This is a genomic window from Enterovibrio calviensis DSM 14347 (genome assembly GCF_000621165.1).
Lineage (GTDB): Bacteria > Pseudomonadota > Gammaproteobacteria > Enterobacterales > Vibrionaceae > Enterovibrio > Enterovibrio calviensis.
This window is the reverse complement of record NZ_JHZA01000007.1, coordinates 346,030-402,672: the sequence shown is the minus strand read 5'-3', so window position 1 is coordinate 402,672 and position 56,643 is coordinate 346,030. Positions and strand designations below refer to the sequence as shown.

General features: G+C 45.8%; 59 protein-coding genes (2 of these 59 cut by a window edge). 30 read left to right on the top strand and 29 right to left on the bottom strand.

Annotated elements, in window-relative coordinates; all coding sequences use genetic code 11:
* The 7 genes from pntB to Q365_RS0106675 form a co-directional block, all read left to right on the top strand.
* Nucleotides 1–830, top strand: partial view of a Re/Si-specific NAD(P)(+) transhydrogenase subunit beta gene (pntB, locus tag Q365_RS0106710; protein WP_028022622.1) — the 3' portion only. The gene continues 556 nt to the left of window position 1, outside the view; only the last 830 of its 1,386 coding nucleotides appear in the window; its start codon lies off the left edge, out of view; the stop codon is at nucleotides 828–830.
* Between the two features lie 122 nt (nucleotides 831–952).
* The gene (locus Q365_RS0106705; RefSeq protein WP_028022621.1) at nucleotides 953–2,392 is read left to right on the top strand and encodes an ATP-binding protein; all 1,440 of its coding nucleotides are present in this window, start codon (nucleotides 953–955) and stop codon (nucleotides 2,390–2,392) included.
* Nucleotides 2,364–3,035 (top strand): response regulator transcription factor, encoded by a 672-nt coding sequence (locus Q365_RS0106700; protein ID WP_028022620.1) that lies wholly within the window; start codon nucleotides 2,364–2,366, stop codon nucleotides 3,033–3,035. The genes Q365_RS0106705 and Q365_RS0106700 overlap by 29 nt, the downstream gene beginning before the upstream one ends.
* Complete coding sequence (locus Q365_RS0106695; RefSeq protein WP_028022619.1) at nucleotides 3,035–3,931, top strand: DUF2861 family protein; 897 nt, start codon at nucleotides 3,035–3,037, stop codon at nucleotides 3,929–3,931. The genes Q365_RS0106700 and Q365_RS0106695 overlap by 1 nt, the downstream gene beginning before the upstream one ends.
* 272 nt (nucleotides 3,932–4,203) lie before the next feature.
* Complete coding sequence (locus Q365_RS0106685; RefSeq protein WP_028022618.1) at nucleotides 4,204–5,373, top strand: conjugal transfer protein TraF; 1,170 nt, start codon at nucleotides 4,204–4,206, stop codon at nucleotides 5,371–5,373.
* A 65-nt stretch (nucleotides 5,374–5,438) separates the two neighbouring features.
* Nucleotides 5,439–5,591 carry a YoaH family protein gene (locus tag Q365_RS26370; RefSeq protein ID WP_081796177.1) on the top strand — a complete coding sequence of 51 codons (153 nt, stop codon included), beginning with the start codon at nucleotides 5,439–5,441 and terminating at the stop codon, nucleotides 5,589–5,591.
* Between the two features lie 169 nt (nucleotides 5,592–5,760).
* Entirely contained in the window at nucleotides 5,761–6,285 is a 525-nt protein-coding gene (locus tag Q365_RS0106675) for an HD domain-containing protein (RefSeq protein WP_028022617.1), read from the top strand.
* 92 nt (nucleotides 6,286–6,377) lie between these two features.
* On the opposite strand, the gene nadE is transcribed toward Q365_RS0106675, so the two are convergent.
* A complete protein-coding gene (nadE, locus tag Q365_RS0106670) occupies nucleotides 6,378–7,214 on the bottom strand; it encodes an ammonia-dependent NAD(+) synthetase (protein WP_028022616.1) in 837 nt (278 codons plus the stop codon).
* A 271-nt stretch (nucleotides 7,215–7,485) separates the two neighbouring features.
* On the opposite strand from nadE, the gene Q365_RS0106665 reads away from it, so the two are divergent.
* Complete coding sequence (locus tag Q365_RS0106665; protein WP_155858995.1) at nucleotides 7,486–8,007, top strand: nicotinate-nicotinamide nucleotide adenylyltransferase; 522 nt, start codon at nucleotides 7,486–7,488, stop codon at nucleotides 8,005–8,007.
* A 172-nt stretch (nucleotides 8,008–8,179) separates the two neighbouring features.
* Nucleotides 8,180–8,614, top strand: coding sequence for a hypothetical protein (locus Q365_RS0106660; RefSeq protein ID WP_245621510.1), 435 nt, complete (start codon nucleotides 8,180–8,182; stop codon nucleotides 8,612–8,614).
* A gap of 52 nt (nucleotides 8,615–8,666) precedes the next feature.
* On the opposite strand, the gene Q365_RS0106655 is transcribed toward Q365_RS0106660, so the two are convergent.
* A complete protein-coding gene (locus Q365_RS0106655) occupies nucleotides 8,667–9,335 on the bottom strand; it encodes a hypothetical protein (protein WP_028022613.1) in 669 nt (222 codons plus the stop codon).
* Nucleotides 9,336–9,556: 221 nt separating this feature from the next.
* Here Q365_RS0106655 and Q365_RS0106650 point away from each other — a divergent pair, with 221 nt between their 5' ends.
* The gene (locus Q365_RS0106650; RefSeq protein WP_028022612.1) at nucleotides 9,557–10,669 is read left to right on the top strand and encodes a 1-acyl-sn-glycerol-3-phosphate acyltransferase; all 1,113 of its coding nucleotides are present in this window, start codon (nucleotides 9,557–9,559) and stop codon (nucleotides 10,667–10,669) included.
* A gap of 144 nt (nucleotides 10,670–10,813) precedes the next feature.
* On the opposite strand, the gene Q365_RS0106645 is transcribed toward Q365_RS0106650, so the two are convergent.
* Nucleotides 10,814–11,722, bottom strand: coding sequence for a LysR family transcriptional regulator (locus Q365_RS0106645; protein ID WP_028022611.1), 909 nt, complete (start codon nucleotides 11,720–11,722; stop codon nucleotides 10,814–10,816).
* Nucleotides 11,723–12,381: 659 nt separating this feature from the next.
* Here Q365_RS0106645 and chrA point away from each other — a divergent pair.
* Nucleotides 12,382–13,533 carry a chromate efflux transporter gene (chrA, locus tag Q365_RS0106640; RefSeq protein WP_028022610.1) on the top strand — a complete coding sequence of 384 codons (1,152 nt, stop codon included), beginning with the start codon at nucleotides 12,382–12,384 and terminating at the stop codon, nucleotides 13,531–13,533.
* 376 nt (nucleotides 13,534–13,909) lie between these two features.
* On the opposite strand, the gene Q365_RS0106635 is transcribed toward chrA, so the two are convergent.
* The 7 genes from Q365_RS0106635 to Q365_RS0106605 all read right to left on the bottom strand — a co-directional run bounded on the left by Q365_RS0106635 (nucleotide 13,910) and on the right by Q365_RS0106605 (nucleotide 19,901).
* Nucleotides 13,910–14,938, bottom strand: a complete 1,029-nt coding sequence (locus Q365_RS0106635; protein WP_028022609.1) for a Gfo/Idh/MocA family oxidoreductase — start codon at nucleotides 14,936–14,938, stop codon at nucleotides 13,910–13,912.
* Between the two features lie 322 nt (nucleotides 14,939–15,260).
* Nucleotides 15,261–16,025, bottom strand: a complete 765-nt coding sequence (locus Q365_RS0106630; protein WP_028022608.1) for a heme ABC transporter ATP-binding protein — start codon at nucleotides 16,023–16,025, stop codon at nucleotides 15,261–15,263.
* On the bottom strand, nucleotides 16,025–17,077 hold the full coding sequence (locus tag Q365_RS0106625; protein ID WP_028022607.1) for a FecCD family ABC transporter permease: 1,053 nt from the start codon (nucleotides 17,075–17,077) through the stop codon (nucleotides 16,025–16,027). The genes Q365_RS0106630 and Q365_RS0106625 overlap by 1 nt, the downstream gene beginning before the upstream one ends.
* A 10-nt stretch (nucleotides 17,078–17,087) precedes the next feature.
* Nucleotides 17,088–17,957, bottom strand: coding sequence for a heme/hemin ABC transporter substrate-binding protein (locus Q365_RS0106620; protein WP_028022606.1), 870 nt, complete (start codon nucleotides 17,955–17,957; stop codon nucleotides 17,088–17,090).
* Nucleotides 17,954–18,370 (bottom strand): ExbD/TolR family protein, encoded by a 417-nt coding sequence (locus tag Q365_RS0106615; RefSeq protein ID WP_028022605.1) that lies wholly within the window; start codon nucleotides 18,368–18,370, stop codon nucleotides 17,954–17,956. Before Q365_RS0106615 ends, Q365_RS0106620 begins: the two co-directional genes overlap by 4 nt.
* Nucleotides 18,367–19,098 (bottom strand): MotA/TolQ/ExbB proton channel family protein, encoded by a 732-nt coding sequence (locus Q365_RS0106610; RefSeq protein ID WP_028022604.1) that lies wholly within the window; start codon nucleotides 19,096–19,098, stop codon nucleotides 18,367–18,369. Before Q365_RS0106610 ends, Q365_RS0106615 begins: the two co-directional genes overlap by 4 nt.
* Nucleotides 19,099–19,100: 2 nt before the next feature.
* A complete protein-coding gene (locus Q365_RS0106605; protein WP_028022603.1) occupies nucleotides 19,101–19,901 on the bottom strand; it encodes an energy transducer TonB in 801 nt (266 codons plus the stop codon).
* 166 nt (nucleotides 19,902–20,067) lie between these two features.
* On the opposite strand from Q365_RS0106605, the gene hutW reads away from it, so the two are divergent.
* The 7 genes from hutW (at nucleotide 20,068) to Q365_RS0106575 (ending at nucleotide 28,012) form a co-directional block, all read left to right on the top strand.
* The gene (hutW, locus tag Q365_RS25525; RefSeq protein WP_081796175.1) at nucleotides 20,068–21,510 is read left to right on the top strand and encodes a heme anaerobic degradation radical SAM methyltransferase ChuW/HutW; all 1,443 of its coding nucleotides are present in this window, start codon (nucleotides 20,068–20,070) and stop codon (nucleotides 21,508–21,510) included.
* 96 nt (nucleotides 21,511–21,606) lie between these two features.
* Complete coding sequence (gene hutX / locus Q365_RS0106595; RefSeq protein WP_028022602.1) at nucleotides 21,607–22,131, top strand: heme utilization cystosolic carrier protein HutX; 525 nt, start codon at nucleotides 21,607–21,609, stop codon at nucleotides 22,129–22,131.
* Entirely contained in the window at nucleotides 22,128–22,658 is a 531-nt protein-coding gene (gene hutZ / locus Q365_RS0106590) for a heme utilization protein HutZ (RefSeq protein ID WP_028022601.1), read from the top strand. Before hutX ends, hutZ begins: the two co-directional genes overlap by 4 nt.
* Nucleotides 22,659–22,784: 126 nt before the next feature.
* Entirely contained in the window at nucleotides 22,785–24,977 is a 2,193-nt protein-coding gene (locus Q365_RS0106585; protein WP_028022600.1) for a TonB-dependent hemoglobin/transferrin/lactoferrin family receptor, read from the top strand.
* 111 nt (nucleotides 24,978–25,088) lie between these two features.
* Nucleotides 25,089–26,888: an ABC transporter ATP-binding protein gene (locus Q365_RS0106580; protein WP_028022599.1), complete on the top strand. Its 1,800-nt coding sequence runs from the start codon at nucleotides 25,089–25,091 to the stop codon at nucleotides 26,886–26,888.
* A 216-nt stretch (nucleotides 26,889–27,104) separates the two neighbouring features.
* Nucleotides 27,105–27,323 (top strand): GDCCVxC domain-containing (seleno)protein, encoded by a 219-nt coding sequence (locus Q365_RS27325; protein ID WP_081796173.1) that lies wholly within the window; start codon nucleotides 27,105–27,107, stop codon nucleotides 27,321–27,323.
* 467 nt (nucleotides 27,324–27,790) lie between these two features.
* The gene (locus tag Q365_RS0106575; protein ID WP_028022598.1) at nucleotides 27,791–28,012 is read left to right on the top strand and encodes a hypothetical protein; all 222 of its coding nucleotides are present in this window, start codon (nucleotides 27,791–27,793) and stop codon (nucleotides 28,010–28,012) included.
* Between the two features lie 615 nt (nucleotides 28,013–28,627).
* On the opposite strand, the gene Q365_RS0106570 is transcribed toward Q365_RS0106575, so the two are convergent.
* On the bottom strand, nucleotides 28,628–28,909 hold the full coding sequence (locus Q365_RS0106570; RefSeq protein ID WP_028022597.1) for a hypothetical protein: 282 nt from the start codon (nucleotides 28,907–28,909) through the stop codon (nucleotides 28,628–28,630).
* A 326-nt stretch (nucleotides 28,910–29,235) separates the two neighbouring features.
* On the opposite strand from Q365_RS0106570, the gene Q365_RS0106565 reads away from it, so the two are divergent.
* Nucleotides 29,236–29,742, top strand: coding sequence for a hypothetical protein (locus Q365_RS0106565; protein WP_028022596.1), 507 nt, complete (start codon nucleotides 29,236–29,238; stop codon nucleotides 29,740–29,742).
* Nucleotides 29,743–30,017: 275 nt separating this feature from the next.
* Nucleotides 30,018–30,341, top strand: a complete 324-nt coding sequence (locus Q365_RS0106560) for a hypothetical protein (protein WP_028022595.1) — start codon at nucleotides 30,018–30,020, stop codon at nucleotides 30,339–30,341.
* Here Q365_RS0106560 and Q365_RS0106555 read toward each other — a convergent pair.
* Complete coding sequence (locus tag Q365_RS0106555; protein ID WP_028022594.1) at nucleotides 30,319–30,732, bottom strand: ACT domain-containing protein; 414 nt, start codon at nucleotides 30,730–30,732, stop codon at nucleotides 30,319–30,321. The genes Q365_RS0106560 and Q365_RS0106555 overlap by 23 nt on opposite strands.
* A gap of 229 nt (nucleotides 30,733–30,961) precedes the next feature.
* Here Q365_RS0106555 and Q365_RS0106545 point away from each other — a divergent pair, with 229 nt between their 5' ends.
* Complete coding sequence (locus Q365_RS0106545; protein WP_028022593.1) at nucleotides 30,962–31,180, top strand: DUF6500 family protein; 219 nt, start codon at nucleotides 30,962–30,964, stop codon at nucleotides 31,178–31,180.
* A gap of 27 nt (nucleotides 31,181–31,207) precedes the next feature.
* The gene (locus Q365_RS0106540) at nucleotides 31,208–31,606 is read left to right on the top strand and encodes a VOC family protein (RefSeq protein ID WP_081796168.1); all 399 of its coding nucleotides are present in this window, start codon (nucleotides 31,208–31,210) and stop codon (nucleotides 31,604–31,606) included.
* Between the two features lie 108 nt (nucleotides 31,607–31,714).
* On the opposite strand, the gene Q365_RS0106535 is transcribed toward Q365_RS0106540, so the two are convergent.
* The gene (locus tag Q365_RS0106535; RefSeq protein ID WP_407637570.1) at nucleotides 31,715–32,515 is read right to left on the bottom strand and encodes a delta-class carbonic anhydrase; all 801 of its coding nucleotides are present in this window, start codon (nucleotides 32,513–32,515) and stop codon (nucleotides 31,715–31,717) included.
* A 486-nt stretch (nucleotides 32,516–33,001) separates the two neighbouring features.
* On the opposite strand from Q365_RS0106535, the gene Q365_RS0106530 reads away from it, so the two are divergent.
* The 3 genes from Q365_RS0106530 to Q365_RS0106520 all read left to right on the top strand — a co-directional run bounded on the left by Q365_RS0106530 (nucleotide 33,002) and on the right by Q365_RS0106520 (nucleotide 36,106).
* The gene (locus Q365_RS0106530; RefSeq protein ID WP_028022590.1) at nucleotides 33,002–34,240 is read left to right on the top strand and encodes a hypothetical protein; all 1,239 of its coding nucleotides are present in this window, start codon (nucleotides 33,002–33,004) and stop codon (nucleotides 34,238–34,240) included.
* Nucleotides 34,241–34,258: 18 nt separating this feature from the next.
* Nucleotides 34,259–35,353 (top strand): hypothetical protein, encoded by a 1,095-nt coding sequence (locus tag Q365_RS26105; RefSeq protein ID WP_051563761.1) that lies wholly within the window; start codon nucleotides 34,259–34,261, stop codon nucleotides 35,351–35,353.
* Nucleotides 35,354–35,761: 408 nt separating this feature from the next.
* Nucleotides 35,762–36,106 (top strand): YajD family HNH nuclease, encoded by a 345-nt coding sequence (locus tag Q365_RS0106520; RefSeq protein ID WP_028022589.1) that lies wholly within the window; start codon nucleotides 35,762–35,764, stop codon nucleotides 36,104–36,106.
* A gap of 65 nt (nucleotides 36,107–36,171) precedes the next feature.
* Here the strand turns inward: Q365_RS0106520 and Q365_RS0106515 are convergent, their stop codons facing one another.
* The 3 genes from Q365_RS0106515 to Q365_RS0106505 form a co-directional block, all read right to left on the bottom strand.
* Complete coding sequence (locus Q365_RS0106515; RefSeq protein ID WP_028022588.1) at nucleotides 36,172–36,633, bottom strand: RES family NAD+ phosphorylase; 462 nt, start codon at nucleotides 36,631–36,633, stop codon at nucleotides 36,172–36,174.
* Nucleotides 36,633–37,055 (bottom strand): type II RES/Xre toxin-antitoxin system antitoxin, encoded by a 423-nt coding sequence (gene parS, locus Q365_RS0106510; RefSeq protein ID WP_028022587.1) that lies wholly within the window; start codon nucleotides 37,053–37,055, stop codon nucleotides 36,633–36,635. Before parS ends, Q365_RS0106515 begins: the two co-directional genes overlap by 1 nt.
* Before the next feature lie 123 nt (nucleotides 37,056–37,178).
* Entirely contained in the window at nucleotides 37,179–37,652 is a 474-nt protein-coding gene (locus Q365_RS0106505; protein ID WP_028022586.1) for an Lrp/AsnC family transcriptional regulator, read from the bottom strand.
* Nucleotides 37,653–37,894: 242 nt separating this feature from the next.
* Here Q365_RS0106505 and Q365_RS0106500 point away from each other — a divergent pair, with 242 nt between their 5' ends.
* Complete coding sequence (locus Q365_RS0106500; RefSeq protein WP_028022585.1) at nucleotides 37,895–39,706, top strand: PLP-dependent transferase; 1,812 nt, start codon at nucleotides 37,895–37,897, stop codon at nucleotides 39,704–39,706.
* Between the two features lie 50 nt (nucleotides 39,707–39,756).
* On the opposite strand, the gene Q365_RS0106495 is transcribed toward Q365_RS0106500, so the two are convergent.
* A complete protein-coding gene (locus Q365_RS0106495; protein WP_028022584.1) occupies nucleotides 39,757–40,281 on the bottom strand; it encodes a hypothetical protein in 525 nt (174 codons plus the stop codon).
* 677 nt (nucleotides 40,282–40,958) lie between these two features.
* On the opposite strand from Q365_RS0106495, the gene Q365_RS0106490 reads away from it, so the two are divergent.
* Nucleotides 40,959–42,470 carry an alanine/glycine:cation symporter family protein gene (locus Q365_RS0106490; protein ID WP_028022583.1) on the top strand — a complete coding sequence of 504 codons (1,512 nt, stop codon included), beginning with the start codon at nucleotides 40,959–40,961 and terminating at the stop codon, nucleotides 42,468–42,470.
* A gap of 189 nt (nucleotides 42,471–42,659) precedes the next feature.
* Here Q365_RS0106490 and yciH read toward each other — a convergent pair whose 3' ends face one another.
* The 3 genes from yciH to Q365_RS0106475 form a co-directional block, all read right to left on the bottom strand.
* Nucleotides 42,660–42,986, bottom strand: a complete 327-nt coding sequence (gene yciH / locus Q365_RS0106485; protein WP_028022582.1) for a stress response translation initiation inhibitor YciH — start codon at nucleotides 42,984–42,986, stop codon at nucleotides 42,660–42,662.
* A 77-nt stretch (nucleotides 42,987–43,063) separates the two neighbouring features.
* Entirely contained in the window at nucleotides 43,064–43,402 is a 339-nt protein-coding gene (locus tag Q365_RS0106480) for a DUF3319 domain-containing protein (protein ID WP_028022581.1), read from the bottom strand.
* 137 nt (nucleotides 43,403–43,539) lie between these two features.
* Nucleotides 43,540–43,893, bottom strand: coding sequence for a DUF3319 domain-containing protein (locus tag Q365_RS0106475; protein ID WP_028022580.1), 354 nt, complete (start codon nucleotides 43,891–43,893; stop codon nucleotides 43,540–43,542).
* Between the two features lie 217 nt (nucleotides 43,894–44,110).
* Between Q365_RS0106475 and Q365_RS0106470 the strand changes: the two genes are divergently transcribed.
* Nucleotides 44,111–45,073, top strand: a complete 963-nt coding sequence (locus Q365_RS0106470) for a tyrosine-type recombinase/integrase (protein WP_028022579.1) — start codon at nucleotides 44,111–44,113, stop codon at nucleotides 45,071–45,073.
* Here the strand turns inward: Q365_RS0106470 and Q365_RS0106465 are convergent.
* Nucleotides 45,070–46,071, bottom strand: a complete 1,002-nt coding sequence (locus Q365_RS0106465) for a D-alanine--D-alanine ligase (RefSeq protein ID WP_028022578.1) — start codon at nucleotides 46,069–46,071, stop codon at nucleotides 45,070–45,072. The two genes, Q365_RS0106470 and Q365_RS0106465, sit on opposite strands and share 4 nt — an antisense overlap.
* A gap of 266 nt (nucleotides 46,072–46,337) precedes the next feature.
* Nucleotides 46,338–46,901, bottom strand: coding sequence for an SPOR domain-containing protein (locus Q365_RS0106460; RefSeq protein WP_028022577.1), 564 nt, complete (start codon nucleotides 46,899–46,901; stop codon nucleotides 46,338–46,340).
* Nucleotides 46,902–47,156: 255 nt separating this feature from the next.
* Here Q365_RS0106460 and Q365_RS0106455 point away from each other — a divergent pair, with 255 nt between their 5' ends.
* Nucleotides 47,157–49,838 (top strand): bifunctional acetate--CoA ligase family protein/GNAT family N-acetyltransferase, encoded by a 2,682-nt coding sequence (locus Q365_RS0106455; RefSeq protein WP_028022576.1) that lies wholly within the window; start codon nucleotides 47,157–47,159, stop codon nucleotides 49,836–49,838.
* A gap of 137 nt (nucleotides 49,839–49,975) precedes the next feature.
* Here the strand turns inward: Q365_RS0106455 and Q365_RS0106450 are convergent, their stop codons facing one another.
* A complete protein-coding gene (locus tag Q365_RS0106450; RefSeq protein ID WP_028022575.1) occupies nucleotides 49,976–50,296 on the bottom strand; it encodes a Dabb family protein in 321 nt (106 codons plus the stop codon).
* Nucleotides 50,297–50,346: 50 nt separating this feature from the next.
* Entirely contained in the window at nucleotides 50,347–51,237 is an 891-nt protein-coding gene (locus Q365_RS0106445; RefSeq protein ID WP_028022574.1) for a LysR family transcriptional regulator, read from the bottom strand.
* 322 nt (nucleotides 51,238–51,559) lie between these two features.
* Here Q365_RS0106445 and Q365_RS0106440 point away from each other — a divergent pair, with 322 nt between their 5' ends.
* Complete coding sequence (locus Q365_RS0106440; RefSeq protein WP_028022573.1) at nucleotides 51,560–53,191, top strand: DUF2813 domain-containing protein; 1,632 nt, start codon at nucleotides 51,560–51,562, stop codon at nucleotides 53,189–53,191.
* Between the two features lie 130 nt (nucleotides 53,192–53,321).
* On the opposite strand, the gene Q365_RS0106435 is transcribed toward Q365_RS0106440, so the two are convergent.
* From Q365_RS0106435 to Q365_RS0106415, 5 genes are all read right to left on the bottom strand, one after another.
* Nucleotides 53,322–53,837, bottom strand: a complete 516-nt coding sequence (locus Q365_RS0106435) for a DUF3833 domain-containing protein (RefSeq protein WP_028022572.1) — start codon at nucleotides 53,835–53,837, stop codon at nucleotides 53,322–53,324.
* A gap of 14 nt (nucleotides 53,838–53,851) precedes the next feature.
* Entirely contained in the window at nucleotides 53,852–54,577 is a 726-nt protein-coding gene (locus tag Q365_RS27135; RefSeq protein ID WP_028022571.1) for a chalcone isomerase family protein, read from the bottom strand.
* Complete coding sequence (locus Q365_RS0106425; RefSeq protein WP_028022570.1) at nucleotides 54,541–55,059, bottom strand: DUF2878 domain-containing protein; 519 nt, start codon at nucleotides 55,057–55,059, stop codon at nucleotides 54,541–54,543. Before Q365_RS0106425 ends, Q365_RS27135 begins: the two co-directional genes overlap by 37 nt.
* A gap of 81 nt (nucleotides 55,060–55,140) precedes the next feature.
* Nucleotides 55,141–56,379, bottom strand: coding sequence for an SAM-dependent methyltransferase (locus Q365_RS0106420; protein ID WP_028022569.1), 1,239 nt, complete (start codon nucleotides 56,377–56,379; stop codon nucleotides 55,141–55,143).
* Between the two features lie 2 nt (nucleotides 56,380–56,381).
* Nucleotides 56,382–56,643: the end of a DUF1365 domain-containing protein gene (locus tag Q365_RS0106415; protein WP_028022568.1), read on the bottom strand. 476 nt of this gene lie beyond the right edge of the window; 262 of the gene's 738 nt are visible here — the last part of the coding sequence; the start codon falls outside the window, past its right edge — the gene reads right to left on this strand; it ends in the stop codon at nucleotides 56,382–56,384.

Genomic DNA, 56,643 nt, shown 5'->3' with positions numbered 1-56,643 from the left:
GCAGCCTGTTTGCTCTGATCATTATGACCTTAATTGCTTTTGCGTTTGGTTATCACTTGGTTGCATCCATCGGTGGTGCGGATATGCCAGTTGTGGTTTCAATGCTGAACTCTTACTCAGGTTGGGCAGCGGCAGCGGCAGGTTTCATGCTGGCAAACGACCTACTGATCGTCACAGGCGCATTGGTGGGTTCTTCGGGGGCGATTCTTTCTTACATCATGTGTAAGGCAATGAACCGTTCTTTCATCAGCGTGATCGCGGGTGGTTTCGGTCAGACAGTTTCCACTGCGACCGACGTTGAATACGGCGAGCACAGAGAAATTTCGGCCGAAGAAGTGGCTGAAATGTTGAAAGACTCACGCTCAGTGATTATCACACCGGGATACGGCATGGCGGTTGCTCAGGCGCAATACCCAGTGCACGACATCACCGCTAAGCTTCGTGCAAAAGGCATCAATGTTCGTTTCGGTATTCACCCTGTAGCGGGTCGTCTACCTGGACACATGAACGTATTGTTGGCTGAAGCGAAAGTACCTTATGACATCGTGTTGGAAATGGATGAAATCAATGAGGATTTCCCAGAAACAGATACGGTATTGGTCATAGGTGCTAATGACACCGTTAACCCAGCAGCAATGGAAGATCCAAATAGCCCGATCGCGGGCATGCCGGTTCTTGAAGTGTGGAATGCAAAGAACGTGATTGTATTTAAGCGCTCAATGAACACAGGCTACGCGGGTGTTCAAAACCCATTGTTCTTTAAAGAGAACACAGCGATGCTATTTGGTGATGCAAAAGAAAGTGTTGAGGCAATCGCTAAAGCGATTTGATTTTAACGCTTACATTTTGACTCACAGTGAATACGAGGCCAGCGAATGCTGGCCTTTTCTTATTTTGTGAGACTCTGACAAAGTACTGACAATTAGTCATATTTTGATGATATTCTCTCGCCATGCGAACGTTTCTTCTCATCATTCTAGCCATCGTCAGTCCTCAGGTATTGGCAAGCGGCTCATTCTCTGAACAGCTCAGTGCCTTTAGGTCGTCACTCTTAGCAGAGCCGCCGATGGCAACGTATGCGTTAAACTCCATTCACAGTGAATATCCTAAACCGCTACTTGTCCCAGACAGCTTGCTACCTCAGTCTTCACAATATCCGTTGAAAGATCTTAAACGGCTCTACCAAGCGTCGGAAAAATGTAAAGGTGCTTGGCCTGTTAGCCCTTTGGTCACAGACCCTTTAGTGTTTACTCGTGCTCTGTGTTTTAACACACGGCTGCCGTCGGTGTGGTTTTCTCGTTCAAATCTCATCCATCCGGGAGGGGGAAGCTATGCAAACAAATATGTCGATAAATTCCCAGAGCGCAGAGATGAGTTACTGAGGTTTTTCCACATTAAAGAACGCTTATTGGCGCCACCTGATAGGTTACTCGGTAAACTTCAGCGAATGCCGGAAACCGGTATCATGGCGCTTAATGGCGGCGCGGAATCCATATTGTCTGGTGAAGAGCTCTGGGTAAGAACGGGTGGTCAGTATCAGATCTATGGATCCGAAGTATGGCTTCCGCTTATAGAACAACATGACTTGGTCGCGTCTCCAACAAGCGACAACGGGTATTGTTTATCGCGGATTGGCAATGTTTGTTGGAATTTAGAACAAGCTCCGTCTTACTGGTCGCAACTGGTCTTTGCACTGGCGGTGATCAACCTTTTTTGGATAGCGGGTTGGGTGTTCAACCGATGGACGGTTCAGCGTCGACTGATGCAAGAGCGCATGTTAGTGCTTCAGATCCTAACGCATGAATTGCGCACACCGATTGCGAGCTTATCGATGACGGTTGAAGGTTTTCGCCGTAAATTTGATAGTCTGCCCGAGCCACTGTATGACGAATTTCGTCGTTTGTGTGAAGACTCCATGCGTTTGAAGCAATTGGCCGAGGCAAGCAAAGATTACTTGCAATCAAATCAGCAGCAATTGGTGAGAGAGGAAATACCATCCCTTGCAGAATGGCTTGGTTACCTTTGTGAAGAACGTGACGTTGAATTGCTTGTCAAAGAAGATGGTACTGTTGCAGTTAACATTTATTGGTTGACGACATCATTAGACAACCTTATAAGCAATGCAAAGAAATATGGTGTAGCGCCTGTTAAGGTGGTTGCCGAAATTAGCCACGGTTTACTTAAGATCCAAGTTCAGGATCAAGGAAAGTTGACCGGAAAAGACTGGAAAACGATTCGCAAACCTTTTGTTAGTGCTCAAGGCTTAGGGCTTGGCTTGACGATAGTTGAATCAATGATTGAAAGGATGGGGGGCAAGTTAAGACTTGTTGGCCCTCCAACTACATTTATTTTGGAGATACCTTGTGACCCAAACGACACTGTTGCTCGTTGAGGATGACGCAAACTTGGCTGATGGTCTTTTAGCCAGCCTAGAGCAAAACGGATACAAATGCTTATACGCCGATAGAGCGAGTAAAGTAGAAGCATTGTGGGCTGACGCAGACTTAGTCGTGTTAGACCGACAGCTACCTGACGGCGATTCGATGACTTGGCTTCCTAACTGGAAGAAGATTAAAGATGTTCCAGTCATCATGTTAACTGCCATGGTTTCTGTTCGTGATCGTGTCGGTGGCCTAGATTCTGGTGCAACAGACTATATGACTAAGCCTTTCGCTGAAGCAGAGTTGCTCGCGCGTGTTCGCGTTCACTTGCGTAAGCCTGCGTCTGAAGAGGAAGAATCGGAAGCGGATGATATTGTGGTGGGCGCTTTACGAATCAACTTAGCCACACGCGGTGTTATTTACTGTGAAAATGAAGTGATACTCACGCGCACAGAATTCGATCTGGTCGCTTTTTTGGCGAGAAATGCGGGTCGCGTATTTACGCGTGACGAACTGTTAGATCAAGTGTGGGGTTATAACCACTATCCAACCACTCGCACGGTGGATACTCATGTTCTTCAACTTCGCCAAAAGCTACCAGAGATTGAAATCGAAACACTTCGGGGCGTGGGTTACAGGATGAAAAATCACTGATGGTTCGAGCGGTAATTCAATCCATTACATTGACGATGACCCTGTTACTGCCAGCCCATGCATTGGCAGCTTGGTTCAGTGGCGCTGATGCACTGACATCCGCTCACCAACGTCTATTGGAAGGGAATACCGCTCAGAGCTTCGATGCAATGGTTGAAGCTTGGCAACAAAACAAAACACAAACAGAACATGATCATCTCACTGATTTATTGTCGTTGGCGATCAGTGAAGATTGTGGGAGAAGTCTAAGCAGTTTGTCTCTGCCGAGTTGGTTACAAAGCATTGTCATACGCAGAGAGACAGTGCAAACACCGAACCGCGTCTACTATCAATTTTCAATCTATGGCAGTTCTAAAACTGGCGTATCAAAACTGTCTTTCGCAGAGTGGCCTGAAAAATCGTTAATTCTGTCCGATATGGATGAAGAGAGCGGGAATCAATTCAAACTTGAATTTGATGCTGTTTCGGGCATGGTTCATGCGGGGCTCTATAAGCTTGCTCTAACGTCTAGCGAAGGTGAAAGCTGGTCTTCTTGGGTATTGATTGGCGAGCCAGACGCGACACAAAAAATAAGTTGGATGGACAGCAGAAGTTGGCGTATCGCCCCAACTACTGATTTGAAAAGTACATGTCCACGACCATTCCTATCGATGAATTTGTATCAACAATCTGATGCAGATGAAGCGCCAATATGGTCTGAAGAGAAGGACAAAAATCTGCCTACATCGTTACCTGTTATCGATGTGCCTAATGGGCAATATTGGTTTTCCGTCGCTCTGATTGAAAGAAGATGGCAGGGTGCGATTTTGTTTGAAGACGTGCAGCGTATTGCAAGGTCCATTGATTTGCCTGACATTGATCTAAAAGAGTTCTCAATCAAGAATACGGCTGAATAAGCGCACCTTCCCCAATGACGCTTTTCGCCTCATACCCAACCAAGTTGAACCCTTTCGATTAAGATCACTTGGATTAATAACACTTCCTCAATCTCTTCAATCCCTTTCATTCACTCTCATGCTCATGAGTGGTGTCACATCTTTGGCACATGTCTCCATTGTGATTCATTTCGTCGACTACCATTATTTTAGTAATTAAACAGAGAGATAGCGTGTGCGAGCACGGGTATGAGTCTCCATTTCATCGACATTTAGACATGGAATTCAGGGTTATGAAGAAAAGCATAGTCGCGACGAGTTTGGCTTTAGTGTCTGCATCATCTTTTGCAGCAAACTACAGTATTGATACACGAATAGATGCGATGGGAGGAGCGGGCACCGCGGCTTCCAGTTATTTAACCGCCGGTTTTCATAATCCCGCATTGGTGGCTTTAGAACCTGAAGCGGCATTTGGCATATTGCTTCCCGTTATTGGTATTCAGTATCGTGATCCTGATGAATTTGTCGATGCGTTGGAAGACTTTGGCGGAGTATTTGATAGCTTTTCAAACGACCCTCAGAATCCAGATAACATATCGGCAACGGCCAATGCCCTTGAAAATCTGCAAAATAAAGTGGCTTATGCCAGTGGTGGGGTTGGTGGGGCGATAGCGATACCCACATCGACCATTTCAGGTAACTTCTATGTTAAAGGCTACACCGAAGCGGTGATTATCCCGGAAGTGGAAGATGCAGATATCACAGCCATAGAGAATGTCGGTTCAGGCCAAGCACCAACATTGACATCTAAAGCGCGCGTTTTGGCGTTTGGCGTGGTTGATGTGGGCCTCGCACTGGCGGGTAACGTTGAATTGGCTGGTCAGCGAATCGCACTTGGTGTTACACCTAAATCGCAGAAATACTACACCTATCATTATGAAGTTTCGATCAATGACTTTGAGGCTGACGATTGGGATTCAGATGCGAACCAAACAGAAGAAAGTGCATTTAATATCGATCTCGGTGCCGCTTGGCAAAGTGGACCTCTCCGGTTAGGTTTTGCCGCGAAAAACCTGATTGAGAAAGATATTAAGACGGTGAACTTCACCCGAGATTACACCTATGAAATTGGCCCTTTGTATACGGTCGGTGGGGCATTTGTTACTCATCTTTTTACAGTCGCTGTTGATATCGATTTGAACGAGCAAAAGCGTTTTACTGCAACCAGTGGACCTGCAATTAAAGATAACACCCAACTCATTCGCCTGGGCGCCGAATTTGATGCTTGGGGCTGGGCGCAAGTGCGAGGTGGTTACATCGAAGACCTAGAAGATACGTTGGACGGAACACTAACGATGGGCTTAGGTTTGTCTCCTTTCAACACCGTTCACTTCGATCTCGCTGCTCAGTTCAGTGACAACAACAGCTACGGCGGTTCTGCGCAACTCTCTTTTACCTTCTAAGGTGACATTGCAAGGCTAGGGCAGTAGAATACGCGGCTTCTTAACGAAAGAATTTGGGGTCGCGTATGAGCAGTATGCCAAGATTGACGCATGAAGAGCAGCAAGTTGCAGCAGATCGTATTCACGCATTGATGGCGCAAGGCATGAGTAGCGGAGAAGCCATTATGTTAGTGGCGAATGAAATCCGAGAGCGCGAAGCATCAAAAAAAGATGATTAATGTGAAAGCGGCCAATAATTGGCCGTTTTCTTTTTTATATTCCTAGCGATAATCTATGAATATTGGAATCACTTATTTATTCTATACCCAAACAACCTAAAATCGAGCATCTTCAGGTTGTTTGGGTATATGGTGATTTACTGTTCATATTAACGTTTTGGGTATCGCTTTGAACAACCGTTTGTTGCTCGCCAAATCATTTGCAAGATCCCGCCATGAAGGACAACGTTATGGCGAATTCCCTTATTACGTTCACCTAGACGATGTCGAACGACTGGCACAGCCATTTGGCATCAATGCGATGATCGTTGCCCAACTGCATGATGTTCTTGAAGACACAACAACTAGTGTTGACGAGTTGGTACATGACTTCGGTGAATCAATCGCATTGTCTGTTAGCTATGTAACTGATCCATTGCAAGGGGATCGGAAAACCAAAAAACAGCAACTTCATCAGCGATTAGTTCAACTAGATGAGTCCGAAGAATCTGCAAGATTAGCCCTCATTGTAAAGGCATGTGATAGGCTCGCTAACGTCAAAGCGTGTCGACTTTTCCACCGTGGTAAATATGCCATGTATCAGTCAGAGCATGCAGCGTTTCGGAAGGCCACATATCGTTATGGACTATGTGAAATGATTTGGTGGGAGCTTGATATGCTGATTGAAGTAGGCGATAAAATTGGTCGCTATTGATCAAACGACCAATGTATAGCATGCAAAAATAAACGCGCCATCAAGGCGCGTTTGTTGTTTATCAGTAAGCAATCATTTCACGTTATGACCGCTTACTCGTCATCGTAGATGGTAGGGATTGGCTGACGCTTATGTTGAGTCACGGTATAAATATGTACCAATCGTTCTGTCACGCGTTGAGCCACATCTTTGCCTTCCAAGAAATCGTCAATCTCATCATAAGTTAGCTCCAACGCATCTTCATCGGCTTTTTGCGGATCAAGTTCTTCCAAGTCAGCTGTCGGTGTTTTGACGACCAGTACGTCTGGCGCACCTAAATGTTGTGCAAGTTGGCGAACCTGACGTTTACTCAAACCAAACAGTGGTGCAAGGTCACAGGCACCGTCACCGAACTTGGTGTAGAAACCAGTAATATTCTCAGCTGAATGGTCAGTGCCTAACACTAAGCCGCCCACAAGGCCAGCAATCTCGTATTGTGCGACCATACGAGCACGCGCTTTGACATTACCTTTAACGAAATCTAGCTTGGCGCTGTCTGTCGGTGTCAGTCCGGTACCATCTAAGGCACTTAACGTAGCGGCATGAATACCATCAACACCATCTTTTATATTCACACTTACAGATTGTGAAGGAGAGATAAAGCTCAATGCCAGTTGTGCTTCATCTTCGTCCTTTTGAATGCCGTAAGGAAGACGCACAGCGATAAATTGGTAATCTTCAGTGCCAGTTTCTTGGTTTAACTGGTCTACCGCCAATTGCGCAAGACGACCACAAGTTGAAGAGTCAACACCACCACTAATCCCAAGCACCAATGAGCGCGTTCTTGAATCGATAAGACGCTTCTTTATGAAGTTGATACGGCGTTGTGCTTCAAAAGCAGGGTCGATTGTTGGGAGTACTCGCATTTCTGCGCGGATCGCTTGTTCCATGTCGTGGGGTTCCTCGTAAACACGTTTTGTCTATTCTGCAATATCTTGTGAGCAAAATCATGAACATTCAATAAGGGATGGTGCCATTGATTGAAATTTAGACCCAATTGCGCGTGTTTAGGAGGTTTTTGCTGGCAAGAATAGACAATAGTGTGAGTCTGTAGATAAATTACTCACTTAATAAGGCCGATATGAAAAATTGATTGAACCTTGAGGCTCGATTAAGTATCAATAGATAAACCTTTGTCAAAAAAGAACAATGCAGAGAAACATGGATAGACCTCAACGAATCGCCATCTTTGGAAGTGCGTTTAACCCACCCAGCCTTGGGCATCTAAGCGTATTGCAACGCCTCTCTCATTTTGACCTTGTACTGCTTGTCCCGAGCTATTCGCATGCCTGGGGTAAGAAAATGGCAGACTTCACTAAACGTTGCCAATGGGTTGAGGGATTTATTGGCGATGTTGAATGTCGCAATTTGTCACTGTGCACGGACGAGGAAAATCTAGGGCAAAGCAGTGCCGTGACGACATGGGCATTAATGGAACATATTCAGAACCAATATCCCACTTCGGAACTCACGTTTGTACTGGGGCCTGATAATTTTTTAAGCTTTAACAAGTTTTTTCGTTCTGTAGATATTGTGCGCAGATGGAGCGTGCTTGCTTGCCCAGAAGTGGTTCCCGTAAGAAGCACAGACATTCGAAACAAACTAGAGAATGGATCAAGTATTGATAGTCTGACAACTCCATCGGTTGCCGCAAAGATTAAATATCAAGACTTTCTTGTGTAAGCATTACTTTGCGTTAGCTAAGTGATTTCTTAAAAAGAAATACTAGAACGACAACAATATATCTTTTCGATTTGGAGGTGCGTCTTGTACCTCCGTTATCATCATTTGATAGGGTAATATGTTCCCTTTGACTATAAAAATTAAAATAATTGGCGTATCTTTTGTAACATTAGTGACAGCGTCACTTTCTCATGCTGCCATTGATGAAACGCGCTTGAACTTACGATCACCTTCTTCTCTTCAAGATGGAGGGGCTTACCAAATTAACTTTTCCCAATCCTACGAAGCCAGTGTTATTGAATGGTCGATTGAAGATACTGTGCTACCTTCGATTTGGGATGGCTGGAAATACGGCTTAGATGCGCCGAAGTATTTAACGACCACGACGGGTAACTCTTATTACGGATTTGGTGTTTGGAAGCCAGACGAGTACCAAGGATTGTCACTAAAAGACAGTTCAACTGAAGATTGGATTCTGAATCATGGTTTGAATTTCAGTTTTAGTACGGATTCAAATATCAGTGATGCTCGGTATCGGTTTGATATGCGCTGGCATGAAGACACCAACACCGAGATTTTGCTACAAATGCAGGTTCCCATTCAATAATTACGTTATCGAACTATCTAACGATTTGAATGAAACGGTTAGGGCGCCTGCCCTAACTAATACCTGCAATGTGTTCGAGCAATTGGCTAACTTCAGATTCTAACAAACCCACATCGGCAGCAATTTTAGCAAATGTGCGCCCTGACTTATGAAGGCGAACCCATTCGCGAACGCGCAACTGAATCGCGATATCGTCGTCAGAAATTCCAAGTGCTCGCTTTAATTCGTCGCGTTGAGTGTCTGACAAAGCATGACCTTTGTTCAAGGCATCTAGTGACGACAATAAATGGCGGAATACATCGGTATTACAATCTGAAGGCATCGAGGTCGACAAGAAGTCTCTTGCGCAGCGAAGCAGTCTTCCGTGAGGACTATCCCACTGTTCTTCATTACGCTTTTGGTATTCGACTAACTGTTCCACAATGCCTTTTATTAAAGACGATGATTCAACAAAACCGGCTTGAGTCGGTAAAGAAGCAATCGAACGGACTGAGAAGTTTAAGGTTGAAACTTCGGAGCCTTTCAAAACAGTGATTGCACTGAGACACTCCATTGGCAACCAAAAACCTTGGTCGGCACAAATTGGAAGTTCATGTTTTCCGAGCCTAACTAACGCCGTACCTTTATGCACAAACACATAGCTTGCAAAAGGCTGCTTTTTACGTGCTCCGATGATCATGGTTTTGGCGTGGTAGTGATTAAATTCGATGGCTTGCTTCATGGCATATTTCTCTTGATCTGACGCGCACATAGTCTTTTGTTTTGTTACCTAGATCAAGCGGTGAGAATCTTATCGAGCGATTAACGTACAATTTGATACGATTTGATGAAAAGTAAGGGAGGTAAGACCTCCAACCTGTTCTGAATGGCGACCAAAACAATGTTCGAAAAGTCATATCAGCGTAGAATGACGCGGTTTTTCAACGGAGAAAGTAGAGTCTCGTGCCTCAAACAAATGATCCTTTTTTAGAAATTCGGCCTTATCGTGATGATGAAGTACCTGGTGCTATCGAGCGCTTGGTTAATGACGAAGAATTTATTTCGGCGATCCTAAAGTATCGCTTCCCCAAACTATCAGGCGTTGTGGGTTGGTTGATCAAACCTTTAGTGAAACACTACCTCCTGACAAAATGGAATAAAGTCAAAACTGTCAGCGATGTTCAAATGAACGTTGCAAGCTACATGCAGTCTATGATCAAAAATACATCTGAAGGGTTTACAACAAGTGGCTTGGATAAGTTAGACCCTAACCAGAGTTACTTGTTTGTTTCAAACCATCGTGACATCGCCATGGATCCTGCGATGGTCAATTGGTGCTTGTACGTAAATGGTTTTGATACGTTAAGAATCGCGATTGGAGACAATCTACTCAAAAAGCCTTGTGCAACAGAACTGATGAAGCTCAACAAGAGCTTTATTGTTAAACGTTCTGCCAAAGGCCCAAGAGAAATGATGAAAGCCTTGGGACAACTTTCTGCGTATATCAAGCACTCAATCGATGAGAATCAATCGGTTTGGATTGCTCAAAAAGAAGGGCGAGCGAAAGACGGCAACGACAAAACCGAGCCTGCCATCCTAAAAATGTTCCACTTTGAAGGTCGTCGTCAGAAAATTGCTTTTGCTGACTACATTGCTTCGCTACGTATTGTTCCAATTACCATCTCTTACGAGAATGACCCATGTGATGCGGCAAAGGCGAATGAGCTTTACCGTAAGCAAGAAGATGGTGGATACGAAAAAGGTGAGTTCGAAGACATCGAAAGTATCGTTCAAGGTATTGTCGGTCAAAAACGACGTATCCACGTTGCCTTTGGTGATGTGATTGGAAATGACTTTGAAACGCCCGATGCGCTGGCTGCTGAAATCGACCGCCAGATTTATCAAAATTACCACTTGTTCCCGTCGAACTATATCGCCGCAGGTAAAGATCATGCGTCGATTACTGATAGCGATCGCCAATTGTTTGATAGCAAGATATCGGCGCTACCGGATGGCGTTGCACAAATTGTAAGGTCGATGTACGCCATGCCAACGGATAAAAAGGCAGGTATCTAAAGACAGGTATCTTAAAGACAAAGTTAGGCTTGTTGCTAGTCGTCTTGTCTGTTCAGGTAAATGAAATAAGAAAAGGGAGTGACAGTGTCACTCCCTTTTTGCTGTATTCTCAAAAATTGTCGGCGTTCTAGTGACGGCCATTAACTATTTTTTGATATTGCCTATATCGATATTTTCAGAAAGAAAATCAACGAAGTGTCTGACTTTGGGCGCGAGAAACTCCCTTCTTGGATAAACCACATAAACGGGTAACTTCATTGTCGGTGTCCAGGTTGGCATGATCACTTTCAGCTGACCGCTTTCGATTTCATCACCAAGTAAGTACGTCGCGATATAGGCAATTCCGACGCCTGACTTTGCCGCTTCCAAAACGGCTGGAGCGTTATTGATGCGGTATGAGCCTCTTATTGTTACGGACTGCTCGCTACCATCTCGTTGAAATGGCCATTGGTCATAAGTGCGTTGAACGCTTTGGTAGGTAATGCAGTTATGTTCTCGCAGGTCAGCGGGATGCGTGGGCTCGCCATGCACATCAAGATAAGAAGGGGCGGCAACAATTTGAAACTGACAATCACCGAGCTTTCTCGCCACCATGCCTTCTGGTGGATGTTCATGAATCGCTAGCCAACAGTCAAACCCATCTTCAACAAGATTAGGACGATGATCGAAAAGATGTATTTCTAACTCAAGGGCAGGGTAAAGCTCTTGGAATGAAGAAAGAAGACGGGTGATCTGCATATTTCCAAACGATTGTGCGACGCCAATCTTTAACCGGCCAGATATTTCGTTGCGGTAGCCCGCGACCATTGCCTCTGCATCCTGCATGGTTTCAACAATTTGACGTCCAAAGGCTGCATATTGCTTACCAGCTTCCGTTAAAGACACTGATCGTGTATTACGCTGAACAAGCTGAACGCCGAGTCTTTCTTCCAGATATCGAATTTGCTTACTCACCTGAGACTTCGAAATACCCAAAAACTCTGCTGCACGAGTGAAGTGCTGTTCGTGTGCCACGGTAGCAAGAACAACCATTTGTTGAAGATGATCTAACATGCATAATTTCTTCATTGATGAGAAGAGGATAGCGTAACACAACTAACGTTTAATCTCAGAGTGACGTTGTCACAATTAAGATTGATTAAACTTATCCTCTCACTTTATATCTGTAAAAGCCCAAGGCACATCTCCGATTTTCTCAAACACTCCCCATTCGCTTTAGCAGTGGTGAAGTCTTGTTTTCTGACTTCAGTAAGACGTCAAACTTTGTACTTTTCGGGATTCACTGTTTCATGCTCGTCGCACCAATAGGGGGTTTCTCGGTTAGCGTACCTCGTTCTACGAAAACTCAATAAGTGATCATCACAGCGATAGGAGAGGACCTCAATACTGTTACAAGATCGTGTTTTGAAAGTAAATTACGTTATCATTCCAGTCAAAATTCAATTTCAAATATTGACTTAACTAACTGAATAAAATGAATATAAATCGATTTGTTTTGTGTGGGAAACAATGAATGTCGATGTTAGTGTGTGCTCACATACATATGTAACAAAGTGACGGATCTTAACGATCTTGGTAACATAAAAGAGGAAGATTGATAACGGCTATTACTTGCATATCGATTTAGTTAATAGTTTGGATTGATATGAATTGTTTCTATCAATGGGGGTTAATTCGGTAGAATTGAGCAAAATAATTGAGGTGTAATTGCAATGCTTGAAGTTTTCATTCGTTTTCTGGTTCTAGGCTGTATGAGTTTTGGGGGGCCTGTCGCGCATATCGGTTACTTTCAGCGCGAGTTTGTTGATAAGCGTAAATGGATTGAGGAAGAGAAGTTCACCATGGCTTTAAGCCTCTGTCAGTTTCTCCCAGGACCCGCGAGCAGCCAATTGGGTATGTTTATTGGTTACCACAGAGCGGGGTATTTGGGCGCGATTGCAGCGTTTATCGGTTTTACATTTCCCTCTTTCCTTCTATTGACGCTCGCTGCGATATACAGCGCAAAACTGGGTGATGCCACTTGGTTAACGATTTTGATCACTGCCGCCAAGCTTCTTGCCGTCGTGGTTGTGGCAGACGCCATTTGGACTATGGCCAAGAAATTCATTACCAATGCAGCGACACTTGCCGTCTGTGCGGGTTCTGCGGGTTGGATTCTTTGGCAAGCAGGCTTGCTGGCGCAGTTGATGCCTATTGTGATTGCAGGCGTGCTAGGTTGGATCTTTATTCGCAAGCCACAATCTCAAGAAACAAGTGTCAGTAAAGACCAAAGCCTGACGCAGACTTTTGTTCTATTCGGTGCATTTGTAGCCTTGCTGGTGTTGCCGACACTGACCAGTGCACCATTGATCAGTATGTTCAATCATTTTTATCAAGCGGGTAGCTTCGTATTTGGTGGAGGGCATGTAGTGCTTCCATTGCTACAACCATTGATCGGTGATGCTGTCTCTGGTGATGCGCTTGTAGAAGGTTACGCAGCGGCTCAGTTAGTCCCTGGTCCTATGTTCACCATCGCGAGTTACATTGGTGCGTCAATGGATGGTATTCACCCTGTTGTGGGTAGTGTCATTGCTACCGTCGCGATCTTTTTACCTGGCGCATTGCTTTTATTTGCAGCATTGCCTGTGTGGCAAAACGTTATGAACCACAACAAGTTTGCTGGTTCAGTCGTACTCATTAATGCCGCGGTCGTTGGTCTATTGGTTGCCGCGTTCTATCAACCAGTATGGATGTCTGCGGTTCATGGCGTTGCAGATATCATTGCAGTAGTGGTTGGGTTCGCTGTACTGCGTAAGTTCAATCTCAGTGTATTCTGGCTACTCGCTGGTATGTTGGCATATGTGGTTACGGGCAGCATGTTCTAATTGAAAAGAATGCAATCGATAAAACCTGCCTCGTGCAGGTTTTTTTGTTCCTAAATTTCTAGTGAGGCAGGGCATTGCGGGGCGACGCGTCACATCTAAGGTGCCATGACACAGGTTCTAGTATGGATACCTTTGCGCACTATAACTTTAAGTTGTTGCACAGTATTCTCTTCGTACGGCATGCGTTTACAACATATGTCAGTAAGAGAGGGCGTGAAAGCGTCAGCCGATAAGGATATTCGATTTGGTAGTCGTGCCTGAGGCATTGGTATCGATCGCGGGTATCGGGATTGCGAGGATTCGTTCAACCTCGTTCTGTATATCGCCCACTTACTTTGGATATTGAAAGTGGGCGATAATGACGTTGTCGCTGTTATCAGAATTGCCAGCGCTCAGTTTTTCCTGCTTCTGATGAATGTTGAGCCAGTTCGAGCGCGTAGATGACTTTAACAGCGTCATAGGTATCTACGGGGGTCGGAGTGCCGTTAAGAATCGCACTGGCTAATCTTGCGAATAGCTCTGAGTAGCAGCCGAATTCTAATTCAACATCTTTTTCAGTGACGTTGTCACCTATTTCAAGCTTACCTTGGTGCTGTTGACGGCCAAACTCAGAATAAGTCGCCGTGACACCGTCACGTAATTGTTGTTCTTGTACGTCTAAGCCTGAACAAGAGAACGTCGCCTTGTCACCTTGGATGACAAATCTTGCCCCTGTACCTGAGCGAAAAGGGCTAGAGCTTAGAATGACTTCTTTGTCCGAGTAGTGCAGGGTCATTCTAAAATAGTCAGTTGCTTGGGATTGGTCACGCATTGACTTGCAGCATGCAGTGATAGATTTAGGTTCGCCAAATAAGAACAGGGCTTGGTCCACAAGGTGAGAACCTAAGTCATATAGAATTCCTGCGCCTTCACCGGGTTGTTCACGCCAGCGCTGTCTCACCTCGGGACGAAAGCGATCAAAGTTAGATTCGAAAACACGAACGTTGCCCAGCTCTCCGGATTCAATGAGTTCTTTGGCGGTTAGAAAATCACCGTCCCAACGTCGGTTTTGATAAGGGCACAATACTTTGCCGCGATGGTTCGCGATACGAAGAAGATCCAGTCCTTGGCCGCTGTTTACCACGAACGGCTTTTCCAGCAACACGTGGCAGTCAGCTTCTAATGCTTGTTTCGCGAACTCATAGTGTGTGTGATTTGGGGTAGTGATAACAACGAGGTCAAGGTCAGCATCTCGAAGCATTTCTTCAATGTTTGAGTAATAACTTGCGTTTGGCAGCTTCTCTTCGACAAGCGTGCGATTTGAAGACACGACTGCGACTGGCTTAAAATCTGGCAGTACAGAGAGAAACGGCAGATGGAATGTTTGTGCCGAAAAGCCAAAGCCAACAATACCCGTACGAATCATTCTGTGATCCTTGTAGTTCGTTAATATTCATATACCCAAGCAACCTGAAGATGCAGGATTCAGCGAGCATCTTCAGGTTGCTTGGGTATAGACAAGTAAAGTCTAACCGAAATCGTGTTGCAACGATGCACTCAGCGTGCGCGAGTGGTTTTTCTAAAGCGTAGTCTCGTTAAGCGATGAAGTCGTTGCAAAAATGCGCCTAGCGATAACTAAAAACAACGCGTTAAGATACCACGATAGCTGTCCTAGGTGATTCATCGGCAATAAGACGACGCCCCAAATTATGAGGCGTCGGGTACAGCATAGTGATAGTTGAAAGGCATTACGCCAAGATGACAGGGTATTGATGTTGTGGGTGCGGCATGACGTCCACAGGCCAACCGTAGACAGACTCGATATTGGTAGCACTGAGCACTGACTCAGGCGTGCCATCAGCTTCAATTTTGCCGTTGTTTAGCATAATGATTCGGTCACCATACTGAGCGGCAAGATTTAGATCGTGGATCACGGCGATCACAGCCGATCCCTCGTTTGCCAAACGTTTAGCAAGCCGCAACGTTTTGTGCTGATGGCCAATGTCCAATGCGGAGGTAGGCTCGTCCAACATCAGTACGGTGTCTCTGTCTGCCTTTGATATCTGTGTTAAAACGCGTGCTAGGTGAACACGCTGTTTTTCGCCCCCTGAAAGGCTCGGATATAACCGTTCTGACAGGTGCAAGACATCAGTTTGTGTCATGTTGTAGCTGGCGATCTCTTGTATCTCTTGGTTAGAGGCGCTCAGCGCTAGACCACCGAGCTCCACAACCTCTCTGACCGTAAAACCAAACGTCAGGCTGCTCGATTGAGGAAGTATGCCGACGGATTGCGCCAACACTTCTGGTTTCCATTCTTTCGCCGGTTTCCCATAGAAGGAAAGCTCGCCATCACATTTCCATTCGCGACTAAGCAATTTGAGAAGGCTACTTTTACCTGTTCCATTGGGCCCCAGAATGATCGTGAGTTCGCTGGAGTTAAAACGCAGATTCACATTGTCTAAGAGAACCTTGTTACCCATTGTTAGCGACGCACCGCGGATATCGATACTCATTAAGCTAACCTTCCTCGTTGTTTCAGCAGTAAAGCAAGAAAGAATGGTGCGCCAATCGCCGCCGTTACGATACCAACGGGAATTTCCAGTGGGGCAACAATGGTGCGCGCGATCATGTCTGACACAAGCAAGATAAGGCCACCCAATACAAGCGAAACGGGTAGTAACGAGCGATGGTCTGGGCCAGTCAGCATGCGCGCGATATGCGGAACAACCAATCCAATGAAGCCAATCATGCCCGAGAGTGCAACGGTGACGCCAACACCTGCGGCGGTCAGTAAGATCAATTGACGTTTGAGTGACTGAACATCAATACCTAAGTGACGCGCTTCCGCTTCACCGAGAAGCAGTGCATTGAGCTTTTTTGCATTTCTTTGATAGAAAAATGCCAGTAAGAAAAGGGAAACATAAGCGAACGCAATGGAGTCCCATGAAGCGCCGGCCAAAGAGCCCATGGTCCACAGTGAAAGGTCACGAAGTGCTTGATCGTCTGCAAAGTAGTTAAGCAAGCCCATACCTGCTCCGGCGATTGCGCCAAGAGCAACACCCGCTAAAAGCATGATGGTGACAGATGTCCCGTTACTGTTCGTGCCCATATAGTAAATGGCAAACGTCGCTAGGGCACCGCCAAGAAACGCAAAAAGAGGAACGGTTCCGAGAGTAAGAAGGGCCGTGTGACCGATCATCCCGCCAAACAAAACAATCGCAATAGCCGCACCTAATGATGCACCGGCGGATACACCAATAATGCCAGGGTCAGCAAGAGGGTTTCTGAATAGCCCCTGCATAACAGCGCCACATATGGCAAGAATGCCGCCTACCGCGATAGCTAACAGCGTACGAGGTAACCTGACTTGCTGGATAATAACGCCCACATAATCGGGAAGGTCACTTTGAATTAATGCACTAGGTATTAGGGCTTTCAAGCTATCAGTGAAGCTGATGTCCATCGGGCCCAATGTAATGGAACTGACCATAGCAACGTAAAGCAGTGTGGATGCGATGAGCAGCATCCATTTCATAGGTACGCGACGCGTAATTAACTCGTTCATGGTGTTTAGTTTACTTCGCTGCGTGGTCGATATCGTCGTTGATGCGGGTATTCAGAGAGGTAGCAAGTTCTAGACTCGCCAACCCGAAACCACCAAGGATTGAATGGCCTTTGATTGGAATCACCTTATTGTTTTGAAATGCAGGCGTCGCTGCCAGCAAAGGTTGTTGTTTTAACATACCGTCCAAACCACCAATTTGGCTTAGCGTACGGTCTGATACCAGAATGTACTCTGGCTGCATCTTAACGATGGCTTCCGCGGAAAGCTGTTTGTAACTGGTGCTTTCTTTCGCTGCAGGGTTAACGCCACCTGCCAGCTCAATAACCGTGTTTACGGTCGTTTGAGCGCCAGCAACCGTCATTGGACGACCGTCAGAAAGCATCATGAAAAGCACGGAAGGGGCATTATCTGGTTGTTGCGTTTCCAATTTCGTCATTTGTGCTTGAACGTTGGCTTTGATGGTCTCTGCTTGAACCTTAGTGTTGGTTAGCTCAGCAATGGTATCAACACGCTCGTTGAAGGCGTCAACCGAATTGCCGGTAGGCAGAGTTTCAACGTTAACGCCAGCTTGTTTAAGCAGTTGAAGCGTGGTGTCTGGGCCCATATCAGGTGAACCAAGCAGATGGGTAGGGCTTAATGCCAACAGACCTTCTGCAGCAAGCTGTCGGTGGTACCCCAATACGGGAATATCTCTGTCATCAAGGTAGTGGCGGCTAGTTAGGTCAATAGCAACCACTTGCTCATCAGCACCGAGGGCAAACAGTAGTTCAGTGACGGTTGAACCTGCACTGATAATGCGCGTTTCATCAGCAACGGCGAAAGGACTTAGTAATAAAGACACGGTAAGAGAGAGTGCTTTAAATGATTTTTTAGTGTTCATTCTTCTTCCATCACAATGTTAGTGGCAGTAATTTGATTTTGTTGCATGAAGGCTAAAACTTTCAGCATGTCTTCTACGGCAGCGTCTTTGTCGGCAGCAATGACAACGGTCTTATTCGGGTTAGCGTTAATCGTTTCTAAAAGGGTTTCCGTAAACGAAGACCAATTATCGATTGGCTGTCCTTGAATCGCCCAAGCTGGAGAGTCTGCAAGAATATTGATGGCAATCATCTGCTGTTCTGGTGACGCCAATACCCCGGAGTCTTGCGTTTGGGGAATCGCAATTTCCATGCTCTTGAATTCGACATTTGCCGTGAGCAGAAGAAACACCATCACAATAAAAATGATATCCAGCAGCGGCGTAAGATCAGGCGTGAATGTGCTGATTTCGCTGTCTGAACGAGAACGGATCATGCCGCACCATCCTGCACGTTTGGACATGGCACAACAGGATTTGCACAAGGGGCGCATTGGGTGGTTTTCGCGCGACACATTTCACTTTCGTCGAAAGACACACCAGCAAGGTGCAAGTTGAAGTGGTTCAACACGTATTCGATCTTTGTCAGTGTGCGATCCGCCCAAAGCGTGAAGACTTGCGATGAAGCTATGGCGGGTAGGGCAATCAACAAGCCCGCGGCTGTGGTAGACATCGCAAGGCCTAAACCGTCTGCCAATTCAGCGGGAGAAATGCCGCCTTGTGTGGCTGATAAGCCTTTAAACATTTCAATCAGACCCAGTACCGTGCCCAGCAAACCGATGAGTGGGCTCAGAACGCCAATGATGTTGAGTAACTTAAGTCCTGACGTGAACTGGCGACGCTTCTTTTGTAGCCAGATACTTACTGCTTCTTCACGAAGCGTTTTTGTAAACTGGCGATGGCTGATCAACATACAAAGCCCTTGAGACAAGGTGCTTTTTTCATGCTGATGAATCTCGACGTAACGGTCGAGTTCTTCATCGTTAGTGAGCGATAGGGTATAGATCTGTTTTTGAAGGCTCTTACTGTGAGTCTTAGTATTTAAAGCCATGAACAGAAGGCGTTCGACGATCAACATAAGCGTGAGCGCTGAAAGCAGCGTTAAAGGCCAAGTCATGATGCCCAGTTGAGCGTGAATGGATGAGAAAAATTGTAGATCCAACATGATTAATCCAGATTAAAACGAACAGGAATTCTGACGCGGTGCGCAAGAGCCACACCATCTTGTTTGTAGCCGTTGAAGCGCCATTTTTTAACGGCGTCTAAGGCTGCGGTATCAAGCTCCTTGAAACCGGAACTCTTCAAAATATTTTGATCGGTTTGATTGCCTTCTTTATCCAACCAAACTTCAATTAAAACGTTGCCTTCCATACCTCTACGTTTAGCGATACGTGGATACTTAGGCTGGCTTGGACGCACCTTAAAAGCAGGGCGTTCAACGAGCACGGGTGCGCTGTCTTTGGCCTGATTCATTTGCGCATCCGCCACTTTGTCTTGTGGCTTGTTGTCTGCGTCTTCTTCAGGCTTTACTACCGGCTTTTTCTCAACCGGTTCTACTTCTGTTTTTTTCTTTTCAACAGCTTTTGGCTTCGGCACATCAACCTGCTTAGGCTTTTCTTTTTTAGGCTGAGGTGGCTCAACCTTCTTCGGTTTTGGGATCGGTTTTGGTAACGGTTTTTCGACCTTGGCTTCTACGATGGGTTTCTTTTCGGGAGGCAAGGGTTTAAGAGTCGGTTCGACCAAAGGTGGCTTCTCCTGAATCTCAGGAGCGGGCGGTTCTTTCTCTTCGACTTTCTCTTCTGGCTGTGCCTTTGGCGTCGCCGCGGCCACAAGTTGAATGGCTACACGATGACCCGTTTGGGCATCACTCATCGAAAATTCGGGTGTGGGTGGCTGTTGTGCATACAAAGCCAAACTGTGTAGTGCAACTGAAACGACACCACAAACAACGTACCGTCGAGCGTTCACACTTTTCTCCTACATCGTGAAAACGGCTGAAACTGAGTGCATTATGCATGAAATAAAAATGAGATCAATTATCAGTTGCATTATCGTTTGATATGCATAAGATAGAAAACGAATTGAAAACAGGCCGTTGTGTGGTGCTGTTGTCTGTAGAAGGTCGTTTCAGGCGATGAAGTTTGATTTACACAATGTAGAACTCGTGGGGCAACAAACCCCAGATCCATTACGTTTTGCATTCCAGCGCAAAAAAAGCCCACATGCTGGTGGCATGATGCACGCTGTTAAAGGGGAAGAAATCCAGACTTCTCTCGAAAAGGCACACGCCTTGAAACCGCAAAGTGCACTCGCACCGCGTTGTCTGTATATCCATATTCCTTTTTGCCGCGTTCGTTGCACTTACTGCAACTTTTTCCAATACGCGTCGAGCAAGTCTTTAATTGAAAGTTACGTTGAAGCCCTGCGTGAAGAGATCCGTTGGAAAGCATCTCAAATTTGGACGCAAGCCGCACCGTTCCAAGCGGTGTATATCGGTGGCGGAACGCCTACGGATTTGTCGGCAGACCAAATTCGTACCATCGTGTCTGATATTCGCAGCCAATTTCCGCTCACACCAGATTGCGAAATCACGCTAGAAGGCCGCATCAACCGATTTGGTCCTGAGAAGTTTGAAGCAGCGCTTGAGGGCGGTGTTAACCGTTTCTCATTTGGTGTTCAAAGCTTTAATACCGCCGTACGCAAGAGCGCAAAACGCTTTGATGAGCGCGAAGAAGTACTCAAAACCATTCAAAATTTGGTTTCCTACAACGCAGCGCCGATTGTTCTTGATCTGCTTTACGGCTTGCCTCATCAGACTCTGGATATTTGGCAGCAAGATCTTGAGGACTACCTAGAATCAGGTGCACATGGTGTGGACTTGTATCAGCTGATTGAGATGCAAGGTTTACCCATGGCGAAGATGGTTGAGCAGGGCAAACTGCCACATCCCGCTGACACACAAATGAAAGCGACCATGTTCGAAATGGGCGTGAAATTCATGGCCAAGCATCATCAAAAGCGTCTAAGTGTTAATCACTGGGCGTCTGATAATCGTGAACGCAGTATTTATAACTCACTGGCAAAAACCACTGCAGAAATTATGCCTTTAGGTGCAGGTGCAGGCGGTAACGTTAATGGTTGTCAGATGATGCAAACCCGAGATATGGACACTTATATCTCTGCGATAACCGATAAGCGTTACCCTGTCATGATGATGACAATGGCACCTGCTAATCGCGCTGTTTCTGCGGAAGTAAAATGTGGCTTCGATGCGGGTGTTCTAGCGCAGCACAAGCTGGATCGTGTTGCTGGCGCAGGGACCTTTGCGGCACTGACACCTTTGTTTGAAACCTGGGAGCGCAACGGCCTCGTCTATCTTGAAAGAAGCGGAAGCGATCTAGAAGGTCGTGGATATTTGACATTGACCGTTGCGGGGCAATTCTGGGGTGTGACATTGGCTCAAAACCTTATTGAGGTGCTTCAAGGGACATCAGGTCAAACACCGCCGATGCGTGAAGGGGGAATGCCCTCTGGAATGATGCCGAGCAAGAAAATGCCTGTATCAATGGCGTCCTAATACTGCGTTATCGCGCATGATGTTAAGTGCAAGATGCACTGAATAAAGAATTGAATAGTAAAGCGGCACACGCCGCTTCATAGGAGTAGTACCAAAATGCAACAAGCGATTATCGTCACGTCAGAGACCAAGCAACGCGTCGCTGACTACCTTTCTCAAGATGTTCACACTCCCGTCTCAAACATGGTGGAAAGCTTGAACCTGACGGAAGGCGAAATCACGCTGGCACTGCCTGAAGAAATGGTTGTGCGTGCTGATGGTGAGTTAGCTCAAAGCATTTTAGAAGTGATGCCTAGCTGGGGCAAAGTGACGACTATCGTTCACTCCGGCGGTTCGGTGTTTGAATTCAAAGCTGCGTTTCCTAAAGGAAAATTCGCCCACGGTTACTACAACCTAATGGGTCGTGAAGGTCAGTTACACGGTCACCTTCGTCTAGAGCTAGTTTCTGACATTGTGTTCGTGAGTAAGCCATTCCGTGGTACAGAAAGTCACTACATTGGTTTCTTCGACTGCACTGGTCACTGTGTATTTAAGATTTACTTGGGTCGAGACAAAAAGCGTCAACTATTCCCCGAGCAAATCGAACTGTTTAATGCCATGAAACAGGAGTTGGCAAAATGATTGATAAGGCAGAGCGTCTACAAAATCGCCTAGGTCCAGAAATTCAAGAGTTTCGTGATGCGCGTAAAACCCTTCAACTGGGTACCGTTGATAAAGACGGCAAGCCTCACACAAGTTATGCGCCATTCGCGTTTTCTGAGCAGGGTTACTACATCCTTGTCAGTGATTTGGCGACTCACGGTCAAAACTTGAAAGTGAGCAAAGCGGTTTCCATCATGATGATTGAAGACGAGAGCGAAGCGCGTTCTATTTTTGCTCGCCGTCGTTTGTCGTTTGATACCAATGCAGAGCTTATTGAGCGTGAATCAGCCGTATGGCAGCAGGGCATCGAAGTGATGCAAGCACGCCTAGGCGAGATGATCGACAACCTAAGTCAACTGGGTGATTTCCGTTTATACCGCCTTAACCCAGTTATCGGCCGTTACGTGAAAGGCTTCGGACAAGCGTTTGATGTAACAGGCGAAGATATGCTTTCTGTCGTGCACCTCAACGAAGGTCACGTTCAGAAAATGAAAGAGAAAATGTAATTTTCTCGATAAAGGCTCTGTGTCTTCAGAGCCTTCAAACACCAACGTAACCCATAAAAATAATAATTCTATCGTGCTGAATTCAGCGTGAGCGGCCTTTTATTGCCTAAAAAAAGAGTGAAGATCATGACAATCAAGAAGAACAAGCTGGCGCTTCTCGTGGGACTACTATGCGCCGGAAGTGCAGCCGCACAGGATGTGTACACTTTTGATGAAGTCGTTGTATCCGCAACACGTAGCGAGCAGAGCATCAGTGATGTTGCCGTTTCTGTCGATGTTGTCGACAGTAAGAATATTGAAGAAAACCTTGCCCAAGATTTGGAGCAGGCCGTTGCGAACGAACCCGGCGTCTCTATGCCAGGCACAGGACGTTTCGGTAACTCAGGATTTAATATCCGTGGTTTGGGCGAAAATTACGTAAAAACCATGGTTGATGGTGTTGAGCAGCCTGTCTCGTTCGACCCAGGCGCAGATGTTATGCGCAAATATAACAACAACGTTGAAACAGATACGTTGCAGCGTATCGAAATCAACAAAGGGCCATCTTCGAGCCTTTACGGTAGTGATGCGCTAGCAGGTGCTGTGATTATTCGCACCAAGAACCCAGAAGATCTGTTGGCACCGGAAGGTGATGACACATATGCCAGCGTTAAAACTGGTTACTACAGCGCTGACGAAAGCTATAAGGCTACCGCGACGATTGCCAACCGCACGGGCGACCTTGATACGTTGTTGATCTTTACGCATCGTGATGGCCATGAAACCCAAACGCACAGCAGCGGCGCGGACATTGAAGGCCGCGAGCGTGGCCAAGCCGATCCGTTTGATATCAACTCTGATAACCTTCTATTGAAAGCCTTTTATCAGATTAATGATGACCATCGCATCGGTTTGACCGGTGAAATTTTCAATCGTGAGGCCGATGGCCTGATCAGCTCGAATGAAGGTTATGAAATCATGCCGGGCTTTGTCTATACGCGAAACAGCGCGAATGACGAAGATAAGCGTAAACGCGTCACTTTCGAGCACGATTGGCAAGCTAATACCACTGCGTTTGACCGATTGAAGTGGCAAGTCACCGCACTGGAAAGTGAAAGTCTACACAACACGTTTGATGAAACCCCTGAGCCGCCAACATCGTTTGGTCACGGTTACCGCCAGCGAGTGCGTAATGGCGAAGACAAGAGCACGCAATTTGATGCTCAGTTCGACAAAGCCTTTGAGCTAGCAACGAGCTACCACGAGATCAGCTACGGCGTAAACTACATTACTAATGAATTCACGCTCGATTATCGTGACATGTATTTAGAAGGATCTAAGGCGGGTACACACGTCGACAAAGCGGGCGACGTACCGAATGCGGAGTCGGTGAAGTGGGGTATTTTTGTTCAAGACCAAGCTTTTCTTCTTGAAGAACGTTTAGTTCTGAACGCAGGCCTTCGTTATGACAGCTTCAAGGCTGAGCCGAAAGGCACTAGCGATTATGCCAACTCAGAAAGTGACGCTGTCACTGCTAAGTTAGGTGCAGTCTATCATTGGACAGAGCGTCTTAGCAGCTATGCCAATGTGAGCCAAGGCTTCAAATCACCGACGTTACAAGATCTGTACTACTTCTATGAAACCGATGCTGCCTATGGTGCGGTTTATGAAGCAAACCCAGACTTGAAACCAGAAGAGAGTGTTGGCTACGAAACGGGCCTACGTATTACTCAAGATTTCGGCCGATTTGATTTTGCAGTGTACTACAACGACTACAAGAACTTCATTGAAAGCACCAAGCTTGCTGACAACAATGGTGAAGGTAAGGAGTTGTGGTCAAAGCAAAACATCAGCAAAGCTGAAATCTATGGTGCAGAGCTGAAAGCACAACTGGCGTTGGATGTGCTCCTGAACGCACCAACAGGCACTTACTCAGATTTCAGTGTTGCGTACACCAAGGGTAAAGACAAAGAGAACGGTGAAGCACTGGATACCGTTTCTCCGCTATCTGCTTACTTCGCGTTGGGTTATGCCAATGTAGAAGGCACTTACGGTGGTAAAGTTGCGGTTAAAGCCGTTGCCGGTAAGTCTGATTCTGATTGGAGCAATGCAAACATCGATACTGATAACGTTTCCGCTCCGGGTTACGCTGTCACCGATATCACGGCTTACTACCGTCCTGTGACTGATTTGACCGTAAGAGCGGGTCTATTCAATGCATTCGATAAGAAGTATTGGGAATACACAAATCTGATTGGTGCAGAGTCTGATACTGAAGGACTTGATCGTCGTACTCAATCTGGACGTAATTGGGGTATAGAAGCCGAATACGTTTTCTAACGAAACACGAAGCGTAATACGATAAAACACCCCGGCATTGCTGGGGTGTTTTCGGTTACACTTATACCGAAACAACAAAATAATAACGAAAATGAAAAGTTTGGAGATACAGTGAGTAATGCAGTTTTAACAACGCTTTCAACGCGATGGTTAATCGATCAAGCAAAGCAGCACAAAAAGCAGCTGATATTTGCTAATTTTATTGCGGTATGCGCCACGCTGATCAGTGTGCCAATCCCGCTATTTATGCCTTTGATGGTCGATGAAGTACTGCTGAATAAGCCAGCTCACGGTGTTGAATTCTTCAATCACTTGCTGCCGGAATCGCTGCAGCAACCCGCAAGCTATATTGTCATGGTACTGCTGTTTGTCGTTGTCATGCGTATTGCAAGCCAAGCGCTGAACATATGGCAGAGCCGCCAATTTACCTTAGTGTCTAAATCGATTACCTGTTTTATTCGTCAGCAGCTTCTGGATAAACTCGGCCGTGTAAGCATGAAAGAGTTCGAAGAGCGCGGCAGTGGTGGTGTGAGCTCTCATCTTGTCACCGATATAGAAACCATTGACTCGTTTATTGGTAACAGTTTAAGCCGCTTTGTGGTTGGCGTACTGACAGTGTTTGGTACGGCAGTGATTCTATTGTGGCTTGATTGGGCGCTTGGCCTTTTCATTCTGCTCGTGAACCCATTGGTTATCTTCCTGTCGCGCAAAATGGGGCAGCGTGTAAAACACCTCAAGAAAGCCGAGAACCAATCATTTGAGCGTTTTCAGCAGCGTTTGGTGGAAACTCTCGACGGCATTTATCAACTTCGTGCGGCTAACCGTGAGCGCGCTTATCTCGATGTATTGAAGGGCGATGCCGAATCAATTCGCCATGACGCTGACAAATACGCATGGCAATCAGAAGCAGCGAGTCGCGTGTCGTTCTTGATGTTCCTGATCGGTTTTGAGTTATTTCGCGCCGCCGCAATGCTGATGGTGTTGTTTAGTGACTTAACCATCGGTCAGATCTTTGCGGTATTCGGTTACCTATGGTTCATGCTTGGCCCAATCCAAGAGTTGCTAGGGATTCAGTACGCGTGGTTTAGCGCATCAGCAGCAATGAAACGACTCAACGGTTTACTCGCTTTAGATGAAGAGCCGAAAAGTGTCTCTAAGCAAGACCCATTGGTTGAACTTGATACTTTTGGTGTCGAATGTCGCGACCTAACCTTTGGCTACAACAGCGAAAAAGCCGTGTTGAACGGGCTTTCTCTGACGATACCTGCTGGTAAGCGCGTTGCCCTGGTTGGTGCTTCTGGCGGCGGTAAGTCGACCTTGATTCAGCTGCTATTGGGCCTATACCGTAAAAATGATGGTGACATCATTATCAATGGTCAGAGTGTTGAAGACATAGGCTACGAGACACTTCGTCAGCATACTGCTGTTGTGTTACAGCAACCGATCATATTCAACGATACTCTGCGAGAAAACCTGACGTTAGGGCGAACCGATTTTTCCGATGAACAACTTTGGAAGTCACTGGAAATTGCCCAATTGAGCGATGTGGTTGAACGTTTGGATGACGGTCTTTCGTCTCAACTTGGTCGCCAAGGTCTGAAGTTGTCAGGAGGGCAGCGTCAACGCCTCGCCATCGCTCGTATGATTTTGACCAATCCTAAGTTTGTTATTCTGGACGAAGCGACTTCAGCATTGGATACCGCGACAGAAGCGGCACTGCATGACGCGTTGAACAACTTCTTGCAAGGTCGAACAACTCTGATTGTTGCACACCGTTTATCTGCGGTTAAACAAGCGGATCTGATTTACGTGCTTGAAGATGGCAAGGTCGCACAATGCGGTAATCACCAAGATCTTGTAAATGAAGATGGTGTTTATCAAACCTTATACGGCAACTTGCAAGTGGGCTAATACACCACTGTATATACATTGAATGACCCCGTGAAAACGGGGTTTTTTATGTCTATACAAATAGCAGTTTAAACAGACATTAATGATTCGTTAGATCACCAGTAGCAATGTTGTTTCAGACTGGTTCTTAAATCTAAAGTGGAAAGAGCGAGAGGTATGTTCCACGCTTAATGAAGAGAGTACAAATACGTTCCCTTCATTACGCAGTGAGAATTAATGAAAGTTATATTGAAGTCAGATGTGACGTGTCCAAATTGTGGTCACAAGAAGACAGAGCTTATGCCCATAGGGGAGTCTAAGCAGCATTATGAATGCGAAAATTGCCATGAAGTATTGTTGGTGGCTGAAGGCGGCTGTTGCGTGTTCTGCTCATATGGCAGCGTGAGTTGTCCACCCGTTCAGGTGAACGGCACTTGTACGGACAAGCTACATTGATTCGCTAATGCCTGAGTCTTCGCTTTCATTATTTCGACGTATCTCAATCAAGGTACCCACTGGCATTCATTTCTTGTTTTAGCGTGTATACCTTTTCAACTGGTCTTTCTTCATTTCGCACTATCTAGCGACACTCCTCTCTCAATTCAGACAAACGTACGTTTGAAACCCACTCATAAAAACGTTAGAGAATAGGCGTTGTAAGGCTAAAAATCATGAGCCTTCTGTTTGAATTCTTGCCGCAGTGAGGTTACGCCCAAATGCTTGATAGTAATAAATATTCATATTGTTCGAGGGTATTGTTCAGATAAATGAGCATTCACATAAGGATTACTTATGGGTGGCAAAGTTTGCGTGATGCTGTAAAAGTGACAATTTTATCATTGTCTCAAAAATGAACCAGAAATGAACCCCAGTATGAAATTACACTCACCGCGAGAAAGGAGTTTATACCCAAGGAGAAAGTCATGAGTGTACATACATGGTATTGCCGCAATTGCGAAGCAGAAACGGGGCATGAGGTGCGAGAGAAAGCCCATCACGATCCTGCTATTCGAGCACTGACGGCACCACCGCAAGACGAACGTTTTGCTGAGGCATCTGAATGTACTTGCACTGTGTGTGGTCAAGTAGAGTGGGTAGATGCATCAGATATATTGAAGTTAGGTGTGCATGACTTTGGTGATTAATAGTGTTCTGGAAAAGAGTGATTAGTGCTCTTTTTATTAACGTTAACGCACTATAACTTTAAAGGTGTTTGCCATATTAATTCCACAAAACTATGACTAAATATGGACAATTATTACCCCAACCATTGTGGTTCAAATAAACCAAATGTCTTAGCAAACAAGGGGGATACGTCTGTGCGATATATTCTGAAGCCAGATGCCGTCGTCAAATCTTCTCTCAAAGCGCCTTTTATATGCAACGAGCGTTGATTTCACTGCATCTTGAGTTAAACGACAGGATTTTACGCAAAAGCGCTAGAGCCAAAGGGCGTGACGTAATAACATTGCTGAAAACAAAATAAAGATCAAAGGAAGATAGTTACCATGCCATTAATTGCTTGCCCTGTTTGTGATAAACAAGTCTCCAAGCGTGCACTTTCATGCCCAGGATGCGGAGAACCGGATCCTGCTCGATATCATTCTCGTAACACGTGGTTGGGCCGCTTATTTTGGTTAGCTGTGTGGGTAGGAATTGGTGCCTTGGTTTGGATAAAGGTTGTGCCATTAGTCATGGACTTGTTCAAACAATAGCGAGATCGGATATGGGCAGGGCGGCGCTCTGTCCAAGGCTACCGTTCATCCGTAACTGGTGATATTTCTATCAGCGTTGTCTTCACTTTCGCTCGGGATATTCCAGTTAGAAATCCGAAGGTGAGATAGCAGTACACCCGGTGAACTTTCCCCAATGGCGATATTGAAAAACAACACTGCTGTTTCTTCATCACCTCCAAAGCACTGCTGAATAGACGAAAGAATGCTCTCTCTCTCCGTGCCTTCTTCTACTTGTTGTCGAACCCAACTGTATTCTAACGAAGACTCGTTGATGATGGTTTTCCTGCCAAGCGTAAATAGCGTCATGATGTCTCCTATACTGAGCATCTTTCGATCGTTTGGGGGATTCCCTATTTCACTTATGTTTCAGAAATATGACTCACTTGTCTACGCCATTAAATAGCAAACGCAACACCTTGTACCGGACAAACGTCGCAAATATGCACATGAACGCTTATGATGCAGGGGTGTATTTGACATCCATATCGATGTAAATCACGTAATAAATGCATAGGATGCAACCACTTTTCAAATGGCATCGAAAAAGTGCTGAGTAAAACGCATTTTTTCGCATTCAATCGATCTCACCGCCTGTATTGGTGGTAATTTTCGAGTGTTAATAGCGGTGTGATATGACTATGAAATGGATTCTGACAAACTGGGTTCAGAAAAAAAAATACGAGAAATTCTTCGATCGTGTTGAATCTGACTTCTTCGGCAATGATAAGTATCAAGCTTACCTAGAAGATAGAATTCTAGAGACGTTGCGTGACAGTGGCGATATCAAACCTAAACGCGCCGCCAAAATCATTCTGTCATGCATTCGCCAAGCTTTGCTTGATAAGTATCTGACCGAAAACAGATATATTCGTTTCTTGATTGACAACAAAGCTGAGTTCTTTGTTAATAATGCAGAAGGGAATGATGTTGTGGAGGGCTACGAGCGAATCATAAACAACTTTATTCATAACAAGCAGCAAGAATGTTCAGACTACATTTTGTCCCATCTTCCTAAGTACTATCGCAAGTTCGCCGACAATATTGATGTTCATACTGATTATCCCGCGACGAAACACGGTGAGAAGGACATGCTTGATGACATCATCATGCTACTTAGTCACCACGAGTCACGCCATTAGCGCCTAGCTTTGAAGGTCGTTCCATTCACTTATGCAAATAGTCCTATCCAAATAGTGCTCAACTCAACTCAACTCACCTCACACAATCGTCATGTCACGTGACTTGTCAAATCACCTCTCAGTCTTATCTTACAACTAAGCAAGGCGCAAAACTTAGCGCTTTTTCTATCATGGTGTTTTCATCTTTCCATGTTTAAAAGCAATATTTCAAAAATGACTTGCCGTCGTTGCGTTACGGTCTAAAATAACTGTATATATAACCAGTAGTATTTATTATGCCAGCAATTCGATACCAAACTGATCATCAAACGGTTGTGCTCGGGGACGAAAACCTACCGAGCGATCCCGTACTTATCCCTGCTTTTCTTAAAGACGGCAGCCTGATTTATTATCCGTTTGGTGGATTTGTGGCGCGGCAAGCTTTGAATCATGAGCAAGTCGTACATCTTACTGACATTGAAGGTTTTCTATCAGCAAGGTCCACGTCGACTTGGCATGATGTCAGCAGTGAAACATTGCTAGGGGTTTTCATTAAAGGGGCGTACTTTGTGGTGCTCAACCAAGGGCAACCCATTATTACGTCAAAGCCGATGGGTTAGCGGTGAATTCATTCAACGCGGCAAGAGCCTGTGTCGCTTTATCTGCTTGAACAAAAATATGGTCATGGAAGTAAGCGGCAATCACGTTGGCACTGATCCCTTTGTCAGCCAATTTTGTTGACACTGCAGCGGTTAACCCCACGGCTTCTAAACTAGAATGCACGGTGAGCGTGATCCCCTTGAATACACTTTCATAGCTCAAATTTTCCTGATCAGCCACCACTTTGCGTAGCACCAGAGTTAGCCCTTCGGACTCTTTAAATGTCGCGAGGGGATCAAGCGAAACATACTCGGATAACAAACCCGATACCGTACAAAACACATATTCGTCATCGAGTAACTCTGGGCGCATGGACGCTAACAACGCGTCCAATTCAACGATACCAGCCATCCAATATTCCTTTTATTATCTGAGTAATGAATCAATTAGGCATGTTCATATAGAATTTAATACACAGTATGGTGATGGATACCTGTGTCAGGTTCAATCACCAATGAGTGCTATGTATGCGACCACCAAAAGAAATGCTGGCTTCATCCAGTTTCGGGAAGTACTGCTTTTCATCGATATTATTTGAATATACAGTTCTCTATACAGAGCGTCAGGAAATAAAGCCATCATGAGAGATTCGCTACGCAAAAAAGTTATTGATGTGTGCAACAAGAAAATCACTGCAAAAGGCGAGGGCGTAGGTGTTTCATTCTATGCTTTCTTTGCTAACAAAAATGATGACCCAGAGCTATTGATGGAAGCGGCAACGTGGTGGATTCAAACTCATAAGCTTGATCATTTCGTCAAAGCCAAACAAATCATCGACCTCGTTGAGAGCGAGGTTTAACCGCATTTTGAATAAAGAGGAAGACAAATGTCTGTGATCAGCCATGTCACCTTGGGAACGAATGATTACGAAAGGGCATCAACATTCTATGACGCGGTGCTGAAACCTCTTGGAATGACACGGGTTCCCAAGCCACCGGGTAAGCCACCGCTTTACGCCAAAAATGATCAGATGCCATTTCTGTATATCTATAAACCCATTGATGGTAGACCCGCAACGTGGGGGAACGGAACACACGTAGCATTTAAGGCCGATTCTCGGGAATCGGTTGATGAATTTTACGTGGAAGCCCTCGCAAACGGAGGTGCCGATGAAGGTGCGCCAGGTCTACGCGATCACTTTGGGCCAAACTATTACGCAGCTTACGTTAGAGACCCAGATGGTAATAAACTACAGGCTGTGTGCTATGAAAAGCCTGAAAACTAACAAATGCTTTTTCTCTTCATTCACCCGCTAAGTCTTAACATACGAGTTAACATCAAAAAAACCAAAGTAGGGCGCTGAATACAGTCAGCGCCCTCGAAGCATTAGCCGTTAGTTTGATGCACTAGAAAGAAGATCTTTGTTGATGACAAGGTTACGCACACCATGAGCGTGGTCCTCATCAAATGCATTCCCTTCACACCATTCTCCAACTGACGCTACATTAACCTTGGCGACTTTAGGACGAACACTCCAGGTCACCTGGAATGGCGAGCCTTGTTCATTGTAGCTAGGGCCAGTGGTTGATCCGGCGTACTGAATTGGCTTCCCTGTGTTGCTAGGTATATTGATTGCCTGATGAACACCATCTTTCTTCTCGTGTTCGTTTAACTCTTCAAAGTCCAACGCTTCACTGTCGTTTACCACCACGTAAACTTGGGTTTCAACGCGCAATTGAGGGTTCTTATTTGCGTCATTAAAGCATGAGCCCAGTGTTGCACCCGGTTCAACTTGCGCTGTGGTATGCACGTAGTGAACTTCAATCGTATCACCAGGGTTCACGTCACCATGTTTGCTTGGGCAAATTTCACCTTTAACCGGCGCAAGTTCAGCCGCGCTTAATTGACCAGAATAGCGGAAGCCACTTTGGTAACCATGACCGTCGCCATTACCCGCATACTTAGTGAATTCGCCACCTTTATGTTCTGCATTTTTGTGGAAGTGGATATTACACAAGTTCATCTCCGTGTATTCCGGTGCTGCATTGAATGCTAACGTGTTGCTCCCAACAAGCGAATCAATGTCACGAGGGGACTGCGGTCCAAATCCTTCACCCTCAGTGTTTTCTGCAAGTTCTTGACGCTGGTCCGCAATCACTTTATCAGACACGTTCTCATGGCTGCCTTTTGCCATCACACCAAAAGATGCGGCAGTAGCTAATGCGATGACACAAAGTTTGCTAGTTTTCACTGGTTCGTTCCCTTATTCGTTGAGATTAGAGGGTCGGCGCATAAGAAATACTCAATGCGTTACGCGCCAAACTACATTCACTATGTCTGCAAATGCCCTAGAAGAGTAATGAATGTTAGACATGTTTTTCATCAGATCACCAATGACTTGCCACATATTTGAGTCCAATTCTCCAAATTGCTTCACATTGAAACAACCGACCTAACACGACTGTGAACGAAAGCAGAAATAGGGGGTTGCGAGGCGTTAATAACTTTCATTGATGCGATGTTATCTCCACTTGGTCTAGGCGCTTTTCTTATTGTTCTGTCTCACTGAACAGTGACTTCTGCTTTGGTCGATAGTGGAAAAGCACTGCCGACTATATAGTTGAAACAGACTAACGCTCGTCTAAAAACCAAAGTATGGATTCCAAAGGAGTGATTTTTCATGTTTAACGTAAACAAAACGATTCTAAGCTTGGCGTTCATCACATCGAGTTTGACTTCTGGCGTCTATGCTGCGGAGCAAAAGATCGATCTGAAATTTGCAGGTGCACTTGAGTTTTCAGATACAGGAACACTGTTTGTCGGCGATAACTACAATGGGGCTATTTACGCTTTGGATCTCACTGGTGGTAAAGCGCCAGATACGGTGACGCCGATTTACCTCAATGACATTGATACGCGAATTGCCAATATCTTAGGTGTAGGTAAAAGTGCGATTGCTATCAATGACATGGCGGTTAACCCTGTAACCTCCGACATCTACATTTCCGTTTCACGCCTCGGTAACTTCGATTCATCACCGGCCATCATTAAGATCAAACAGGATGCTCAAATTGAATTGCTTGATCTGGAGACGGTTGCATTTCAAAAACAAACGTTAAGTCATTACCCAGACCAAGAGACCACGTTTAAACCTCGCGGGTTAGGGCCAACGCCAGCGCTCAAACGTGATTTGGCTAAGGGGAAAGTTGCAATAAGCTCGCTCGCCATTCTGGACATGGAATATTACAAAGGAGAGCTTTTTGTATCTGGCGTTGCGTTCGACAACTTCTTATCGACTCTGCGCCGAATTCCTTATCCATTCACAGGTGAACAATCAGCAGCCAACGTAGAGATGTACCATATTGCGCATGATCAGTTTGAAACCAGAGCCCCGATTCGCACCATGTCTGTTCAAGAGATTGGTGGCAAAACGCAACTTGTCGCCGCTTACACATGCAGTCCAATCGTGCTGATCGAGCTGGATGAAATCGTTGATGGCGCAAAAATCTCTGCTCGCACGGTCATGGACTACGGCAACGGGCAACCTATCGACATGGTTTCGTATTCACTGAATGGCCAAGACGCACTGTTTCTAACCAGTAATGGTCGCGCACCGCATGTTATTCCGGTCGACAGTTTGAAAGGTGCTAAGAGTTATACCAAAGGCGATCTTCCTGAGGGAGGGAAGTCTGATACTCATCCACTGATGCCAGTTGGCGACACTGGTAAGGCGGTCATGTTCGAAGGTATGTCAATGCACATCGACAATTTGGGCGGTGGCAGATTCGTCTCTTTAACGCGTGATATGTACACAGGGAGTTTAAACCTAGATTCAAATTTCGATTGGTTCCCTAACCGCATTCATAACTTGCAGGCTGAGTACGACTTCCCCCAATACTGGGCTGAGAAAAAGCAGTAATCTCAGGCGATATATATAATGAGAACATTGTTCAATTTGAGTGCGTGTATTAGCGTATTGCTTCATGGTTCGGCTGCTTTCGCACAAGAAAACAGCCTGACATTGCCCGAGCAGCCCAATGACAACATAGAACTTACCCTTTACAGCAATCCATCCTTATCAGACCCAGCCGAAGTATTGGCTGTGTTTGTTGGGGAGGTTGAAAACTGCTGTGAGAACACGTTACCCATCGCAGGCAAGTACCGAGTCGACGAAAACAAGGTGATATTTGACCCTGCGTTTGACTTTGTAAAAGGTCAAAACTATACGATTTCAATTCGTGAGCAGGGCGCGGATAAACAAGACTTGCAAGGTTTCTTCATTGAGCCAGACCAAGCTCTCACAGCGCCCAAAGTGACTCAGATTTACCCTAGCAGCGTTGAAATACCTGAAAATACACTGCGCTTCTACGTCCAGTTTTCAGCGCCAATGCAACCGCATGTGGCGATACGATTTATCAAATTGGTCGATGAAAATGGAACAGAAGATGACGCAGCCTTCATGAGTTTTAAGCAAGAATTATGGAGCGAAGATCGTACTCGATTAACGCTGTTGATGGACCCTGGTCGTATTAAGCGAGGTGTGGCTCAGAATCTAGCCTTAGGACCCGCATTGCTTGAAGGAAAACGTTACTCAATTGTCATTCACGAAGGTTGGCCAACAGCAAACAATGGACTGAGTACCCAGCGTTATGAAAAAACGTTTTTAGTTGATAAAGCGTTGCGTCATTTGCCATCTACGAATTCATGGCAAATTAAGGCGCCCAAGAACCAAACCAGGATGCCGATATCCATTACGTTTGATCGACAGTTTGATAGGCATTTGTTGAACAAAGCCATCAATATATTCGACGTTACAGGACAAGCCGTTGCTGGGGATATCAGCGTTGATGAAGGTGAAACACGCTGGATGTTCACACCGAATCAAGCATGGCAAACATCGAGTATTCGAATTAACGTTGATGCGCAGTTAGAAGATGTTGCGGGCAACAATTTTCGCGAACTCATGGATCACGCAGTGACAGACAAACCTCATGACATTGAACAGCAAACAATAGTGGTCGAACTTCGGTGACTTGAACATTGAGTGAGAATAACGGACTAGCGATAAAGCCCAAGACGACTCATAGCGAGCAACATGTAAATATCGCCAATAATAGTGCGCATTATCTATCTTATGTTAAATAAGATATGTAGGAGAATGAAATGTCATCCCTTCATGTCTCTAACTACCCTCATTCTTCATTGAAATCAGTCTATTGAACGTAATTGGCTATTTACCATAAAGTTCATAATTGCCATTCCAACAAAATAGCTGCCATGAAACATAGTTTCCTGTAGCTTCTGTATTGGCCTGATAATTATTTCTAGAGCGACAAGGCGGAAATCGTCAAATCACGTCGAACCTTGATTTGAATTGTGGAAACTCTCGGTCTGTTTGATATATTGAGCGAATACTAATAACGGATAGCAAGATACCAGTATGTCATCAGATTACTACGGCACCAGTGCCAGTTACGCGCGTCAAGAAAGTGGTTACCGCGAGAAAGCACTCAAGCTTTACCCTTGGGTATGTGGCCGTTGCGCTCGTGAGTTTGTTTACTCTAATTTGCGTGAACTGACGGTTCACCATATCGACCATGACCACACAAACAATCCACCGGACGGCAGTAACTGGGAGTTGTTGTGTCTGTTTTGCCACGATCATGAGCATTCAAAGTACACGGACCATGACCAATATGGTACTGAGATTAAAGCGGGCGATGATGACCATCAAGCTGCGACTCACAATCCCTTCGCTAACTTAAAAGACTTAATGAAAAAATAGTCTAAGCGCCCTATTTAAACTTCAAATATCTTTGAGGCCTAAGTGTGCTAATGCACTTAGGCCTTTTAACGCATCATGCGTTTTAAGCGATTGTCGTAATAGAAATCACGTTCATCGATGATCTTAATGGCTCGGCTTTCTGGGTGTATAGGATTGATGAGGAAATTGTATTCGCTGGCAATGATGGCAGATGGAAGTTGAATCACAGGTGTGGCCATCGATTGAAGCCATTCTGTACCATAACGTCTTGAAACATCAGCATCAGGCACCGCATCCCACCCCTCGGGAAGCTCTTTTTCGCTGACACGCTTCATCGCTATATCATCTGGGATGTAGATGGTCATCATGACCAATTGCGGCATTTGTACTGGGCTTTCATGCACAAAACGTTCAAGCGCTGACAATGAACGAGATCCTGCAGTGTAGAGAATCGGCTGACCTTTCTGATGCCAACGACCAGAACCAAACATGCCGCCTGTGCCCGTCAAATCTGCATAGCGTTTTACGGAAAGACGGAACACTTCCATTATGCGGTCATGCCGTGAATGAGGCGATTCAATATAGTTTCAACATATTGAATGCCGGTGTTGGTATCCAAGTAATCAACGGCGGCTTTTCCACCGAACGCCACTTGAGGTGTTTTCAACCAATCCAATGCAACAGGACGACTGCCGTAGTAATCGACGGCTAAATCCACCACGCGACGGATCGCTAATGTTTTCTCTGATTGAGAAGGTGTTAGTAAGTCAGAATCACTTTTACGCTGTAAACTACGCGGGCTTAAGCCAATCAGCCCTACCCACTCGCCGCTGCTCATGGCCATGTCTTTCATCACTTTGCGCGCATGCTTAACTGATAACCCATGTCGGATGATGTCCAACTCAGTGTCTTGGTTAATCACTTGCCCTTTTTTTACAAGGCCAAGGGATACTAGCTGTTCTGCATACATACACACCTCCACATACCAATGGTTAAATTATGTGCGTCATTTGTCGCATTGTAAAGCGTCATTTGTCGCATGGGAAAATCACAGGCGTCTACTCGAACGATAAATCCAATGCTAATGCCTCAATTACAAAGGAAGACGCGAGCGTTTTTTAACTTGCCCAAAAGCAAAACTGGATTCAATTGCCGCGATGTTCGGCAACGGAGTCAGTGAACGACGAATAAAACGTTCATAGGTTTTGAGCGATTCACTGACCACATGTAACAGGTAATCATGAGTGCCTGTCATCAAATAGCATTCCAACACATCATCCATTTGACTGATAAGCACTTCAAATTGACGCATGTTGTCTTCGGTGGGCTTTTCGAGCTTTACTGATACAAAGACATTAACCGCCAATCCGCATTTATCTTGATCAACGTGGGCATGATAGCCAGTAATGATGCCTTTCTTTTCGAGCGCACGAACACGACGTAAGCAAGGAGAAGGAGACAGTGATATGCGGTCGGACAATTCTTGGTTGGTGAGTCTCCCCTCTATTTGTAGTTCATCGAGGATCTTCTTATCAATGTTATCGAGAGAATCTAAGTGATGCGCCATGCCATACCTTTATTGGTTGTGCTGCTATACCCAATCAACCTGAAGGTGCAGGATTCAGGTTGTTTGGGTATAAGAACCCTTTTTATAAAAGTAGCGGAACTTGCGCATTTTATTCTTTCATTGGCAATATCTGCCAATACTGACCAGTTAAAAGGCATATTTAGCAAAGATGTGCCCCTTCCTCTTTGCTAATTTCAAGGTAGTCCGTCAAGCATTGCGTTTTAACGTTAAAGGAACTGACCATGAACAAGGCCACGCAATTAAGTCCGCTTCGCAAAACCACTCGCCATGAAGATGCCGTTTCGTTGGCAACCGAGCAAGCTGAACACTTTGGCATTGATACCCATTCTGAATTTGGGCAATCTCTGATCGAACTGGCAACGACGCTATATACCGCTAACCATCATACGCACGATTTATGGGCGATCACCCTTGACGGTCTATCTGACCTAGATAGGAACGACCGTATTGCGTGGTTCAACGCGAAACGCTTTTTGTCCTTCCAGTTAGCGAAGATCCTCGACAACCTTCAAAACCCGATGCGAGCAACCTACAAATCTATCGCAACAAAGAATGGGCACTTTGCTTCCAAAGGGGCTTACCCTATCTTCGATAATGTCGCGGCGATTTTCTCCGCAAGTCCCGTAATAACAAGAACGGCAACTTACCTCTTTGCTTGTACAGAGTGGGTCGAAGATGCATTCAACGGACGCGAACCTTTGCATGATATTTACTCACGCTTGCTAAACCCTACATCCATTAGTTTGGCAAACCACATTGTGGATATTGAAGCTGGCGACATGGCAGATCAGTATTTGGCGTGGAACTTCAATTCAGGCATGGCTGCGATCGACGGGCTTTTGAGTCATTTACTAGGCCGTGAAGACATTGTGCTGGCATCACGAAATATCTATGGCGGCTCTTATCAACTGCTTCAAGATTGGTACCGTAAATCCTCAAACCTGGATATCGCCGTAGAATGGGTTGATGGTTATGGCGCGGACGATTTTGCCCAAGCGATGGATGCCGCCGCCAATACCTATGCTGATCGCATTAAAGCGGGCCGAAAAATCTATGTCTACCTAGAAAGCCCTTGTAACCCTCACGGTTTCGTCTTAGACGTTGCTGGGATTAGCCGGGCAACCCATGAGCGAGGTTGGACGCTTATTGCGGACACCACCGTTGGCACCCCTTTCCTGCACCCCGTACTAAAAAGAGCTGACCCCATGGAGCGCCCCGATTTTGTGATTCACTCATACACTAAAGAACTGGCTGGCTCTGGCACCACAACAGCCGGCGTCGTTATTGGTCGTAACGAAGACATGTTTATGCCCAAAGGTGATTCTGCCACCGTCACCTCTCCCAACGGCAACGCGCGTACTGTGAATTGGGATGAAACACTGTTCTGGAATGTCTATTACATAAAGGGGGCATTTTTAGATGCCGATAAGGCTTTTGAAGTCCTCAACGGAATGAAGACCTACGAACTGCGAGTGATACAAAAAACAATCAACACCCTCGCCTTGGCGCGTATTCTTAACTTACATCCGGATATCAATGTGTCATGTCCTGCACTTCCTGAAAGCCCCAACTACCCATTGATGAAGAACAATATGCGATTAGGTTTGCCAGCGGCCTTGTTTACCATTGATATGGAAGGATCGGCAAATCGATCGCCGATTGAGCCCTCTGTATTTAAGCAGTTTTTCGACATGCTTGAGCCTGCCATTGGAATGCAAGTGAGCCTGGGTCAAACCAATACTGTCGCTTTGTGCCCAGCGATGACGACGCATTCGGAACTGACGGCAGATGCACTGAGTCGCGCTGGGATAAAGCCCACGACGTTACGAATTGCGGTTGGGTTAGAAGACCCGCGAATGTTTGTCGCTCACATGCAGCAGACGGCGGAGATAACCATCGACCTAGAACATAATGACTTTTCTAGCCAGTTCCCTTCACCAGACCAAATTGATGAGATATACAGGAAAACTTATCTCGATGTGCAACAGCAATTTGTTGAGGACCTTCCTTCGTATTCTACGTTGCTGCAGTGAGCCGACGGGAAGACGTCATCGATAATCAAAAAGACACATCAAGTACATCGTTACTCATCGAGTGACGATTTACTTGACCTCAAGATGGTGCCATCACGATCGAAATAACACAAAGTCGCTTGATACTGAGGGGAGAATTCCAATGCACTTGGGTTTGAACTAAGTAATGTCGCAACTTGCGAGCCCAACTGTTCAGTCGGCTCACAATTGAAAACACCAAAGCGGTGAATCTCTCGACCGCCGGTTTCGGATTGACTACTTCTTAAAATTTCCAACTTCATGGCGAGTCTTCGCTGGCTAAAGCGCGAAGATTGATTCGCGAGCAATTTACCAAATGATGCTTCTAGCAACTTGATTTGGCTGGCTATGAGGACTTGTCCATCTGACGCTTCTAATGAACTCTGTGCTTTGATCATTTCTAACGCAACGGATGGCAAAACTTGGAGATAGTTATGAAGGTCTGATTCATTAGAAATGGCGTGATTACGGATTGAAAGAGAAAGCACAACACATGCAACAGCGATAGCCGTCATCGATAGCAGCGACCCTGTATTCAACTTGTCTCGTAAAGCCATGATTTAAACCACACCACCGATCGACTAAATATGCTTGAAAATGTAAATAAACCGGATTTATATCCTGAGACAAGTGAATGCTTATACAAGGCGAAAATCCAAAACTTAAAATATAAAATTACGAACACCAGTTTATATGCAGTTAACAAAAATCGGACCACCTCACCTGTCTCATTAGTTGGAATATCAAAACTAATTCGTTATTAATACTTTTCTAGTTTCAGTGCTAATTTTCCATTATTTATATAATGTCTCTTTTATAATACAGTCTGCACAATTTTGGTGATAACAATTTCCCTTTTAATTTCAGGGATAAAGTCTATTCAAACCCGAAAAATTTTACACATTTTGACAGAAGAGCCCACAGGCCAGTCATGGCGGGCATTTAAGCGAACCTGAGAAATCTCAAATATGTCACCAAGTACATACTGGTGCATATTATGCCCAATATCGTGCACACAAAGAAAATTCGCGATAATAATTAAATCAATAATTAGAAAGTAGAAAAGTGTGAGCGTCATTTAGCCTTAGAAAAAAGCCAAAAAACGCGAATCAAAATATATTGCAAATATGTTTATACGTGAAATAATCCGCACCGTATTACTTTTTAACAAGTATGCAACACACTTGCTAATGGACAAACCAGAAGCAATATAAAATAAGAAAAGGACTCGGTAATGAAACGTATAATGACGACGGCTGGACTTTCGTTGTTTGCGAGCTCAGCCTCTGCGGCAGGGATCGACGACGCAATCAATGAAATCGTGGCACCAATTGTAAACCCATTCGTGGGTATGATTTTCTCAACCATCCCCCTCCCCTTCACAGACACTCAAGCCCCATGGATTGTACTTTGGCTTGTTGTAGCAGCAGTTATATTCACCCTCTACCTTGGTTTCATCAACTTTCGCGGTTTTGCACACGCTATTCGCCTTGTAAAAGGTGATTACACCAACCCTAACGAACCCGGTGAAGTATCCCACTTTCAGGCTCTTGCCACCGCTCTTTCCGGTACCGTTGGTCTAGGTAATATCGCTGGTGTTGCTGTTGCTATCTCCATCGGTGGTGCTGGCGCAACATTCTGGATGATCCTTGCTGGTTTACTCGGTATGTCAACGAAGTTCGTTGAGTGTGCTCTTGGTGTGAAATATCGTACAACAAACCCAGACGGTTCTGTCTCGGGCGGCCCGATGTACTACCTAAGCAAAGGCCTTACTAACCGTGGTAACCCAGCGCTTGGTCGTACTCTTGCTGTTCTGTTCTCAGTATGTGCTGTCGGCGGTGCTTTGGGTGGCGGTAACATGTTCCAAGCAAACCAAGCATTCAAACAAGTGGTTGGTGTAACTGGCGGCGACATGTCTTTCTTCGCAGATAAAGGCTGGTTGTTCGGTCTGATCATGGCCGTTATCGTTGGTGTTGTCATCATCGGTGGTATCAAATCAATCGCAAAAGTAACTGAGAAAGTCGTTCCTTTGATGGCGGTTGTCTACGTTGGTGCAGCCTTGGTTATTATCCTTCTAAACCTAGGTTCTGTTGGCGATGCGTTCGCAGCTATCTTCAACGGTGCATTTACTGGTGAAGGTGTTGCCGGTGGTATCATTGGTGCGATGATTCAAGGTTTCAAACGAGCAGCATTCTCGAATGAAGCAGGTGTTGGTTCCGCGGCAATTGCTCACGCAGCAGTAAAAACCAAAGAGCACATGTCTGAAGGTTTCGTATCTCTACTTGAACCATTCATCGATACCGTTGTTATCTGTACGATGACTGCTTTGGTTATCATCATCACGGGTCAACTGCACGATGGTCAAACACTGACTGGTGTTGAGCTAACTTCTGCAGCATTTGGTAGCGCAATCTCTTGGTTCCCACTGATTCTTGCTGTTGCTGTTGTTCTTTTCGCTTTCTCAACCATGATCTCTTGGTCTTACTACGGCTTGAAAGCGTGGACTTACCTATTCGGTGAAAGCAAGCGCGCTGAGATGATTTTCAAAGTCATGTTCTGCTGTTTTGTGGTTATCGGTGCGTCAATGAACCTCGGTCCAGTTATCGACTTCTCTGATGCAATGATCTTCGCAATGGCACTGATCAACATCATCGGTCTATACCGTTTGGTTCCAGAAATCAAAGTCGACATGCAAGACTACCTTGCACGTTTAGACAGCGGTGCAATCGCACGCTACAAAGGTTAATAGCTCAGCGAGCCATTGATTTTTAACGCGTAAATAAAAAAGAGATGCCAAATGGCATCTCTTTTTTTATGTCTGCTGCTTAGGGCGACAGGCTCACTTGAAAACTACAATCACTTAAAAGCCACAACTACTTGATAACTATCAACCACTTGAAGCCGACAACCACTTGAGAGCGATCACTTAATAAGATCAACCACCTGCCAATTTGACGGTATGGCCTTTTTTCTCGAGGTAAGCTTTAATCTGATCGCGCTTGTCGCCTTGAATCTCGACAACGCCATCTTTCACCGAGCCGCCACAACCACAGACTTTCTTTAAGTCTGCAGCAACGAGTTTTAACTCAGTGTCTGACATGTCTAGTCCAGTGACTAAACACACGCCCTTACCTTTTCGGCCTTTCGTTTGACGCTGGATGCGTACAATACCGTCGCCTTTTTCGCGCTGAGGCGCTTGTGCTTCTTCTTTAATTCGCCCGGTTTCTGTCGAATACACCAAACGGCTATTATCGTTTTTCATAATCCACTCTTTGACGTGTCACAATGATGCGTATGGTACCAAATGTCGTTGGGTTGAACACGTTTGACGTTTAGCAATCAACGAGATAATGAGTGATGATCGATGTATTGCTTAATTTTTGGCAAAGGCCCTTTGAGGAGTTGGCCACGAACGAAAATATACCAGAGCCCTGGTTGTTTTTCGTCGCTCATGATTTGTATGCCTTTGTAGTTTTCAGAGGTACGAGACTGGGTCGACTTGAAAGACTGACGTTCAAACTCCGCGGGTGAACGAAAAATATGTGTATCACACCACCAATCAATACACTGCCTTACGCCAAGCATACTGCCCGACACCGTTCGCCCACCAACTAAGGATGTGTAACTATCGTTAGCACACTCTATATAATGTCCACGATGTGAGTATCGCTTTTTCATTCGATTCCTGTATCTAATAGCGTTTGCTCATGGCTAGGATTCTAATAAATACAGCAGATTTTGACGACAGAAATTACGAAATGCATAAAGAAATATGCACAACGTTACGCAACACTAACGATTTGGCAATGAACGGGTTAAGTTTTCGTAACGACTTTTTTATCTACGAACTGCTTGAGGGCTGGGAGCGATCCTTTCAGAAGGTTGCCTTTGATGATCATGTACCACGCTTTATCATCATCGTCAGAATCGTTCATGATCTGAATGCCTTTATATTCTTCGATTTTTTTGTCCGTTGAATCTTCGAAATCTTGCTTGTCAAATTCTTCAGGTAAGCGAAGGATATTCGTATCACACCACCAATCAATGGACTGTTTGACACCCAGCAATGTACCGAGCACTTGCTTCCCACCGATGCGGGCGCTGTACTCTTCTTTTTTATCGTCGTTGAGTTCGACGTTATAACCACGATGATATAGGCGCTTTCTCACCAGCAACCCCCTGTCTGTTGATCTACTAACACATGTAACAAATATGAGTTTCAATATGTAAATTAGACCAAGTTAACAGTTAGTGCCAAATATAGAGTATTGGTTTGACTAGAAAAACCAACAAGTGATAGGCAAGTTATGTGACAAAGTGCTTTCTTTCATCCTCCAGTTAATGGAATAATAGGAACACAATCTATAAGTTATAGTGCGTTATAATATGAAGAAGATAGAACCCATTTCAGACCCTGTTGCCGTCAAGCAAAGTATGCTGACTTTCAAGCACGGTGACGTTGGCTTAGACAGTTGGAAATCCCTCACTATGGGGTTGTACAGCCATAATTCCTTGCTGAGTTTTCAAAATGATTGGCATACGTTTTTGAGCTACTGCAAAGATGTTAACGTCTCTGCTCTGCCAGCCGCTGTAACGGCGGTTAGACGCTTCATCGAGCACTCTGCGAAAACACGAAAAGCATCAAGTATTAAGCGCTATATCATTACGATTTCACTGCTTCATAGAGTGCATAGCCTGCCCGATCCAACAAGGCATAGAGAAGTTCGATTTACACTCAATCGCCTTTACTCCGAAAAAGCTGATGACGCTGCTCAGGCTAATGCATTCCATTTGTCCCACCTAAATGCACTTCAACAGCAGCTTGGAAATAGTGACCGTTTAAAGGATATTCGAGACCTGCTTATTTGGACACTTTGCTTTGAAGGAATGCTTAAAAGAAGTGAACTCGCTGCGCTGTCTTATCATTCCGTGCTGAAAGAAGGCGATCTTTATCTATTGGTGGTCGATGGGCAGCGTATTGAGCTGAGCACCGAAGCTGCTGAATTGATTGACCGTTGGTTATTGGTATCCGGCATTATGGACGGCCCTCTTCTGCGTCGAATCAATAAACATCAACAACTGGGGGATGCCTCCATGGATCACTCTTCGATTTATCGCGTATTTAGACGGGCAGCAACGGAGCTTGGCATGGATGGCACGTTGACCTTTTCTGGGCAGTCACCAAGAGTGGGTGCGAGCGTCGATTTATCAGAGTCAGGGAAATCAATCAAAGAAATACAGCAACAAGGCAGATGGAAAAGCCCCGCGATGCCTGCTCAGTACGTGGGTAATCAGCAGGCAAAAGACGAGGCGATGGAAAAGTTCAAACGCAAGTTGGACAAAGATTAAGCTTGGTTAATCCCGGCTTGAATACAACTCGCAAGATAATCAGAAAACGTATGGCCATTGTGCTCCACCAATTTAGGGAACATGGAAATTGGCGTCATACCCGGGAAGGTATTGATTTCATTCAGTAGCACTTCACCGTCTGGCGTCAAGAAGAAATCAATGCGAGACAAGTCCTTAAGTTTAAGATGCACAAATGCTTTTTCAGCGTAGTCACGCATCTTGGCGATTTGCTCTTCCGTCAAATCATCAGGTTCTAGCGTGGTTAAGCTATGACTGGCTGAACTGTATTTTTCATCGTAAGTATAGAAAGTATCAGACGGGCATTGAATCTCACCCGGCGTGGTCACCATGACTTCACCATTATAGTGGTACGCGGCGATTTCAAGTTCTCTTGGTCTAACCGCTTTCTCTACCAATACTTGATTTGAATAAGTAAAGGCTTCAGCAATAACCTTCTTAATTTCGCTTTTGTCTGTCACTTTGAAGCAACCGACCGACGAACCCTGACAGGCTGCTTTAACGAAGATTGACCCCCAAAGATCAAACGCTTCTTTAGCCTTAGCAACACTTTCATCGTTGTTATCGGTTAAGAACACATACGGAGTGTTTGGAATACCAATCGCATCAAACCATAGCTTTGACGTGATTTTATTGAAACAGACCATGCTAGCCGAGGGATCGCAGCCCATATAAGGAAGCCCAGCCAGTTCTAGCAGAGATTGAATATCGCCGGTTTCACCAGGGTAGCCGTGAATACAAGGCACGACGTAATCAATCGCGATCGAATCTTTACCAATGGTAAGCGTTTTATCTAAATTCAGTCGACAAGCTTGACCTTCGCTTCCCTTCCATCCTTCATCTTTAGTCATTTCAACGCGAACAACGGATACTGAAGGCAGTAATTTAAGTTGAGATTCCAAATAATTCGCTGAAACCAGAGACACTTCGTGCTCGGCACTTCCGCCGCCACACAACAACAATACTTGAGTTGGGTTCATGACCATTCCTACTTCGCCCTGATATACGTTTCAGGGATAACATAATAAATTGCACAATCCGGTGCATCGCATGGAAGGTGAGATGCCTATAGTAGACAATCAGATGCACCCTTTCATCCAATCAAAATCAAATTTCCGTGTATTTATGTGTGTTCGCGCAAAAACCCGTCGCCATTGATTGCATTGCGTACAGTTTGAAAACCTTTTGGCTACTCCACATAAGAAAAAAGAGAGCTTACGCTCTCTTTTCTTGACGATTATCCAGCCTAGTTCAGCGGCTTCATTTCTGGGTGAGCCGACGATTTTATCGACGCCACCGAACGAATGAATGGACCAAATTGCTTAATATCGTTTGGTAATGCTTTTAATGCCTTTTGAGCATCGGCTTTCGAGCCAAAGTCACCGTATAACAAGGTATACCATGGCAAGCCATCAACCATCTTCTTGTTTGACCAAACTGGCTTATCCGACGGCAGTTTGTTCATGTACTCATTGAAGCCTTTGTTGTGACTCAATGCAATTACTTGAATGGTGTACTTCTGGCCACTCACAGCAGGTTTCTTCGTGGACATGGTTTTCACGGGCTTCTTAGCCGCGGGTTTTGACGTTTTATGCGCCATGACGGGCTTTTCTGCCATTGGCTTTTTAGCCGCAGGCTTGGGCATAGGCTTCTTGGAACTCATCTCAGTATTTTTAGCAGGAGCTGGGACAGACTGCGAAGAGGGAAATACAGCTTCCTCAGTGGACTGAGTTAAAATTTGAGTCGTGCTAGCACCACCAGCACAGCCGGCAAGCGCAAAGGTAAATGCAACAGAAAGGATTTTCTTCATGAATATTCTACTTTTAGGAGCCACTGACTTCTATTCTGAACGCTGCATCCCATTCATTCAACTTAAACGACACGCACTCTAATAAGTATCTGCCACGTGTCACACATCATTTTGTAGAAATGATCGATAAATCAAAAAATTGGCTTTTCATGAATGTCTTTTCGCTGCGGATCACAGGCAGACTCATAAGTCAGGATGCGGAAAAAGAAACACGATAAGATAAGCCATCACTGCTTGATGCCTCGGGAGATACAAATGTCCGGCCTAGATATGCTTTTCAAACCAAAATCAATCGCCGTTATAGGGGCGTCAGATACGCCAGGCCGAGCGGGTAACGTGATCATTCGTAATCTTCAGTCTGGAGGATTCAATGGCCCTATCATGCCCGTCACGCCAAAATATCAAGCCGTTGCCGGGATTCTTGCCTATTCAACGATTGACTCTCTTCCCCTTGTACCGGATATGGCAGTGCTATGTACGCAAGCAAACCGCAACAGTGAGTTGATTCGTCAACTTGGGGAGAAAGGCGTTAAAGTTGCCATTATTCTTGCGGCTGGAATGAAGAAATGCGAAGGCAATGACGGACGCACAGAGTTCGATATCATGCGTGAGATTGCCTCGCAATACGACATGCGTGTCATTGGCCCAAATAGCCTTGGCTTAATCCTACCTTGGCTCAACCTCAACGCTTCGTTCTCTCCGATTCCAGCTAACCGCGGAAATATCGCTTTTGTTTCTCAATCCGCTGCCGTTTGCACCACTATTCTGGATTGGGCCCGAAATCGTCGCATTGGTTTCTCGACCTTCATTTCACTGGGTGAAGCCAGCGACATTGATTTCCCTGAATTGCTTGATTATCTCAGCCGTGAAAGCAAAACCGATGCGATTCTGCTTTATATCGATAACATTCAAGATGCTCGGGCATTCATTTCTGCCGCACGAGCCGCATCCCGTAACCGCCGAGTCTTGGTGTTAAAAAGTGGACGAACGCCAGAAGGTGCCGCTGCGCTGCCGCATTTATCAGAAAGCTTACCGGGATTAGATGGGGCTTACGATGCTGCCATTCGACGCTCAGGTATGCTTCGCGTAAACACCACGCACGAATTATTCGCAGCGGTAGAAACACTCTCTCACTCAGTACCGCTGCGCGGTGAGCGTCTCGCCATCATCTCTAACGGCGGTGGGCCGGCTGTTATGGCCGTGGATACCTTGATGGAAATGGGCGGGAAATTAGCGGTATTAAGCGAAGACACCATTGGGAAGCTCAGCAAAGTGTTGCCCGTGAGTTGGTCGCAAGGAAACCCGTTAGACATTGTCGGCGATGCCGATATCGAACGTTACAAAAAGGCCACTGAAATCTTGCTTGAAAGCGATGAGGCTGACGCACTGTTGATCCTGCATTCCCCATCCGTCACCGCGCCCGGCTTAAAGACCGCGAAAGCGTTAGCGGAAATGCTCAAGAACAACCCTCGCGCCAAACGCTTCAATATCTTGACCAACTGGCAAGGGGAAAGTGATGACGCCACCGTCGCGCGCTTGGCCTTTGCCCATGCGGGCTTCCCAGCTTATCGCACCCCAGAAAGCGCCGTTACCGCCTTCATGCACTTGGTCGAATACCGTCGTAACCAAAAACAACTGATGGAAACCCCAACGTCGATTGGTCAAATAGATTATGACGTTGAAGCGGGTCGCGCCTTCATTCAACAAGCTTTGGATAGCCAAATCACGTCGTTAACAACGCATGAAGCACGACCGTTTCTGTCTAAGTACGGTATCAATGTTATGTCGACATGGTTGGCGGCCGATGCAGCAGAAGCGGCGCAAATCACAGAGCAAGTTGGCTACCCGGTTGCGGTTAAACTCCGCTCTCCTGACATTCCACATAAATCTGACGTTAATGGCGTAATGCTGGACCTCAACAATGCCACAGAAGTCGCTAACGCCGCACAGCTTATGCTCAACCGCGTATCACTGTCTTACCCAACAGCGCGAATCGAAGGCTTACAAATTCAAGCCATGGCAAACCGTGCAGGGTCACAGGAGCTTCGCGTCTGTGTTCGCCATGATCCCGTGTTTGGCCCTGTGATATTACTGGGTGAAGGTGGCAGTGAATGGAACGTCAACCGAGACGCCGCGGTCGCCATTCCGCCTTTGAACATGGCTCTGGCGCGTTACTTGGTGATTGGCGCATTAAAGGCTGGCAAACTAAGACAACGAGGCCACCCGTATAACATTGATGTTAACGCGCTTTGTCACTTTTTAGTGACACTGTCACAAATTGTCATTGATTACCCTGAAATAACAGGGCTAGATATTCATCCGTTGCTCGTGACGGGCGATAGCTTCACCGTATTGGATGCATCCATTGCGCTCTCAGCCTACGAAGGTGATGCAAGTACACGTCTCGCCATTCGCCCTTATCCAAAAGAATTGGAACAAAGGGCGACGCTAAAAGACGGACGTGAAATATTGCTGCGTCCTATCCTTCCTGAAGATGAACCCAACCATAAGTCCTTTGTTGAACGTGTCTCTGTTGAAGATCTCTACAAGCGCTTCTTCTCAGATGTGGGTGAGCTTAACCATGAAGCGCTCGCCAATTTAACCCAAATTGACTATGACCGTGAGATGGCCTTTGTTGCGGTTTATCGCGAAGAAGATGGCACTGATAACATTCTTGGCGTGGTACGCGCGTTAGCGAACCCTGGTCATACCGATGCGGAATTTGCCGTTCTCGTTCAGTCTGATCTGAAAGGCATGGGCTTAGGTCGAATCCTAATGGATAAAGTCATTGAGTATGGGCGTCAAAGTGGACTGAAACGCCTCAATGGCATGACCATGCCGTCCAATTCAGGAATGATCGCGTTGGCACAAAAGGTGGGATTTAGTATTGATGTCCAAATCCAAGATGGCATCGTCGATATGGACATGATGCTATAGCGTGATTGCATTTTTCGCGTTTTAAGCGAGTTATAATCACAAAAAAAGAGGCCAATGTTAGGCCTCTTTTTCTATTCATCTTTTGATAGACACAAGTTATCAAATGTCATTTTCTACAGAACAATCGCGAGCGGCGATCACCCTGTCTCTTGGTTGTCCTGCACGAGGGTATAATCAACCACAATGATATCTTCAATATGAGGGCCAAAGACTTCTTTTAAGGCATCATGTTCAGGGTCAACCAAGTATCGCTGACGCGCCGCTTCATCTTTTAGCGTCATAAAGATAATGTGCGTGAAACCTTGGTGCTTTCCTTCAGGGCTGTCATTCTCACCCCATTCAACTGCGACAACACCTTCAACGCGCTCGGTCATCGATTTGAACTCTTCTCGTATCTCGCCAAAATCGGCTTCATTCGATTCCGGTTTAAACTTCACTAGCAGTATGTGTCTAATCATGGTGCGTCCCAATTAACAATAGATATCCAATCAGTCTAATCTACGTTTTGTTAGGAAACAGGTTGAATCATTTTTAGTACTTTAGGCAAATGTCTGATCAGCCAGCTTTTCGCATTGCCCATACGATTGCGTTTCCACGCCATCACCCAATACAGTTGGTAGGCCTCGCTGCCTTCAATCACTTTCAAGCGCCCATTAGCAATGTCATCTTCAATCCACCATGAAGGCATGGTGCCAATGCCATATCCGTCAAGAATGGCGTGGTATTTTTCAGTCATGGAGCTAACGGTCAGCCTAGGTTGCTCATCCAATATATTGAAAGTGACAGCTTTGGCGCTTCTTGCGGTATCTGCGACCGAGATACTGCGATATAAACGGCGAGTTTCTACATCATAAGGACGAGCATGACCATGGATCGGGTGATCGGGCGAGGCAACCCAGTAACCATCAGACACCCCCAACTCCGTCATCTTGACATCCAATGGCACAGACTGAGGCTTAGGGCTGATCAGAATGTCTGCGCGGTCTTCACTCAGAGCTTCCCAAGCGCCAGCCAAAATTTCCTCTTGAAGGCGAACGCGAGTATTAGATTCGCGTCCCATTTGATCCACCAGCGGGAAAAACGGTCTCGCAGTGAGTAATCCATCAAACGCGATAGTGACGTCTAACTCCCAACCGTGGGCAAGAGATTTAGCATCAGCCACCATTTCATCAGCGGCATTCATGAGAATTCGGCCGCGCTCAAGAAGCAGTTTACCCGCATCGGTAAATGACGCTTTATGCCCCGAACGATCGAAGATCACCAAATCTAAATCTTGTTCTAGTTTTTGAACCTGATAGCTCAATGACGAAGGGGCCCGATTAAGAGAATCGGCAGCGGCTGCAAAACTCCCTTTACGGTCAATCGCATCAAGTATCTGCAACGCTTCGAAAGATAACATGGTGATAATCGTTCCTTTTATGTAATCACGTCCAATTTTATGTGTTGAGCATGCTCAAACCGCTACACGTTTGTGTACCTTAACAGTAGAAGACCCGACAAATAGGTTTAACTGTTCTTTATACACAAGAAACCTGAATGTTCAGGATTTTGCGAAACTCTTCAAGTCGCTTGGGTATACGCTATTTGATAAGCGATTCACTGAGGTTCAATCTGGCACAATCACTTGATAGAGAACAGAAATTTCTTTCTAATCATCAAATTCGTGATGAATACATCGTCAATGCGCCTTCATCTGTCTTAACCTTAAGAATGAGGTGGCTATGAAGTTAGATCGTATAGAAATATCTGGTTTTCGCGGTATCCGACGCCTTTCGCTCAGTCTTGATGAGGTGTCAGTACTCATTGGTGAGAATGCATGGGGTAAAAGCTCGTTGCTTGACGCCTTATCGCATTCGTTACCTTCATCGGGGCAACCCTATACCTTCACGCGTACAGATTTCCATATCGACCATACGCTTGGCAACGCGCAAACCAACCAAATTCAAATTATTCTGCGATGGACGGAAAGCTTTTCCGGTGAGCATCGGGCGCGGCGGTATCGACAATTTAGTCAGGTGTGGAATAAAACCAGTGATGACGGAATGCGCCAGCTCGACTATCACATCAACGCCATACACGATGACGGGAAAATCACCGTTACGCGAAACTTCCTTGATGAAACTGGCAGCATTATCGAAGTGGCTAACCATGAGCATCTTGCGCTGCAGCTGGCTCAGCTTCACCCTGTTATTCGCGTACAAGACGCAAGGCGATTACGAGATCAAGATTTGGCGCTTAATGGCAGTAAGACTCGCCTAGAAAAGCGATTAGAGAATACCGTTAAACGTTTACAACAGCGCCCCGGCCACGTGAACAAGGGAGAAGTCCGCAGTGGCATCAAAGCCATGCGCACGTTGCTTGATCACTATTTTGCCTTCGACAATCACAATCGCTCCCCCGCTGACATAGAGCCTGCGCGACACCTGAATATGCGGGCTAACTACATTCACCCTCTAGAGTTGGTCGCACGTAATACGTCAAATCAAAGCCGGTTAGTTCTCATGGGACTACTCAGTGCCTTTGTGCGTGCTAGAGGCCCTAAACAGCTTCGACCGAATGCTCGCCCCATTATTATTTTTGAAGACCCTGAGAGCCGACTTCACCCCACTTTACTTAATCAAGCTTGGCGTTTAATTGCTTTAATGCCAATGCAAAAGATCATCACTACCAACAGTGGCGATTTACTGTCTGCAGTCCCACTCACCAGCATCCGTCGGCTGGAACGAGGTTCTACGCAAACTGAGGCGTTTCAAGTCCCTAAAGACCGATTAAGCAAAGACGAGGAGCGACGCGTTTCTTTTCACGTGCGCTTTCATCGCCCCAGCGCATTGTTTGCGCGTTGTTGGCTATTGGTTGAAGGGGAAACGGAAGTTTGGCTATTTAGCGAACTGGCGAGGTTACAAGGCTATGACCTCTCAGCTGAAGGTGTGCAGCTTATTGAATTCGCGCAGAGTGGACTCAAACCGCTGGTCAAACTGGCGCAGGTGTTAGGCATCGAATGGCATCTCATTGCGGACGGCGATATGGCCGGCCAAAAGTACGCTTATACAGCCCGTAAGATGCTTAATGGCGACCAAGAAAAGCATCGCTTAACCGTGCTACCTGATCGTGATATCGAGCACTATCTCTTTCATCACGGCTACGAGCCTTTGTTTCGAGAGATGGCAAACATCGAAGGAAATACCCATATTGCGCCGAAGAAGGTCATTACCAAAGCATTGAAGAAGTACGCAAAGCCTGACGCCGCGCTTGCAATCATTGCCTATACCGAGGAGCATTTGGATGAAGACATTCCGCTCTTGCTGCGCTGGACATTGCAACGAGTGATCAGCATGGCGAGAGGATCAGGTTAAAGAGATTCGAACATCGAAAGATAAGAAGCAAAAAAACAGGATCATTCCTGCTTTTTTGGTTTGGTTTATTTGACGATGCCATTGACGTTAATCTTGGTGTTAAGCATCGATACCAATGTCTAGGATTGTTCTAGTCGTCCTGCTTTTCAAAGAAGATGGAAAGTCTCCCGACTTCAATGCCAAACTTTTTCATGGACGTCAGATTAAAGGCGCGCTTCTCATCTTGTCGGAACAACCAATCATCAAGTGTGAGTACATAGGTGCTATCGCCCACCTCAACACTCAGGTCATAAACCCAATTCAATGCGTTGCCTTGTTCGCTACCTGTCGCCATACCCACTACATCGCCAGCAGTGCCTTGGTAAGTGCCATCCTCTAGGCGAGTAATGGTCCATACGCGGTTTTGAAGCTCTCCATCATCAAACACGAAATCTTCATCCAGCGTGATGACGTTACCTTCAACTGTCCCGATAATATCGACTTCAAAACGTCGTGTTTGTTTTCCGGTATAGTCTTGAACCATCCCCCATGCTTTTACATCACCCTCGAAGTACTCGAACAGATTAAATGCAGGCGTTGTTGCTTTGTAATCATCAATGGAGCTTGAACAGCCAACAAGGGCTAAAAAAAATACCCCAATGGTCATGAGTTTTTTCACGCTTAGTTTCTCCCAATTAATGCCAAGCGAAGTGACGGATACGCAGTCTTAGGCGAAAGCCATATATCAGAAAAAGCGCGTGCCAATGACATATCTTCTAACGTGGCAAATGGTTGTAATTTTCCCTGTAATGGCTGATACACAAATTGGCCGCCTTTGTCGCTCAATACATAGATAAGGCGATCGCCTTCTTTCACGTCAGGCCACGCCCCTTTCATTTTCGGTAACCATTCATCAATTTGTGTCGCGCTGAACCCAAGGTGTTCCCATTGCTCTACCGTTGCATCGAGCAAGTCATCCGCATCAATATCCCTGCTGTACGTGATGACCAGAGCGAGAGGTAAAGCGTCATCGTCAGCGAATTTGCCTGAAGGTGTACGAAGTTCACTGTCGTAGACTTTCCAAAATCCCCAAGTCAGCGTCGCGGATCCCACCGTCTTCCACCATACCCAATCTTCTAACGAGGCGACGCTCGATGAGGCAGGGTCTGTCCCTTTAGTTACTGCTTGAGTTGCTTCAGATGCCTCAGTTGCTTCAGCTGTCATCGGCGATATCGCCGTCGACACCACAGCGTTTGTCGGACTATTAACGCTGGGTTGTGGTGTCATGAGTGCGTTGACAGAAAAAGACATTGCAGCCAATGCACCAAACAAGGTGTACTTCAGATTCGCGCTCGACAGAAACGAAAAGGCTATTTTTTGATTGTTGCCGTGTTTGAAGGCCACCATGTTTTCCCCTTCAGATGAAAGAATTTAAGCAGGAATAAAAACGCGATACTGTAAACCGCCCAGGCGACAGCAATAATCGCGGCGCTCGTCCAATACGTTAAGCCAAAGGCCACCGCCTCAAAGCGCTCTCCCGCAAGGTAACTAGCAGCGCCGCCGAGCGAACCAGCGACAATGAGCAACAGCGGGTTTTTATCCAACAGCCAATCTTTAAGTAACCAAACATATGCCCCGAAACCCGCCCACAGCAAACACAACCAAAGTGGCAGAAATGCGGTGTCAAAGTTCAAGATTTGGTTATGCATCAATACGCTATCGCCAGCGATACCGATCAACGCAAAGAGAGGAATCGCGATGATGACACCGCGATCAATAAACATGGCGCCAATCAACGCCAAGACAAGAAAAGGAAGAAAGCTGTTTTGCCCAACCACGGCTGCAAACCAAAATAGATTGAAAGCCAGTGAAACTAAAATGACACGCATTACCTTCCCCTAATCATTCAATACGTCACGATACAAGTGGTGAACTCATTGCGGCGTTATACGAAAACCGCAAACAGAGACTTAATCACGCCACTCTGGACGACTTAGCACCAACTGCACCGTGCTGATGGTTCTCTCGCGAAACCCTCCTTCGCAATAACAGAAGTAATAGCGCCACAGACGAGAGAAACGTTCGTCGTAGCCAAGCTCTGCCAGTTCGGCCTGTTTCTCATTAAAGCGCTCGTGCCAGTCTTGTAAGGTACGCGCATAATCCAAGCCAATGTCTTTCAGGTCACGAACCACCAAGTCACTCTCGCGCGTGAAGTGATCAAGCAACACGTTCACAGAAGGCAGGAAACCGCCGGGGAAAATGTGCTTTTGAATGAAATCAACATTGCTGCTGTAGTAGTCGTAACGCTGGTCAGCAATGGTAATGGCTTGAATGGCCATCAAACCATCGGGTTTGAGCAATGACTGGCATTTTTTGATGTAGGTAGTCAGGAATTCCTTGCCTACGGCTTCTATCATCTCGATAGATACGAGCTTGTCGTATTGCCCTTCAAGGTCGCGATAATCTTTTTTAAGTAAGGTGATGCTGTCAGACAGCCCTTCTTGCTCGACACGACTTTTCGCCCACTCATATTGTTCATTTGAAATCGTGGTCGTCGTGACTTTACAGCCATAGTGCTTCGCAGCATGTATTGCCATACCGCCCCAACCTGTCCCAATCTCAACAAGGTGATCGGTCGGTTTGAGGTTCAGCTGTCGACAAAGCCTGTCCATTTTCTCGAACTGCGCAGCTTCTAACGTATCGGTTTCATTCTCGTAGATAGCCGCGGAATACAGCATTTCCTGATCAAGGAATCGCTCGTACAGGTCATTACCCAGATCGTAATGGGCGGAAATGTTAGTGCGAGAGTTTTCCTTGGTATTTCGATTCTTCCAGTGCGCAATTTTTTGAGCGATCGTCGCGATCCATCCCACTTTGCTTTCTAAACGATCCAATGCAGGAAGGTTTCGACACACGGCGCGAATAACATTGGTCAGATCCGGCGAATCCCACCAACCATCAACATAAGCTTCTGATGCAGCAATACTGCCACCGCTTAGCACGCGGTGATAAAAACCAGGGTGACGAACGATAATCTCAGCATGCAATTCGGCGTTCATATCGCCAAGTTGTTGAGTTTGTCCGTCGTAATCCACCAAGGTTAACGCGACACCTTCAATGTGCCCGAACGTTTTTAAAAGCATGCTGCGTGCAAACGTATCTTTGCGGGTAATAGGCAATGCGGTTGCGGCGATTTCACTAGAATACATAGTCACTCCTTTGCCTGTGCGGGATGGTTATAAAGTGGCGCGCCTTTAATCCAAAGCTTCAACGCTTGCCAATAGATAGAGGCAACCACTTTTACGGTCATCACGGGCGTTTTAACAATAAGTTTGGTCAGCTCAGCGGAAGAAAAAGGTTTCTTCGTCATGGCTAGCGTGGCATCGAACTCGCGGTCATCTCTGTGTGTTTCAAGATGAATAAACGCCGTTTTGTTCAAGGGACGCAATTTCCAAACGTACTTTTGTTCAATA

Excerpts from the sequence above, each read along its gene's own strand:
- Q365_RS0106705 (WP_028022621.1), top strand. The coding sequence starts at position 953 with ATGCGAACGTTTCTTCTCATCATTCTAGCCATCGTCAGTCCTCAGGTA.
- Q365_RS0106695 (WP_028022619.1), top strand. The coding sequence starts at position 3,035 with ATGGTTCGAGCGGTAATTCAATCCATTACATTGACGATGACCCTGTTA.
- Q365_RS0106685 (WP_028022618.1), top strand. The coding sequence starts at position 4,204 with ATGAAGAAAAGCATAGTCGCGACGAGTTTGGCTTTAGTGTCTGCATCA.
- Q365_RS26370 (WP_081796177.1), top strand. The coding sequence starts at position 5,439 with ATGAGCAGTATGCCAAGATTGACGCATGAAGAGCAGCAAGTTGCAGCA.
- nadE (WP_028022616.1), bottom strand. The coding sequence starts at position 7,214 with ATGGAACAAGCGATCCGCGCAGAAATGCGAGTACTCCCAACAATCGAC.
- Q365_RS0106665 (WP_155858995.1), top strand. The coding sequence starts at position 7,486 with ATGGATAGACCTCAACGAATCGCCATCTTTGGAAGTGCGTTTAACCCA.
- Q365_RS0106655 (WP_028022613.1), bottom strand. The coding sequence starts at position 9,335 with ATGAAGCAAGCCATCGAATTTAATCACTACCACGCCAAAACCATGATC.
- Q365_RS0106645 (WP_028022611.1), bottom strand. The coding sequence starts at position 11,722 with ATGTTAGATCATCTTCAACAAATGGTTGTTCTTGCTACCGTGGCACAC.
- chrA (WP_028022610.1), top strand. The coding sequence starts at position 12,382 with ATGCTTGAAGTTTTCATTCGTTTTCTGGTTCTAGGCTGTATGAGTTTT.
- Q365_RS0106635 (WP_028022609.1), bottom strand. The coding sequence starts at position 14,938 with ATGATTCGTACGGGTATTGTTGGCTTTGGCTTTTCGGCACAAACATTC.
- Q365_RS0106630 (WP_028022608.1), bottom strand. The coding sequence starts at position 16,025 with ATGAGTATCGATATCCGCGGTGCGTCGCTAACAATGGGTAACAAGGTT.
- Q365_RS0106625 (WP_028022607.1), bottom strand. The coding sequence starts at position 17,077 with ATGAACGAGTTAATTACGCGTCGCGTACCTATGAAATGGATGCTGCTC.
- Q365_RS0106620 (WP_028022606.1), bottom strand. The coding sequence starts at position 17,957 with ATGAACACTAAAAAATCATTTAAAGCACTCTCTCTTACCGTGTCTTTA.
- Q365_RS0106615 (WP_028022605.1), bottom strand. The coding sequence starts at position 18,370 with ATGATCCGTTCTCGTTCAGACAGCGAAATCAGCACATTCACGCCTGAT.
- Q365_RS0106610 (WP_028022604.1), bottom strand. The coding sequence starts at position 19,098 with ATGTTGGATCTACAATTTTTCTCATCCATTCACGCTCAACTGGGCATC.
- hutW (WP_081796175.1), top strand. The coding sequence starts at position 20,068 with ATGAAGTTTGATTTACACAATGTAGAACTCGTGGGGCAACAAACCCCA.
- hutX (WP_028022602.1), top strand. The coding sequence starts at position 21,607 with ATGCAACAAGCGATTATCGTCACGTCAGAGACCAAGCAACGCGTCGCT.
- hutZ (WP_028022601.1), top strand. The coding sequence starts at position 22,128 with ATGATTGATAAGGCAGAGCGTCTACAAAATCGCCTAGGTCCAGAAATT.
- Q365_RS0106585 (WP_028022600.1), top strand. The coding sequence starts at position 22,785 with ATGACAATCAAGAAGAACAAGCTGGCGCTTCTCGTGGGACTACTATGC.
- Q365_RS27325 (WP_081796173.1), top strand. The coding sequence starts at position 27,105 with ATGAAAGTTATATTGAAGTCAGATGTGACGTGTCCAAATTGTGGTCAC.
- Q365_RS0106575 (WP_028022598.1), top strand. The coding sequence starts at position 27,791 with ATGAGTGTACATACATGGTATTGCCGCAATTGCGAAGCAGAAACGGGG.
- Q365_RS0106570 (WP_028022597.1), bottom strand. The coding sequence starts at position 28,909 with ATGACGCTATTTACGCTTGGCAGGAAAACCATCATCAACGAGTCTTCG.
- Q365_RS0106565 (WP_028022596.1), top strand. The coding sequence starts at position 29,236 with ATGACTATGAAATGGATTCTGACAAACTGGGTTCAGAAAAAAAAATAC.
- Q365_RS0106560 (WP_028022595.1), top strand. The coding sequence starts at position 30,018 with ATGCCAGCAATTCGATACCAAACTGATCATCAAACGGTTGTGCTCGGG.
- Q365_RS0106555 (WP_028022594.1), bottom strand. The coding sequence starts at position 30,732 with ATGGCTGGTATCGTTGAATTGGACGCGTTGTTAGCGTCCATGCGCCCA.
- Q365_RS0106545 (WP_028022593.1), top strand. The coding sequence starts at position 30,962 with ATGAGAGATTCGCTACGCAAAAAAGTTATTGATGTGTGCAACAAGAAA.
- Q365_RS0106540 (WP_081796168.1), top strand. The coding sequence starts at position 31,208 with ATGTCTGTGATCAGCCATGTCACCTTGGGAACGAATGATTACGAAAGG.
- Q365_RS0106535 (WP_407637570.1), bottom strand. The coding sequence starts at position 32,515 with ATGGCAAAAGGCAGCCATGAGAACGTGTCTGATAAAGTGATTGCGGAC.
- Q365_RS0106530 (WP_028022590.1), top strand. The coding sequence starts at position 33,002 with ATGTTTAACGTAAACAAAACGATTCTAAGCTTGGCGTTCATCACATCG.
- Q365_RS26105 (WP_051563761.1), top strand. The coding sequence starts at position 34,259 with ATGAGAACATTGTTCAATTTGAGTGCGTGTATTAGCGTATTGCTTCAT.
- Q365_RS0106520 (WP_028022589.1), top strand. The coding sequence starts at position 35,762 with ATGTCATCAGATTACTACGGCACCAGTGCCAGTTACGCGCGTCAAGAA.
- Q365_RS0106515 (WP_028022588.1), bottom strand. The coding sequence starts at position 36,633 with ATGGAAGTGTTCCGTCTTTCCGTAAAACGCTATGCAGATTTGACGGGC.
- parS (WP_028022587.1), bottom strand. The coding sequence starts at position 37,055 with ATGTATGCAGAACAGCTAGTATCCCTTGGCCTTGTAAAAAAAGGGCAA.
- Q365_RS0106505 (WP_028022586.1), bottom strand. The coding sequence starts at position 37,652 with ATGGCGCATCACTTAGATTCTCTCGATAACATTGATAAGAAGATCCTC.
- Q365_RS0106500 (WP_028022585.1), top strand. The coding sequence starts at position 37,895 with ATGAACAAGGCCACGCAATTAAGTCCGCTTCGCAAAACCACTCGCCAT.
- Q365_RS0106495 (WP_028022584.1), bottom strand. The coding sequence starts at position 40,281 with ATGGCTTTACGAGACAAGTTGAATACAGGGTCGCTGCTATCGATGACG.
- Q365_RS0106490 (WP_028022583.1), top strand. The coding sequence starts at position 40,959 with ATGAAACGTATAATGACGACGGCTGGACTTTCGTTGTTTGCGAGCTCA.
- yciH (WP_028022582.1), bottom strand. The coding sequence starts at position 42,986 with ATGAAAAACGATAATAGCCGTTTGGTGTATTCGACAGAAACCGGGCGA.
- Q365_RS0106480 (WP_028022581.1), bottom strand. The coding sequence starts at position 43,402 with ATGAAAAAGCGATACTCACATCGTGGACATTATATAGAGTGTGCTAAC.
- Q365_RS0106470 (WP_028022579.1), top strand. The coding sequence starts at position 44,111 with ATGAAGAAGATAGAACCCATTTCAGACCCTGTTGCCGTCAAGCAAAGT.
- Q365_RS0106465 (WP_028022578.1), bottom strand. The coding sequence starts at position 46,071 with ATGAACCCAACTCAAGTATTGTTGTTGTGTGGCGGCGGAAGTGCCGAG.
- Q365_RS0106460 (WP_028022577.1), bottom strand. The coding sequence starts at position 46,901 with ATGAAGAAAATCCTTTCTGTTGCATTTACCTTTGCGCTTGCCGGCTGT.
- Q365_RS0106455 (WP_028022576.1), top strand. The coding sequence starts at position 47,157 with ATGTCCGGCCTAGATATGCTTTTCAAACCAAAATCAATCGCCGTTATA.
- Q365_RS0106450 (WP_028022575.1), bottom strand. The coding sequence starts at position 50,296 with ATGATTAGACACATACTGCTAGTGAAGTTTAAACCGGAATCGAATGAA.
- Q365_RS0106445 (WP_028022574.1), bottom strand. The coding sequence starts at position 51,237 with ATGTTATCTTTCGAAGCGTTGCAGATACTTGATGCGATTGACCGTAAA.
- Q365_RS0106440 (WP_028022573.1), top strand. The coding sequence starts at position 51,560 with ATGAAGTTAGATCGTATAGAAATATCTGGTTTTCGCGGTATCCGACGC.
- Q365_RS0106435 (WP_028022572.1), bottom strand. The coding sequence starts at position 53,837 with ATGACCATTGGGGTATTTTTTTTAGCCCTTGTTGGCTGTTCAAGCTCC.
- Q365_RS27135 (WP_028022571.1), bottom strand. The coding sequence starts at position 54,577 with ATGGTGGCCTTCAAACACGGCAACAATCAAAAAATAGCCTTTTCGTTT.
- Q365_RS0106425 (WP_028022570.1), bottom strand. The coding sequence starts at position 55,059 with ATGCGTGTCATTTTAGTTTCACTGGCTTTCAATCTATTTTGGTTTGCA.
- Q365_RS0106420 (WP_028022569.1), bottom strand. The coding sequence starts at position 56,379 with ATGTATTCTAGTGAAATCGCCGCAACCGCATTGCCTATTACCCGCAAA.